The sequence below is a fragment of the Streptomyces sp. NPDC026092 genome (assembly GCF_040638605.1).
In the GTDB taxonomy this organism is placed as follows: Bacteria; Actinomycetota; Actinomycetes; order Streptomycetales; family Streptomycetaceae; genus Streptomyces.
This window is the reverse complement of sequence record NZ_JBEZYN010000026.1, coordinates 57,078-101,001: the sequence shown is the minus strand read 5'-3', so window position 1 is coordinate 101,001 and position 43,924 is coordinate 57,078. Positions and strand designations below refer to the sequence as shown.

Genomic DNA, 43,924 nt, shown 5'->3' with positions numbered 1-43,924 from the left:
ACGGGGTGGAGGTCCACCGCAACGAATCCATGAGCGTCGACGACAAGACGCCGACACCCCGAACCCCCTCACCACGCGCCCCTCAGCCCGCCGCCCCGTACACCCGCCCCGGGACCTCCGCCGCCGCCAGCAGTTTCAGCGTCGCCTCCCCCGCCTCCGCCGGGGTCCAGCGGGCGCCCTTGTCGGCCGAAGGGCCGGCCCGCCAGCCCTCCATGACCGTGATGCGGCCGCCCTCCGCCTCGAAGACGCGGCCGGTCACGCCCGCCGAGGACGCCGAGCCGAGCCAGACCACCAGCGGCGAGACGTCCTCCGGCGCGGCCTCGAGGCCCGCGAAGGCCTGCTCGGTCATCCGCGTTCTGGCCGCCGGGGCGATCGCGTTCACCTGGACGCCGTACCGGCCCATCTCCGCCGCCGCGACCAGCGTGAGGCCGACGATCCCGGCCTTCGCCGCCGCGTAGTTGCCCTGCCCGACGCTGCCGAGCAGCCCCGCGCCGGACGTCGTGTTGACGACGCGGGCCACCGGCGCGCGCCCCGACTTCGCCTCCGCCCGCCAGTAGGCGGCGGCGTGCCGCAGCGGCAGGAAGTGGCCCTTCACATGGACGCGCATCACGGCGTCCCAGTCGTCCTCGCCGAGGTTCACGAGCATTCGGTCCCGCAGGAAGCCCGCGTTGTTGACCAGCGTGTCGAGCCGCCCGAAGGCGTCGAGCGCGGCGGCCACCAGCGAGGCCGCGCCCTCCTCCGTGGCGATGTCGCCGCCGTGCGCGACGGCCTCGCCGCCCGCCGTACGGATCTCCTCCACCACCTGTTCGGCGGGTGAGCCGGAGCCGGCCGAACCGTCGAGCCCGACCCCCAGGTCGTTGACGACCACTTTCGCCCCCTCGGCGGCGAAGGCCCGGGCGTGCGCCCGGCCGAGCCCCCGCCCCGCGCCCGTCACGATCACGACCCGGCCTTCGCACAGTCCCTCGCGCAGTCCCATCTCAGCTCTCCTTGTTGACAGTCGCGGCATCCAGAAACGCGGGGCGTTCTCCGCCCCCGTGCACCAGCAGTGCGGCCCCCGAGACGTATCCGGCCCGGTCGGAGGCGAGGAAGACGGCCGCCTCCCCCACGTCCGAGGGCTCGGCGAGCCGGCCGAGCGGCACGGTCCTGGCGACGGCCTCGATCCCGTCCTCGTTCCCGTAGTGCAGATGGGAGAGTTCGGTCCGGACCATCCCGAGGACCAGGGTGTTCACCCGGACGTACGGGGCCCACTCGACGGCCATCGACCGCGCGAGGTTCTCCAGGCCGGCCTTCGCGGCGCCGTACGCGGCCGTGCCCGGCGAAGGCCGGGTCGCGCTGACGCTGCCGATCATCACGACCGAGCCGCGCGACTCCCGCAGCAGCCCGTGGGCGGCGAGCGAGGCCGTGAGCGGGGCGGTCAGGTTCAACTCCATTACCCGCGCGTGCCGTTCGGCCTCGCCCTCCCCGAGCAGCCGGTACGGCGTGCCGCCCGCGTTGTTGACCAGGGTGTCGAGCCTTCCGTACCGCTCACCGACCCCCGCGAAGAGGTCGCCGACCGTCGCGGGATCCCGCAGGTCGACGGGGACGAACTCGGCCTCCCGGCCCGCTTCCCGCACCGGTTCGTCCGGCGGTCGGCGGGCGCAGACCACGACCCGCGCGCCCGACCCGAGGAAGGCCCGCGCGATGCCCGCGCCGACCCCCCGTGTGCCACCGGTGACGACCGCCACCCTCCCGTCCAGCTCCATCGGCTGCTACCTTTCCTGACCAAGCAGTCACCTAACAAATGTTTGGTGGAAAGGTAGCTGATCCGCTCATGGGTGTCTCCACCGCAAGCCCCGGCAAGGGCATCGCCCTTGTCACCGTCGACTTCCCACCCGTCAACGCCCTTCCCGTACAGGGCTGGTACGACCTCGCCGACGCGATCCGCGCGGCCGGCCGGGATCCCGAGACCCGCTGTGTCGTGCTCGCCGCCGAGGGCCGCGGTTTCAACGCCGGCGTCGACATCAAGGAGATGCAGCGGGACCCCGGCCACGCGAGCCTGATCGGCGCCAACCACGGCTGCGCGGAGGCGTTCGCGGCGGTCTACGACTGCGAGGTGCCGGTCGTCGCGGCCGTCGGCGGCTTCTGTCTGGGCGGCGGGATCGGGCTCGTCGGCAACGCGGACGCGATCGTCGCCTCCGAGGACGCCACCTTCGGACTGCCCGAGCTGGACCGGGGCGCGCTCGGCGCCGCCACCCACCTCGCCCGGCTCGTCCCGCAGCACCTGATGCGCGCGCTCTACTACACCTCACGCACCGCCACCGCCGCCGAGCTGCACGCCCACGGCTCGGTCTGGAAGGTCGTACCGCGCGCGGAACTCCTCGACGCGGCGCTGGAGTTGGCGGGCGAGATCGCCCGCAAGGACGGCTATCTGATCCGGCTCGCCAAGGCCGCCATCAACGGCATCGACCCCGTGGACGTGCGCCGCAGCTACCGCTTCGAGCAGGGCTTCACCTTCGAGGCCAACCTCAGCGGCGTCGCCGACCGCGTCCGCGACACCTTCGGCAGGGGCGAGGCCAAGGACGGGGCCGGGGCCGATGCCGGGGCCGATGCCGGGGCCGATGCCAAGGACGAAGCCAGGTCCGACAACAAGGCCAAGGAGGGCACCCCGTGACCGACAAGACCATGACCCCCGACGAGGTCGTCTCCCGCCTCCGCTCCGGCATGACCCTCGGCATCGGCGGCTGGGGCTCGCGCCGCAAGCCGATGGCCCTGGTCAGAGCGCTGCTCCGGTCCGAGATCACCGATCTCACCGTGATCTCCTACGGCGGCCCCGACGTCGGCCTGCTCGCCGCCGCCGGCCGGATCCGCCGGCTCGTCGCCGCCTTCACCACCCTGGACTCCATCCCCCTCGAACCGCACTACCGCGCGGCCCGCGAACGCGGCGACCTCGCCCTCACCGAGCTCGACGAGGCCATGTTCATGTGGGGCCTGCACGCAGCCGCCAACCGGCTGCCCTTCATGCCCGTCCGCGCCGGGATCGGCTCGGACGTCATGACGGTCAACCCCGAGCTGCGCACGGTCACCTCGCCGTACGAGGACGGGGAGACCTTCGTCGCCGTGCCCGCCCTGCGCATGGACGCCGCCTTCGTCCACCTCAACCGCGCCGACCGGCTCGGCAACGGCCAGTACCTCGGACCCGACCCGTACTTCGACGACCTCTTCTGCGAGGCCGCCGACACCGCGTACGTCTCCTGCGAGCGGATCGTCGACCGATTCGACGCCGACACCGCACCGCAGTCCCTGCTCGTCAGCCGGCACAGCGTCACCGGCGTCGTCGAGACCCCGAACGGCGCCCACTTCACCTCCTGCGTCCCCGACCACGGCCGCGACGAGCCCTTCCAGAAGCTGTATGCGACCACCCCCTGGCCCGAGTTCGCCGAACGGTTCCTCGCCGGCAAGTGCGAGGACGACTACCAGCAGGCCGTACGAACCTGGCACGAGGAGCAGCAGTGACCACCGCGACCACGCCCACGACCCGCGCCCCCCTCCTCCCGCCCACCCGCCCTGAGTACTGCATCGTCGCCTGCGCCGAAGCCTGGCGCGACAACGGCGAGGTCCTCGCGGCCGCGATGGCCCCCGTCTCCTCCTTCGGCGCCCGGCTCGCCAAACGCTCCTTCGCCCCCGACCTGCTCCTGACCGACGGCGAGGCGATGCTCGTCGGCCTCGACGGGGAGCCCGAGGGCTGGCTGCCGTACCGCCGGCACCTGACGATGGTCACCGGCGGCAAGCGGCACGTCATGATGGGCGCGAGCCAGATCGACCGGCACGGCAACCAGAACATCTCCTGCATCGGCGACTGGTCCCGCCCCGCCCGCCAGCTCCTCGGCGTCCGCGGCGCGCCCGTCAACACCCTCAACAACCCGGTGAGTTACTGGGTCCCCAAGCACTCGCCCCGGGTCTTCGTCGAGCGCGTCGACATGGTGAGCGGCGTCGGCTACGACCGGGCGGCGGCCGCCGGGGCGGAGCGGTTCCACCGGATCCCCCGGGTCGTCTCCGACCTCGGCGTCTTCGACTTCGAGACGCCCGACCGCTCCATGCGGCTCGCCTCCCTGCACCCGGGCGTCACCGTGGACCAGGTCCGGCAGGCCACCGGCTTCGAGCTCGTGATCGGTGACGACGTCCCGTACACCCGCGAGCCGACCGACGAGGAGCTGCGGCTCATCCGCGAGGTCATCGACCCCAAGGGGCTGCGGGACCGGGAGGTACGGGTCTGATGGAGACGGCGCTCACCCGGCTCACCGGGGTGCGGTACCCGATCGTCCAGACCGGCATGGGCTGGGTCGCCGGGCCACGCCTCGTCTCGGCCACCGCCGAGGCGGGCGCGCTCGGCATCCTCGCCTCGGCGACGATGACCGTCGACGAACTGCGCGCGGCGGTCCGCGAGGTGAAGTCCCGTACGGACCGGCCCTTCGGGGTCAATCTGCGCGCGGACGCGGGCGACGCCCGCGAGCGGGTGCGGATCATCGTCGACGAGGGCGTACGGGTCGCCTCCTTCGCGCTCGCACCGTCCCGCGGGCTGATCGCGGAGCTGAAGGACGCCGGCGTGGTCGTCGTCCCCTCGATCGGGGCCCGGCGGCACGCCGAGAAGGTCGCGGCCTGGGGCGCGGACGCGGTGATCGTGCAGGGCGGCGAGGGCGGCGGGCACACCGGCGACGTCGCCACGACGGTCCTGCTGCCGCAGGTCGTGGACGCGGTCTCCATCCCGGTGATCGCGGCCGGCGGCTTCCACGACGGGCGCGGTCTGGTGGCCGCGCTCTCCTACGGGGCCGCGGGCATCGCCATGGGCACCCGCTTCCTCCTCACCTCCGACTCCACCGTCCCCGACGCCGTGAAGGCGAAGTACCTCGCCGCCACGGTGAAGGACGTGACGGTGACGACGGCCCTCGACGGGCTCCCGCACCGGATGCTCCGTACGGAGATGGTCGCCGCCCTCGAACGGGCGGGCCGGGTACGGGCGTTGACGCAGGCGGTCCGCCGGGCGGCGGGCTTCCGCAGGCTCTCGGGGCTCTCCTGGCCGGCCATGGTCCGCGACGGCCTCGCCATGAAGCACGGCAAGGACCTGTCGTGGAGCCAGGTCCTGCTCGCCGCGAACACCCCCATGCTCCTCAAAGCGTCCATGGTCGAGGGACGCACCGACCTCGGCGTCATGGCGTCCGGACAGGTCGCCGGGATCATCGAGGACCTCCCCAGCTGTGAGGAACTCGTCCTGCGCGTCATGTCCGAGGCAGAGAAAGTGCTCCGCACCCTGCCGACAGCAGGGTGAACCCGCTCTCCCCCTACGGGAGTTCCAGCACAGGGAGTTCAGTCATGCCCCTATCGAGACGCGCACTGCTGAGCACCGCCGGTGCCACCGCCATCGTCTCGCTCGCCTCTCCGGCCGTCGCGGCGCCCCGCCGTCGGCTCCGCGCCTCGGCCGTCCGGCACATCCCCCTCCAGGGCGCGGTCAACGTCCGTGACCTGGGCGGCTATCTCACGTACACCGGCGATCGGGTGCGCCAGGGCCTGGTCTACCGGGCCGATGCCCTGGGCAAGCTCACCGACGCAGACGTGACCACGCTCGCGGGGCTTCGCCTGTCCACGGTGGTCGACTTCCGGATTCCGCTCGAGGTCCAGTCCGACGGCGCCGACCGGCTGCCCGGCGGGCTCGTCCCGGTCTCGCGGGCGGTGACCGACAACGGTCTCAACGCCCTGATCCGGGCGGCGATCGGCTCCCGGGACCCGGTGAAGCAGGAGGAGATGCTGGGCGGCGGCCGGGCGCCCGCGTTCATGGCGGAGGTCTACCGCTCGTTCGTCACCAGCGCCGACAACCGGGCGCGGTTCGCCGCGACGATCCGCGACATCGCCCGCCCGGGCGCGGGACCGCTGCTGTACCACTGCACGTCGGGCAAGGACCGTACGGGCTGGCTGAGTTACCTGCTGCTGACGGTGGTCGGGGTGCCCGAGCGGTACGCCGTGGAGGACTTCCTGGCCTCCAACACGTTCCGGGCCGCCTACGACGCCCAGCTCCGCGCGGGCCTGAAGCAGGCCGGGCTGATGCAGAACCCGGACCTGCTCATCCCGATGCAGGAGGTACGGACCGAGTACCTGAACGCCGCGCTGGCCGAGGCGAAGACCCGCTACGGCAGCGTGCTCCGCTACCTCACCGACGGCCTGGCTCTGGAGCCGCGCACCCTCGCGCAACTCCAGGACCGGCTCGTCGACTAGAGGACAGCGCCTAGGCGGCGCCGCCGGACCGGCGGCCACGACCGCCGCCTCCGCTGCGGGTACGGGTGGGCGAACCACCCGTACCCGTACGGGCGTTGGCACCGGAACCACCCGTACGGGCGTTGACACCGGAGCGGGAACGGCCGCCACCGTTGCCGCCGCCGGAGCCGCCACCGCCGCGGCGGGAGCGCGATCCGCCGTTGCGGGCGCTCGCGGGCTGGGTCGGCTGGGGGACCTCGATGACGACCGGGACGCCCGAGGGCTCGCGGGCGCCGGTGAGGCGGGTCAGCTCCTCGTCGCTGGACTTGATCTGCGCCGTGCGCGGGCTGATCCCGGCGTTGGACATCAGCCGGCCCATGTCGCGCTTCTGCTCGGGCAGGACGAGGGTGACGACGCTGCCGGACTCGCCGGCCCGGGCGGTGCGGCCGCCGCGGTGCAGGTAGTCCTTGTGGTCGATCGGCGGGTCGACGTTGACGACCAGGTCGAGGTCGTCGACGTGGATGCCGCGGGCCGCCACGTTGGTCGCGACCAGGACGGTGACCTGGCCGTTCTTGAACTGGTCCAGGGTGCGGTTGCGCTGCGGCTGCGAGCGGCCGCCGTGCAGCCCGGAGGCCCGGACGCCGCTGGCGAGGAGCCGCTTGACCAGCCGGTCCACGGCCCGCTTGGTGTCCAGGAAGAGGATCGTGCGCCCGTCACGCGCCGCGATGCGAGTGGTGACGGCCTTCTTGTCGGTCTCGTCGGCGACGTAGAGCACGTGGTGCTCCATCGTCGTGACGGCGCCCGCCGACGGGTCGACGGAGTGCACGACCGGGTCGTTGAGGAACATCTTCACGAGCCGGTCGATGTTCTGGTCCAGGGTGGCCGAGAACAGCATCCGCTGGCCGTTCGGCTCGACCTGCTTGAGCAGCGCGGTGACCTGCGGCATGAAGCCCATGTCGGCCATCTGGTCGGCCTCGTCGAGGACCGTGATCGCGACCTGGTCGAGCCGGCAGTCGCCCCGCTCGATGAGGTCCTTGAGTCGGCCGGGCGTGGCGACGAGGACCTCGGCGCCACGGCGCAGGGAGTTCGACTGCTTGGTGATCGACAGACCGCCGACGACGGTGGCGAGCCGCAGCTGCACCGAGGTGGCGTACGGCGAGAGCGCGTCGGTGACCTGCTGGGCGAGCTCGCGGGTGGGCACCAGGACCAGGGCGAGCGGCGCCTTGGGCTCGGCGCGGCGGCCCGCGGTGCGGGCGAGGAGCGCGAGGCCGAAGGCGAGGGTCTTGCCGGAGCCGGTGCGGCCGCGGCCGAGGATGTCCCGGCCGGCGAGCGAGTTCGGCAGGGTGGCGCCCTGGATCGGGAACGGCTCGGTGACGCCCTGCGCGTTCAAGGTCTTGACCAGGGCGGCGGGCATGTCGAGGGCGTCGAAGGACTCGACGGAGGGGAGCGCGGGCGTCAGCGTCTCAGGCAGGGTGAACTCGCGCGGCGGCGGAGGCGTGGCCGGTCCACGGCCGCGTCCGGCGGCCTTGGGCCTGCCGTTGCCCCTGGGGGCGGCGGAGCCGCGGCGGGAATTTCCGGACGTGGTTCCGGAGCGGGATTCGGCGGCCCGGCGGGGCCGCTGTTCGGAGCGAGTCATGGGAAATGCCTTCCTGGCCTGAGCAGACGCCCTGAGCAGTGCGCCCGGGCAGTGCGCCCGGGCAAGTGCCTGAGCACAGCGCGAGCCGGGACCCGCACCTGCGCGGTGCGGGCCCCGGCTGCGAGAATCGCGTACGGCGATCAGGCGGGGAGGATGTTCTCCGCCTGCGGGCCCTTCTGGCCCTGCGTGACGTCGAAGGTGACCTTCTGGCCTTCCTGCAGCTCACGGAAGCCGGAGGTCGCGATGTTGGAGTAGTGGGCGAAGACGTCGGCGCCGCCGCCGTCCTGCTCGATGAAGCCGAAGCCCTTTTCGGCGTTGAACCACTTCACGGTTCCGGTAGCCATGTTTTCTCCTGAATAGGTAAGGGTCCCATCCCGGAGAGTCCGGAAAACAAAATTGCGCCTGAGGAACATTCCCGTCAGGCGCACATAAAGTTCATGGGTACCAACTAGCAACACAGGGAACCTTAGCACGCCGCCCCACCCGAAGGGCGAGGCGGCGACGCACGTCACATACCGCGCGGTAGGGCCTCAGAGCCGCTCGATGATCGTCACATTGGCCTGGCCGCCGCCTTCACACATGGTCTGGAGGCCGTAGCGGCCGCCCGTGCGCTCCAGCTCGTGCAGGAGCGTGGTCATCAGTTTCACGCCGGTCGCGCCGAGCGGGTGGCCCAGCGCGATCGCGCCGCCGTTGACGTTCACCCGTGCCGGGTCGGCGCCGGTCTCCTTCAGCCAGGCGAGGACGACCGGGGCGAAGGCCTCGTTGATCTCGACGAGGTCCATGTCGTCGATGGCCATGCCGGTCTTCTTCAGGGCGTACGCGGTCGCCGGTATCGGCGCGGAGAGCATCCGGATCGGGTCCTCGCCCCGGACCGAGAGGTGGTGGATCCGGGCGCGCGGGGTGAGGCCGTGCTCCCGTACGGCCCGCTCGCTCGCGAGCAGCATGGCCGCGGCGCCGTCGGAGACCTGGGAGGAGCAGGCCGCCGTGATCGTGCCGCCCTCCACGACGGGCTTCAGGCCGGCCATCTTCTCCAGGGTGGTGTCGCGGCGCGGGCCCTCGTCCACGGTCACGTCGCCGTAGGCCGCGGTCTCGCGGTCGAAGCGGCCCTCGTCGATCGCGCGCAGCGCCCGCTCGTGCGAGCGGAGGGCGAATTCCTCCTGGTCACGGCGGGTGATCCCCCACTTCTTGGCGATCAGCTCGGCGCCGTGGAACTGGTTGACGGGCGCGTCGCCGTAGCGGGCCCGCCAGCCCTCGGAGCCGGCGTAGGGGCCCTCGGTCAGGCCGAGGGGCTCGGCGGCCTGCCGGGAGGCGAAGGCGATCGGGATCATCGACATGTTCTGCGTACCGCCGGCGACGACCAGGTCCTGGGTGCCGGAGAGGACGCCCTGGGCGGCGAAGTGCACGGCCTGCTGGGAGGAGCCGCACTGGCGGTCGATCGTGACGCCGGGGACCTCCTCGGGGAGTCCCGCGGCGAGCCAGGCCGTACGGGCGATGTCGCCGGCCTGCGGGCCCACGGTGTCGAGGCAGCCGAAGACGACGTCCTCGACGGCGGCGGGGTCGACGCCCGAGCGCTGGACGAGGGCCTTCAGGACATGGGCTCCGAGGTCCGCCGGGTGGACGGAGGCCAGGCCTCCCTTGCGGCGGCCCACCGGGGTGCGGACCGCTTCGACGATGTAGGCCTCGGCCATGACAACTCCTCCAGACGTCGGTGGAACGTGGGGCTAGGTGCGTACGGCGATCCCGTCCAGGACCATCGACAGGTACTGGCGGGCGATCTCCTCCGGGCTGTGCTGTCCGCCCGGGCGGTACCAGGACGCGGCGACCCAGACGGTGTCGCGCACGAAGCGGTAGGTGAGCCGGATGTCGAGGTCGGCCCGGAAGGTGCCGGCCTCCACTCCGCGCTCCAGGGTTCCCAGCCACGCCTTCTCGAACTTCTGCTGCGAGTCGGAGAGGTAGTGGAAGCGGGGCTGGTCGCTGAGGTGCCTGGACTCCTTCTGGTAGATGGCGACGGCGGCACGGTGCCGGTCGATCTCCCGGAAGGACTCGGTGACGAGGGCCTCGATGGTCTCCCTGGGGCCGAGTCCGGCGGCGAGGACGGCGTCGTACCCCTCCCACAGCTCGGTCAGGAAGGTGGAGAGGATCTCGTCGAGCATCGATTCCTTGGAATCGAAGTGGTAGTAGAGGCTGCCGGCGAGCATGCCGGCGGCGTCGGCGATCTTGCGGACGGTCGTGGCGTTGTACCCCTGGGCGGCGAACACCTCGGCCGCCGTGTCCAGGAGCTCGCGGCGCCGCTCGGGCGAGGCGGTCACGGGGGTCTTCTTCTTGCTGTCGCTGCTGGCTGTCTTCGGCACACGTCCATTCTGGTCCTACGCGCGTTGGCTGCTGACGGAGACGGTCTCGCCGGTCATGTAGGAGGAGTAGCCGCTGGTGAGGAAGACGATGACGTTGGCGATCTCCCAGGGTTCGGCGTACCGCCCGAAGGCCTCGCGCTCGGTCAGCTCGGCGAGCAGCTCGGCGGAGGTGACCTTGACCAGGTGCGGGTGCATGGCGAGGGACGGGGAGACGGCGTTGACGCGGACGTCGTATTCCGCCGCCTCGATCGCGGCGCAGCGGGTGAGGGCCATGACGCCGGCCTTGGCGGCGGCGTAGTGGGCCTGCCCGGCCTGGGCGCGCCAGCCGACGACGGAGGCGTTGTTGACGATCACGCCGCCGTGGTCCGCGCCCTGGAAGTGGCGCAGGGCGGCGCGCGTGCAGCGGAAGGTGCCGCCCAGGGTGACGTCGAGGACGCGCCCCCACTGGTCGTCGGTCATGTCGACGAGCGCGGCGGTGCCGCCGAGGCCCGCGTTGTTGACGACGGCGTCGAGGCGGCCGTGGAGCCGTACGGCGGTGTCGAAGAGGGCCTGGACCTGGCTCTCTTCGGTGACGTCGCAGGCGAGGGCGTCGACCCGGTCGGCGCCGAACTCGGCGGCGAGGGCGGCCTCGCTCTCCTTGAGGCGGCGGGCGTGGGCGTCGCTGATGAGGACCCTGGCGCCCTCCTCCAGGAAGCGGCGGGCGGTGGCGCCGCCGATGCCGGCTCCGGCGGCGGCGGTGATGACGGCGGTACGGCCGGCGAGCAGGCCGTGCCCCGGGACGTAGGGGGGTGGCGTCATGGGCGCGGCTCCTTCGGGAGGCCGAGCACCCGCTCGGCGATGAGGTTGCGCTGGATCTCGCTGGATCCGGCGTAGATGGTGTCGGCGCGGGAGAAGAGGAACAGCCGCTGCCACTCGTCGAGTTCGTACGGTTCGGCGGCGACGACCGTGGCGGCGGCGCCGCAGATGTCCATGGCGAGTTCGCCGAGGTCGCGGTGCCAGTGCGACCAGTAGAGCTTGGCCATGGAGGGGTCGGTGGAGCGCAGCGCGCCCGCGCGCATGGCCTGCAGCCCGGTCCAGGCCCGGACGAGCCGGTCGCGGATCAGCGGGTCGGCGAGGGAGCCGTTGCGCCGGGCGAGCGCGACGAGGCCCTCCCATTCGCGCCGGAAGCCGACCTGCTGGCCGAGGGTGGAGACACCGCGTTCGTAGCCGAGGGTGGCCATCGCGATCCGCCAGCCGTCGCCGGGCGCGCCGACGACGTGCGCGGCGTCGGCCCTGGCGCCGTCGAAGAAGACCTCGTTGAACTCGCTGGTGCCGGTGAGCTGGACGATCGGCCGGACCTCGACGCCCGGCTGGTCCATGGGGACGAGCAGGTACGAGAGTCCCGCGTGCCGCCGCGAGCCCGGCTCGGTGCGGGCGACGACGAAGCACCACTGGGACTCGTGGGCGAGGGAGGTCCAGATCTTCTGGCCGTTCACCACCCACTGGTCGCCGTCGAGGGCGGCGCGGGTGCGGACGGCGGCGAGGTCGGAGCCGGCGTCGGGCTCGCTGTAGCCCTGGCACCAGAGCTCCTCGACGGCCCGGATCGGGGGCAGGAAGCGGGCCTTCTGCTCCTCGGTTCCGTGGTCGATGAGGGTGGGGCCGAGGAGCTGTTCGCCGATGTGGTTGACGCGGGCGGGGGCGTCGGCGAGGGCGTACTCCTCGTGGAAGGCGATCTGCTCCTCGAGGCTCGCCCCGCGCCCGCCGTACTCCTTCGGCCAGCCGACGCAGGTCCAGCCGTGGGCGGCCAAGTGCCGTTCCCACGCGAGGCGTTCGGCGAAGGCCTCGTGCTCGCGACCCGGTCCACCGAGGCCCTTGAGGGCGGCGAACTCAGCCCCGAGGTGGGCCCGTAGCCAGTCCCGTATCTCGGTGCGGAACTCCTCGACGCTGCTCATGGCGCTGCTCATGGCCGTACGTTAACCTACCAAACACTTGTTAGGGAAGGAGCGTCGAAGGATGCAGATGCCCGTGCTGTACGAGCGTCGCGGCCCGGTCGCGTACGTGACCATGAACCGCCCCCGCTACCGCAACGCCCAGAACTCCGCGATGACCTACGCCCTGGACGAGGCCTTCTACCGGGCGGCCGAGGACTCCGAGGTCAAGGTCGTCGTGCTCGCCGGCGCGGGCGAGCACTTCTCGGCGGGCCACGACATCGGCACCCCCGAACGAGACGCCCATCTCCCCTTCAACCGCCGCGCCGGACTGTGGTGGGACCACTCCGACAAGCGCGGCGCCGAGTCCCGCTTCGCCCGCGAGTCCGAGGTCTATCTCGGCATGTGCCGGCGCTGGCGCGAACTCCCCAAGCCGGTGGTGGCCTCCGTCCAAGGGGCCTGTGTGGCGGGCGGGTTGATGCTGGCGTGGGTCTGCGACCTGATCGTGGCGAGCGAGGACGCGTTCTTCGCCGACCCGGTGGTACGGATGGGCATCCCGGGCGTCGAGTACTTCGCCCACCCGTGGGTGATGCCGCCGAGGATCGCGAAGGAGTTCCTGTTCACGGGCGACCGGATGAGCGCGCGCAGGGCGTACGAGATCGGCATGGTGAACAGGCTGGTGGAGCGGCGAGAGCTGCCGTCTGCAACCGATGAGTTGGCGCTACGGATAGCCGAGATGCCCCGACTGGGACTCGCCCTGACCAAGCGGGCGGTGAACCAGGCGGAGGACCTCCAGGGCCTGCACGCCGGGATGGACTCGGTCTTCGGGCTCCACCATCTCGCCCACGCCCACAACGCGGAGACCTCGGCGGACCCGCTGGGCGGGATGGACGTGGCGGCGATGAAGGAGGCGGGGGTCTGATGGACCTGTCGTACAGCGAGGAGGAACGGGAGTTCCGCGCGGAGGCGCGGGAGTGGCTGCGGGCCCACGTCCCGGCGGAGCCGCTGCCGTCCCTGGAGACCCGGGAGGGCTTCGCCGCGCACCGCGCCTGGGAGGCCGAACTCGCCGCCGACCGCTGGTCGGTGGTGTCCTGGCCGGAGCGGTACGGGGGCCGGGGCGCCGGCATCTTCCGGTGGCTGGTCTTCGAGGAGGAGTACTACGCGGCGGGGGCGCCCGGCCGGGTCTCGCAGAACGGCATCAACCTGCTCGCTCCGACCCTCTTCGACCACGCGACGGAGGAGCAGCGGGCGCGCGTGCTGCCCTCGATGGCGACCGGGGAGGTCGTCTGGGCGCAGGCCTGGTCGGAGCCGGAATCGGGCTCGGACCTGGCGTCGCTCTCCTCGCGGGCGGTACGGACGGAGGGCGGCTGGCTGCTGTCCGGCCAGAAGACCTGGTCCTCGCGGGCCGCCTTCGCCGACCGGGCCTTCGGGATCTTCCGCACCGACCCGGAGACGGACCCGGCCCGGCCGCACCGGGGGCTGACGTACCTGATGTTCGACCTGCGGGCGCCGGGGGTGACGGTCCGGCCGATCGGCCGGCTCGACGGGAAGCCGGCGTTCGCGGAGCTCTTCCTCGACGAGGTCTTCGTACCCGACGAGGACGTGATCGGGGAGCCCGGCCAGGGCTGGCGGATCGCGATGTCCACGACCGGCAACGAACGCGGCCTGATGCTCCGCTCCCCGGGCCGCTTCCTGGCGGCGGCCGACCGTCTGGTGGGGCTGTGGCGGGCGACGGGCGCGGACCCCGGGCTACGGGACCGGGTCGCGAACGCGGTGATCGGGGCGCGGGCGTACCAGCTCTTCACGGCGGGCGGCGCGTCGCGGTTCGCGGCGGGGGATGGGGGTGCCCCCGCTCGAGCGGAGTCGAGAGTGGGGGAGATCGGGGCGGAGTCGAGCCTGAACAAGGTCTTCTGGTCGGAGTACGACATCGCGCTGCACGAGACGGCGCTCGATCTGCTGGACGACGAGACGGAGTCGGCGGACGGGGAGTGGGGCGAGGGGTACGTCTTCTCGCTCGCGGGCCCGATCTACGCGGGCACCAACGAGATCCAGCGCGACATCATCGCCGAGCGGCTGCTCGGCCTGCCGAAGGGGCGGCGCTGATGCGATTCCTGCCGACGGACGAGCAGCGCGACTTCGCGCGCTCCCTGGACGCGATGCTGACGGCGGCGGACACGCCGACGGCGATACGTTCCTGGGCGACGGGCGACCCGACTCCCGGCCGCACCCTGTGGTCCCGCCTGGCGGAAGCGGGCGTCTTCGCCCTGGCGATCCCGGAGCACCACGAGGGCGTGGGCCCCCTCCCCATCGAACTGACCACAGCGTTCGTGGAGTTGGGCCGCCACGGGGTCCCGGGCCCGGTGGTGGAAACGGTGGCGGCGTCGGCACTCCTGACGGAACTGGCCGAACGGGGCGACCCGGCCCCCGCGAAGCGCCTGCTGCCGGGGCTTGCGACGGGGCAGACCATCGCCACGCTGGCCCCCGTTGTGGGCAGTCGTTCCGCCCAGCGGAACGACTGCCCACAACCCGGGGAGCCCCGGTACGCGCTGGACGCGGACGTCGCCGACGTGATCCTCGTCGTCCAGGGGGACGAACTCCGCCTGGCCCCCGGGCACGAGCCGGTCCGCACCTCACCGGACCCCGCCCGACGCCTCGCCCGCCCCACCCCCGGCGGGGAGCTCCTGGCAGCCGGCCCCGCCGTCACCGCGGCGGCCGCGCACGCCCGGCAATGGGCCATGCTCGCCACCGCCGCACAAGCCCTCGGCGTCGGGCTCACGCTCCTCGACCGGACCGTCGCGTACGCCAAGCAGCGCCGCCAGTTCGGCACCGAGATCGGCTCCTTCCAAGCGGTCAAGCACCGCCTCGCCGACACCCTGATCGCCCTGGAGTTCGCCCGCCCCCTCCTCTTCGGAGCAGCGGTCACGTTCCGGAGCACCGATCTCGCCGCCGCCAAGGTCGCCGCGGGCGAGGCCGCGTACACCGCCGCCCGTACCGCCCTGCAGATCCACGGCGCCGTCGGCTACACCGAGGAACTCGACCTCTCCGCCTGGCTGCGCAAGGCCCGTCCGCTCCGGGACGCCTGGGGCACCCCGTCCTGGTGCCGAGCCAGGGTCATGGAGACGTACGACCGCGACGCCGACGACGGTTCATGACGTCGTCTCACGCGGCGGGCTGTCGTCCGTACCGCGCCGGATCGTCCGCACCGGCCGCCCCGGCGTCCACGAACGGATGACCATGTCGTCGCCCTCGACGAACGTGCGGACGACCTCCGTCGGCTCGACCCGGAAGACGTGGAACGGCATCGGCATCCCGACCGCCTCCGCGTACCGGTCCAGCTCCACCGGGTCGGAGATCTCCACGACCCGGCCGGAGATCCGGACGTCCCCGCCGCCCATGTCCGTGCCCGAGCCCGGGTTGGCGAGCAGCGAGAAGCGGGGGTCGCGTCGCAGGTCCAGGGCCTTGCGGGAGTTCGGCATCATGCCGAGCCACAGCTCGTCCCAGCGGAAGTCCGCCTCGATCCCGCTGAGCCGGGGCGAGCCGTCCTTCCGCAGGGTGCCGAGCACGTGGTGGGTGAACTGCCCGAAGCGCTCCCGTACGGTCGAGGCGAGTTCGGGCTCGGCGGCGGCGAAGGCCGCCCAGGAGGTTCCGGATCCGGTGCTGGTGTGTCCCATGACTCCAGTGAACACCGGAAACCGGACATCCTCTGTCTGGATTACTCCGACGCCGCCGTGGCCGTCGAAGCCGCCGCGGCCTCCGTGGCCTCACGCTCCGCCCGGCTCCGCTCGACGCAGAACTCGTTGCCCTCGGGGTCCACCATCGTCACCCACCCCAGACCGCCGGGCTTCCGGTGGTCCTCGAAGACCGTGGCGCCGAGGGCGAGCAGCCGCTCGACCTCCTCGTCACGGCTGCGGTCCTGCGGCTGGAGGTCGAGGTGAACGCGGTTCTTGACCGACTTCGCCTCCGGCACCTGAATGAAGAGCAGCGCGCCCGCGGCGGTCTCGACCAGCGCCTCCGGGTCACCGGGCTTGTCGTCGTCGGAGACCTTGGAGTCCAGGGCGGCGGCCCAGAAGGTCGCCAGGGTGTACGCGTCGGCGCAGTCGATCGTCACATGTCGCACAAGAGATGCCATGGGCCCACTATCACGGGCCCACTGCCACCCGGCCACAGGTTTTCGACCGCCGTCACGCCCGGACGATGGACCTGGCCCGCGCGGCCGCCAGCCACGCCGGGAACTCGGCGACGATCCGGTCGTACAGCTCGGTGTCCGGGACGGTACGCGGGTCCAGGCCGGCGTGGAAGAAGCCCGCGTTGTCGACGCACCGCCTCTGCGGAACCGCCAACTCGTCCAGCTTCCGCAGGAATTCGAACTGCCGGCTGCCCGGGTCGCCGAAGCCGACGAACTGCCAGAAGAGCGGCAGCTCGGCCGCCTTGCACAAGTACCGCTCGGCCGCGAGCTTGTTGATCGGCCCGCCGTCCGTCTGGAAGACGACGAGCGCGGGGGCGGTCGCGCCGCTGTCGAGGTAGTGGTCGATGACCGCGTCCATCGCCAGGTGGTAGCTGGTCTTGCCCATGTGGCCGAGCCCGGCGACGATCCGGTCGATCCGCCCCTGGTGGCCGGCGAGTTCGATGTCCGTCTCGGCATCGATGTCGGTGGAGAAGAAGACGACGGGCACCCGCCCGTCGTCGTCCAGGTTGGCCGAGAGCCCCAACACCCGGTCGGCGAGCGCCTGGACGCTGCCGTCCTTGTAGTACGGCTTCATGGAGCCCGAGTAGTCGAGCACCAGGTAGACGGCCACCCGCTGCCCGTCCATCCCGTGCTTGCGCAGCGAGACCCCGGCCGACTTGTACAGACTCACCAGCGCCGGTGCGGTCTCCTCGACCTTGCGCAGACTCAGTGCCACGGACAGCTCCCCTCCCCATTACGAGGATGCCGAGCGTACGTGATCAGGGGGCGGGAACCAGGGGGTCGAGGCCGAGCGCGGCGGCGATACGGCCCCGGTGCTCGGCGGGCGGTCCGAAGAGGCGGGCGCACTGGTGGGCGCGTTTGAGGTGGTCGTGGGCCGGGTGTTCCCAGGTCACGCCGATGCCGCCGTGGAGCTGGATCATCTCGCCCGCGACCGTCTCGTACGTCTCCGAGCACACCGCCCGCGCGGCCGCCGCGGCGAGGGGTTCCGCGTCGGCGTGGGCGGCGGCCATGGCGAGGGAGCGGGCGGACTCGACGGCGGTGTACAGGTCGGCCAGGCGGTGCTTGACGGCCTGGAAGGAGCCGATGGGCCGTCCGAACTGGACGCGCTCGCCGACGTGTCGGACCGTGTCCGCCAGGGCCCGCTCGGCGCCCCCGACCTGCTCGGCGGCGAGGACGGTCGCGGCCACGTCGCGCACGCGCGCGAGGACGGCCTCCCCGTCGGCGGAGAGGAGCCGTGCGGGTGCCCGGTCGAGCCGGATCCGGGCGAGCGGGCGGGTCCGGTCGAGGGTGGGAGCGAGGGTGAACTCCCACTGATCGCCCCCGAGTTCATAGAGGCCCAGGCGGCCGGTGCGGGCGTCGACGGCGAAGACCAGGCACAGGTCCGGGCGCTCGGGTGCGGCCAGGACGTACTCCTTGCGGCCGGTGAGGTACGTGTCGCCGTCCGCCGTCGTCGCGAGCGCCCCCGCCTCCCAGCCGCCCTCCTCCGCCCAGGCGAGCGCGCCGGACCCGGTGCCCTCGGCGAGGCCGGGCAGGAGGCGGGCGCAGGCGTCCCAGTCGCCCGCGGCGAGGAGGGCGGTCACGGGCAGGACGGCCGAGCCGAGGAACGGGACCGGGCTGAGGGCCCGCCCCAACTCCCCCGCCACCACGGCGATCTCCGGCAGCCCGCAGCCGAGTCCGCCGTACGCCTCCGGTACGGCGAGGGCCGCCACGCCGATCTGCCCGGTCAGCGGTGCCCAGGCCGCCGCGCCCTCGTGGTGGGCGAGCACGGACCGTACCGCCGCCCGCAGTTCGTCCTGCTCAGGGGTCGTCCTCATGCGTCCTCTCCTCTCGCCGCGCGCCGCAGTTCGCCCTTGAGGAGCTTGCCTCCGGCGTTCCGCGGCAGCTCGGGGACGACGACGAAGCGGCGCGGGACCTTGAAGTTGGCGAGCCGCTCGCGGGCCCAGGTGGTCAACTCGCCCTCGTCCAGGGCGCGGTCGGTCACGACGAACGCGACTCCGACCTCGCCGAGCCGCTCGTCCGGTGCGCCGACGACGGCGGCGTCGCGGACGGCCTCGTGGCGCAGGAGGACGTGCTCGATCTCGGCCGGGTAGGCGTTGAAGCCGCCCACGACGTACATGTCCTTGAGCCGGTCGGTCACCGCGAGGTAGCCGCGCTCGTCGAGGGTGCCGATGTCCCCGGTGCGCAGCCAGCCGCCGTCGACGACCGCCTCGGCCGTGGCCGCCGGGTCGTCGAGGTAGCCGCGCATGACGTGGTGGCCGCGGACCTGGATCTCGCCGGGCTCCCCGGGGCCGAGCACCGCGCCGAGCGGGGAGGCGATCCGGATCTCGGTGCCGGGCAGCGGCAGGCCGACGGTGTGGGCGACGGTCTCGGCGTCGGCGTCCGTCGGGCAGACGGAGACCACGCCGCAGGACTCGGTGAGCCCGTACGCGGTGAAGACGTCGGGCGCCCCGAGTTCGTCCCGTATCTCCTGGACGAGCGGGGCGGGCACGGTGGCCGCGCCGGTCCCGGCGAGCCGGAGCGCGGAGAGGTCGTGCGCCGCGCGGCGCGGGTGGTGGATCAGGCCGTGGAAGACGGTCGGCGGTCCCATGAGGCAGGTGACGCGCTCGGCGGCGATCCGTTCCAGGACGCGGTCGGCGTCGTAGACGGCCTCGGGGAGCATGGTCGCGCCGGTCAGCAGGCAGGCGAGCACCCCGGCCTTGTAGCCGAAGGTGTGGAAGAAGGGGTTGACCAGCAGATACCGGTCGCCGGCGCGCAGTCCGACGAGCCGGGCCCAGTCGGCGTACACGCGCAGGGTCTGGCCGTGGGTGGTCATCACGCCCTTGGAGCGGCCGGTGGTGCCCGAGGTGTAGAGGATGTCGCAGAGGTCGTCGGGGCGTACGGCGGCGGCGCGGGCGATCCGCTCGTTCTCGGGGACGGCGGCGCCGGCGGCGAGGTAGGCGTCCCAGTCGGGTCCGTGGAGGGTGAGGGTGGAGCGCAGGGCCCCGAGGTCCTCCCCGGAGCCGTGCAGGGCGGCGACGTAGTCGGTGCCGAGGAAGTCGTGTTCGGTGAACAGGAACCGGGCGCCGCTGCGGCGCACGATGTCGGCGGCCTCGGCGGGCTTGTAGCGGGTGCTGACCGGTACGAGGACGGCGCCGACCGCGACCGCGCCGAGGGCGGCGGTGATCCAGCGGCGGCTGTTGGGGGCCCAGATAGCGACCCGGTCGCCGTGCCGTACGCCGTGGGCGAGGGCGGCGCGCGCGGCGGCGGCGATCTCGTCGCGGAGCCGCGCGAAGCCCCAGCGGACCCCGTCGTCGACTCCACCGGCCCCGCCCCCGACCAGCGCCTCAAGGGCTCGATCGGCGTGCTCGGCAGCCGCCCAGTCGGACAACTCGGCGATGGTGCGGGGTAGTTGCCCCGTGGGTTGCTGTGGCACTTGCTGGGGGCTGATCACTGACCCTCCCTACTTGACGTGCGAGCGTGGCGGGTATCCAATCACAGGTGTTTCGGTTAGGCATATACCTAGTAGGAACATTCTCAGGAGGCCCCATGGATCCGGATCCCACCGACATGAAGTCCGCACTGGCGGGCTTCTGCACGGGTGTCGCCGTCATCACCGCCCGCGACCCGGCCGACGGACGGCCCGTCGGCATGGCGGTGCAGTCCTTCTCGTCCGTCTCGCTCGACCCGCCCCTGGTCTGCTTCTGCCCGGCGCACACCTCGACGACCTGGCCGCGGATCCGCGCGTCGGGCCGGTTCGCGGTGAACGTGCTCGCGGCCGACCAGGAGGAGCTCTGCCGGCGCTTCGCGGTGACGGGCGGCGACAAGTTCGCCGGTACGGCCTGGCGGCCCGGCGCCGCAGGCGCGCCACTGCTCGACGGAGCGCTCGCGACGATCGAGTGCACGCTCGACGCCGTCCTGGACGGCGGAGACCACGCCATCGCGCTCGGCCGGGTCGACGCGCTCACCGCGCACCGCGACACCGGCCCGCTGCTCTACTTCCGCCGCAGCTACGGGCGCTTGCCCTCAGTCGCTTCAGAGGCTGCGCGCGCCTTCTCCAGCTCCTCGATGTCGGCGAGCATGGCGTCCGCCAGATCGCGCTCGGAGGCGTAGTACCGCTCGGCCCACTTGAGGGTGAGCGTGGGATACGCCCACGCCTCCTCGGCCTTCGCCCCCTCCACGTCGGCCTCCGCGCGCAGCCGCATGGTCTCGGCGAACTCCCGGTGCCGGGCGAGGACTTCGCGCTGCTGTTCGGGTTCGAGGAGATGCCCGAGCCAGAGCCGCAGCATCGGCCCGTGCTTGAGCACGGGCGGATCCACGGGCGCGGTACGCGCCCACGTACGGACGGCGGCCATCCCCTCGTCCGTGATCCGGTAGACCCGCTTGTCGCGGCTGCCCGTCTCCTGGGCGACCGTCCGCGAGGTGGCGTAACCGGCCTTCTCCAGTCGCTTCAGCTCGCTGTAGATCTGGCTGAACGACGGGCTCCAGTAGAAGAAGCGCAGCGACCAGTCGGACCACTTCTTCAGGTCGTAGCCGGACAGCTCCTCGCCGAAGGAGAGCAGCCCGAGCACCGCCCAGCTGGTCGCCGGGAACCCCGGGATCTCCGGGACGTCTTCCTGACCTGCCCGCTTCTTGTCCGCCACGGACCGAAGTCTACGGCCCCCTTCCCCACCCCAGGTATGACTGCTAGAAGTATTCCTATTAGAAATAGAAGAGGAGAGGAGTTCACCGTGAAGTTCTCCATGATCTTCGAGGCCCAGCTCGTCGACCCGACCCCCGAGCGGGAGCGCCAGGTCATCCACGACTGCGTCGAACAGGCCGTCCACGCCGAGAAGATGGGCTTCGACCGCGTATGGGCGGTCGAGCACCACTCCCTCACCCAGTACGCGCACATGAGCGCGTCCGAGATCTTCCTGACCTGGGTCGCCGCCCGCACCGAACGCATCCGCATCGGCCACGGCGTCGTCACCATGCCCTTCGGCTACCAGCACCCGGTGCGGGTGGCCGAGCGCGCCGCGATGCTCGACGTGCTCAGCGGCGGCCGGGTGGACATCGGCGCCGGCCGGGGCGCGACCCGGCAGGAGATGCGGATGTACGGCGTGCGCCCCGAGGACACGTACCCGCAGATGGAGGAGGCGCTGCGGATCTTCTCGCACGCCTGGCGCGAGGAGCAGTTCGAGTGGCACGGCTCGATCGACATCGGCCCGGGCGCGATCCTGCCCCGCCCCGTGCAGGACCCGCACCCGCCGCTCTTCATGGCCTGCTCGAAACACGACACCCTCAAGCTCGCCGCCGAACTCGGCATCGGCGCGCTGGTGATGGGCTTCGCGGGCGCCGACGACGTGCGCGCGATGCGGAAGGTGTACGACGAGGCCATCGCCGTACGCGACGGCTCCCGGCTCGTCTCCTCCGAGGTCAACGACCACTTCTCGGCGCTCTGCCCGACGATCGTCCTGGACGACGCCGAGCACGCGCTCCGGCTCGGCACGCGCGGCCAGCGCTTCTTCGCCGAGTCGATCGCCCACTGGTACGGCAACGCGCCCGCCCCGACCGGCTACGCGGAGGACGAGGACCACACGGGCGCGCTGGAACGGCGCCGCGAGGAGCTGGTCGCCCGCCTCCACGAGGCGAACATCCCGGCCCGCCCGGTCGACACCGGCACGTACAACACCGACCACGCCTACGGGGACGCCGACACCGCCATCGCGTACGTCGAGCAGCTCCGCGAGATCGGCGTCGACGAGGTGATGTGCCTGATCCAGATGGGGACGGTCCCCCAGGAGGTCTGCATGGAGACCATCCGGCAGTGGGGCGAGAAGGTCATCCCGCACTTCCGCGCGCTGGAGGCGGCCAAGTGAGCTCCCTGGCAGACAAGGTCGTCCTGGTCACCGGCGCGGCGCGCGGCCAGGGCGCGGCCGAGGCCCGGCTCCTGGTGGCGGAGGGCGCGCGGGTCGTCCTCACGGACGTACGGGAGGAGGAGGGCCTGGCGGTCGCGGCGGAGCTGGGCGACGCGGGGGTGTTCGTCCGCCACGACGTGACCTCAGCGGACGACTGGCGGAAGGTGGTCGCCCACGCCGTCGACGCGTACGGCCGCGTGGACGCGCTGGTCAACAACGCGGCGCTGTGGCGGACGGCTCCGGTGGAGTCGGAGACGTACGAGAACTTCGAACTCCTCCTCCGGGTCAACCTGTTGGGCCCGTTCCTCGGCATCCAGGCCGTCGTGCCGGCGCTGCGCGAGGCGGGCGGCGGCTCGATCGTGAACGTGTCGTCGACGGCAGGCCTGGTCGGCATACCGGGCCACGCGGCGTACGGCTCCAGCAAGTTCGGGCTGCGCGGCCTGACCCGTTCGTCGGCGCTCGACCTCGCGCGGTACGGGATCCGCGTCAACTCGGTGCACCCGGGGGCCGTCGACACACCGATGACGGCGGAGGTCGCGGACCGGGACTGGTCGCACGTCCCGCTCGGCCGGATGGGCCGGGCGGAGGAGGTCGGCGGCCTGATCGCCTTCCTTGTCTCGGACGCCTCCGCGTACATGACGGGCGCGGAGTTCACGGTGGACGGGGGGCTGACGACCGGATGACGGATCCACTGACCCCGACCGCCCGTGCGCTGTGCGAGGCGATGTCGGCGGGCTTCCCCGGCCCGGGCTCCCCCGAGGCACTGCGGGCGGCGGCACGGGCGGGGGTACGGGAGATCCCGCCGCCCCGGGAGGAGACGGCGAACGGCGTACGAGTACGCCTGTACGGCCCTTCTGCGGACGTCGGCGCTCCGGTCATCGTCTTCGCGCACGGCGGCGGCTGGGTCCTCTGCGACCTGGACACGCACGACGGCCTCTGCCGCGAACTGGCGTCCCGTACCGGCGCGTCCGTGGTCTCCGTGGACTACCGGCGCGCCCCCGAGCATCGCTTCCCGGCCGCCGAGGACGACGTGTACGCGGTCGTGGAGTGGGCGGCCGAGCGGTACGGCGGCCCGCTGTTCCTGGCGGGCGACTCCAGCGGCGGCAACCTCGCGGCGGGCGCGGCCCTGCGCGCCCGGGAAGCGGGCGGCCCGCCGGTCGCGGGCCAGCTCCTCTTCTACCCGGCCCTGGACCACCGCCTGGACTCGCCCTCCGCCGAGGCGTACGCCGAGGGCTTCTTCCACACGACGGCCCACATGCGCTGGTACTGGGAGCAGTACGTGGGCCCGGCCGGCGACCCGGTGGCCGCGTCTCCCGGCCTCGCGGCCGACCTCACCGGTCTCCCCCCGACCCTCGTGGTCCTCGCGGACTGCGACCTCCTGCGGGACGAGGGCCTGGCCTACGCGCGCCGCCTCTCCTCGGCCGGGGTCCAGGCGCAGGTGCAGCTGCACACCGGGGTCTTCCACGGCTTCCTGGGGGCGCGAGGCATCCTGCCCGAAGCGGAGAACGCGCTGGACGGGGCGGCGGCCTGGGTGACCACCGTGGCCGGGTAATTCCCGAAACCCGGCCCACGACCCCGTACCGCCCGCTCGACCCGACCTCGGGCCACCACCCCACCGCCCCCCGCGGGACGGACGCACCGCGGCGCCCTCCCAGTCGTCCGGTCGGGGACATTCGGGGGGCGCCGCGCTCAGTTCCGTACGTCGTTGTACGGGACGTCTTGGGACGGGACGGTCAGACCGTCAGGGCACGGTCCGTCGGGCGGATCGGGGCCGGGAGGTCGCTCGCGCCCGTCAGGAAGCGGTCGACGCCGCGCGCCGCCGAGCGGCCCTCGGCGATCGCCCAGACGATCAGCGACTGGCCGCGACCCGCGTCACCGGCCACGAACACACCACCGACGTTGGTGGCGAAGTCCGCGTCGCGAGCGATGTTACCTCGCTCGTCGAGGTCTAGACCAAACTGCGCGACCAGACCGTTCTCCACGTCCGTACCCGTGAAGCCCATCGCGAGCGTCACCAGCTGCGCCGGGATCTTCCGCTCCGTGCCGGGCTTCTGCGTGAGCTTGCCCTCGACGAACTCGACCTCGACGAGGTGGAGGAACTGGACGTTGCCGTCCTCGTCGCCCTCGAAGTGGGTGGTGGAGACGGAGTAGACCCGCTCGCCGCCCTCCTCGTGCGCGGAGGTGACCTTGTACAGCATCGGGAACGTCGGCCAGGGCTGGCCGGCGACCCGGTCCTCGCCCGGACGCGGCATGATCTCCAGCTGCGTGACCGAGGCGGCGCCCTGGCGGTGGGCGGTGCCCACGCAGTCCGCGCCCGTGTCACCGCCGCCGATGACCACCACGTGCTTGCCCTCGGCGGTGATCGGCGGGGAGACGAAGTCGCCCTCGACGACCTTGTTGGCGAGCGGCAGGTACTCCATCGCCTGGTGGATGCCGGACAGCTCGCGGCCCGGGACCGGCAGGTCACGCGCGGTCGTGGCGCCCGCGGCGATGACCACGGCGTCGTACCGCTTGCGCAGGTCCGTCGCCGTGATGTCGCGACCGATCTCCACGCCCGTACGGAACTTGGTGCCCTCCGCGCGCATCTGCTCGATACGGCGGTTGATGTGCCGCTTCTCCATCTTGAACTCGGGGATGCCGTACCGCAGCAGGCCGCCGATGCGGTCCGCGCGCTCGAAGACGGCGACCGTGTGACCCGCCCGCGTCAGCTGCTGGGCGGCGGCGAGACCCGCCGGGCCCGAGCCGATGACGGCGACGGTCTTGCCTGACAGGCGCTCGGGCGCCTGCGGCTTGACGTCATTGGCGTCCCACGCCTTGTCGATGATGGAGACTTCGACGTTCTTGATGGTGACGGCCGGCTGGTTGATGCCGAGCACGCACGCCGCCTCGCACGGAGCCGGGCACAGGCGGCCGGTGAACTCCGGGAAGTTGTTCGTGGCGTGGAGGCGCTCGGAGGCCTGCTCCCAGTCCTCGCGGTAGGCGTAGTCGTTCCACTCGGGGATCAGGTTCCCGAGCGGGCAGCCGTTGTGGCAGAACGGGATGCCGCAGTCCATGCAGCGGCCGGCCTGCTTGCTGATGATCGGCAGCAGGGAGCCGGGAACGTAGACCTCGTTCCAGTCCTTGACTCGCTCGCCCACCGGACGGGTCTTGGCGACCTCGCGCCCGGTGGTCAGGAAGCCCTTGGGGTCAGCCATTGGTCGCCGCCTCCATCATCTTCTCGGTGGTCTCGGCCTCGGAGAGACCGGCGAGCTCAGCGGCGTCCTTGGCGGCGAGCACTGCCTTGTACGTGGACGGGATGATCTTGCTGAACCGGTCCGCGTTCGCGTCCCAGTCGGCGAGGAGCTTCTCCGCGACCGTCGATCCGGTCTCCTCCTGGTGGCGGCGCACGACGTCGTGCAGCCACTGCTTGTCGGAGTCGCTGAGCGCCTCTACGGCGGACGCGTTCCCGGAGTTGACGTTGTCCCGGTCGAGGTCGACGACGTACGCGACGCCGCCCGACATGCCGGCCGCGAAGTTGCGGCCCGTCTCGCCGAGGACGACCGCGCTGCCGCCGGTCATGTACTCGCAGCCGTGGTCGCCCACGCCCTCCGAGACGACCAGCGCGCCGGAGTTGCGGACGCAGAAGCGCTCGCCGGTGCGGCCGCGCAGGAACAGCTCGCCGCCGGTCGCGCCGTACGCGATGGTGTTGCCGGCGATGGTCGAGTACTCGGCCAGGTGGTCGGCGCCGCGGTCCGGGCGGACGACGACCCGGCCACCGGAGAGGCCCTTGCCGACGTAGTCGTTGGCGTCGCCCTCCAGGCGGAGCGTGACACCGGCCGGCAGGAACGCGCCGAACGACTGGCCGGCGGAGCCGGTGAAGGTGATGTCGATGGTGTCGGCCGGCAGACCCGCGCCGCCGAACTTCTTCGTCACCTCGTGGCCGAGCATGGTGCCGACCGTCCGGTTGATGTTGCGGATCGCGACCTGCGCCCGGACCGGCTGGGCCTCCTCGGCCGTCGCCGCGCCAAGCGCCTCGGCGGCGAGCTCGATGAGCTCGTTGTCGAGGGCCTTCTCCAGGCCGTGGTCCTGCTCGATCAGGGCGTGGCGGACCGCGCCCTCGGGCAGCTCCGGCACGTAGAAGAGCGGGGCCAGGTCGAGGCCCTGCGCCTTCCAGTGCGTGACGGCCCGGCTGGTGTCGATCAGCTCGGCGTGGCCGACGGCCTCTTCGAGCGTACGGAAGCCCAGCTCGGCGAGGAGCTCGCGGACCTCCTCGGCGATGAACTCGAAGAAGTTGACGACGAACTCGGGCTTGCCGGAGAAGCGGTCGCGCAGGACCGGGTTCTGGGTGGCGATGCCGACCGGGCAGGTGTCCAGGTGGCAGACGCGCATCATGACGCAGCCGGAGACGACGAGCGGCGCGGTCGCGAAACCGAACTCCTCGGCGCCGAGCAGCGCGGCGATGACGACGTCACGGCCGGTCTTCAGCTGGCCGTCGGTCTGCACGACGATCCGGTCGCGCAGGCCGTTGAGCAGCAGCGTCTGCTGGGTCTCGGCGAGGCCGAGCTCCCAGGGACCGCCCGCGTGCTTCAGCGAGGTCAGCGGGGAGGCGCCCGTACCGCCGTCGTGGCCGGAGATGAGGACGACGTCCGCGTGCGCCTTGGAGACACCGGCGGCGACCGTGCCGACACCGACCTCCGACACGAGCTTCACGTGGATGCGCGCGGCCGGGTTGGCGTTCTTGAGGTCGTGGATCAGCTGAGCCAGGTCCTCGATGGAGTAGATGTCGTGGTGCGGCGGCGGCGAGATCAGACCGACACCGGGAGTGGAGTGCCGGGTCTTGGCGACCCACGGGTAGACCTTGTGGCCGGGCAGCTGACCGCCCTCGCCGGGCTTGGCGCCCTGGGCCATCTTGATCTGGATGTCGTCCGCGTTGACCAGGTACTCGCTCGTCACGCCGAAGCGGCCGGAGGCGACCTGCTTGATGGAGGAGCGGCGCGCCGGGTCGTAGAGGCGGTCCGGGTCCTCGCCGCCCTCACCCGTGTTGGACTTGCCGCCCAGCTGGTTCATGGCGATGGCGAGGGTCTCGTGCGCCTCGCGGGAGATGGAGCCGTACGACATGGCGCCGGTCGAGAACCGCTTGACGATCTCGGAGACCGGCTCGACCTCGTCGATCGAGATCGAGGGGCGGTCCGAGGTGAAGCCGAAGAGGCCGCGGAGCGTCATCAGGCGCTCGGACTGCTCGTTGACCCGGTCCGTGTACTTCTTGAAGATGTCGTACCGCTTGTTGCGCGTGGCGTGCTGCAGGCGGAAGACGGTCTCCGGGTCGAACAGGTGCGGCTCGCCCTCGCGGCGCCACTGGTACTCGCCGCCGATGTCGAGCGCGCGGTGCGCGGAGGGGACGCCGGAGGCCGGGTACGCCTTGGAGTGCCGGGCGGCGACCTCCTTGGCGATGACGTCGAGGCCGGCGCCGCCGATCTTGGTGGCGGTGCCGTTGAAGTACCGCTCGACGAAGGCCGTCTCCAGGCCGACGGCCTCGAAGACCTGGGCGCCGCGGTAGGAGGCGACGGTCGAGATGCCCATCTTGGACATGACCTTGAGGACGCCCTTGCCGAGCGCGTAGATCAGGTTCCGGATCGCCTGCTCGGGCTCGAGGCCCTCGATGAAGGTGCCGGCGCGGACCAGGTCCTCGACGGACTCCATCGCCAGGTACGGGTTGACGGCGGCGGCGCCGTAGCCGATGAGGAGGGCCACGTGGTGGACCTCGCGGACGTCGCCGGCCTCGACGAGCAGGCCCACCTGGGTGCGCTGCTTCGTACGGATGAGGTGGTGGTGGACGGCCGCGGTGAGCAGCAGCGACGGGATCGGCGCGTGCTCGGCGTCGGAGTGCCGGTCGGAGAGGACGAGCAGGTGCGCGCCGCCCTCGATGGCCGCGTCGACCTCGCCGCAGATCGCCTCGATCCGGGCGGCGAGCGCGTCGCCGCCGCCGGAGACCCGGTACAGGCCGGAGAGGGTCGCGGCCTTCATGCCGGGCATGTCGCCGTCGGCGTTGATGTGGATGAGCTTGGCCAGCTCGTCGTTGTCGATCACCGGGAAGGGCAGGGTGACGCTGCGACACGAGGCGGCGGTCGGCTCCAGCAGGTTGCCCGACGGGCCGAGGGAGGAGCGCAGGCTCGTCACCAGCTCCTCGCGGATCGCGTCCAGCGGCGGGTTGGTGACCTGCGCGAAGAGCTGGGTGAAGTAGTCGAAGAGCAGCCGGGGGCGCTCGGACAGGGCCGCGATCGGCGAGTCCGTGCCCATGGAGCCGAGCGGCTCGCCGCCGGTGCGGGCCATCGGGGCGAGGATGACGCGGAGCTCTTCCTCGGTGTAGCCGAAGGTCTGCTGGCGGCGGGTGACCGAGGCGTGGGTGTGCACGATGTGCTCGCGCTCGGGGAGGTCGGAGAGCTCGATCTCCCCGGTCTCCAGCCACTCGGCGTACGGCTTCTCGGCGGCGAGGCCGGCCTTGATCTCGTCGTCCTCGATGATCCGGTGCTCGGCGGTGTCGACGAGGAACATCTTGCCGGGCTGGAGGCGGCCCTTGCGGACGACCTTGGCGGGGTCGATGTCGAGGACGCCGACCTCGGAGGAGAGGACGACGAGTCCCTCGTCGGTGACCCAGTAGCGGCCGGGGCGCAGACCGTTGCGGTCGAGGACCGCACCCACCTGCGTACCGTCGGTGAAGGTGACACAGGCCGGGCCGTCCCAGGGCTCCATCATCGTGGAGTGGTACTGGTAGAAGGCGCGCCGGGCCGGGTCCATGGAGTCGTGGTTCTCCCACGCCTCGGGGACCATCATCAGGACGCTGTGCGGGAGGGAACGCCCACCGAGGTGGAGCAGCTCCAGGACCTCGTCGAAGGAGGCGGAGTCGGAGGCGTCGGGGGTGCAGACCGGGAAGATCCGGTCGAGCTCGCCCTCGCCGAAGAGCTCGGAGACGAGCTGGGACTCGCGGGCCACCATCCAGTTGCGGTTGCCCTTGACCGTGTTGATCTCGCCGTTGTGCGCGACGAAGCGGTACGGGTGGGCCAGCGGCCAGCTCGGGAAGGTGTTGGTGGAGAACCGGGAGTGGACCAGGGCCACGGCGGTGGCGCAGCGGCGGTCCGACAGGTCCGGGAAGAAGGGCTCCAGCTGGCCGGTGGTCAGCATGCCCTTGTAGACGATCGTGCGGGCGGAGAGCGACGGGAAGTACGTCCCGGCCTCGCGCTCGGCGCGCTTGCGCAGCACGAAGGCCTTGCGGTCGAGCGCGATGCCCTCGCTGCTGCCGTCGGCGACGAAGAGCTGACGGAAGACGGGCATGGTGGCGCGGGCGGAGGCGCCGAGCAGCTCGGGGGCGACGGGGACGTCGCGCCAGCCGAGGACGTTCAGACCCTCCTCGGACGCGATCGTCTCGATCTGCGAGACGGCCTGTGCGGAGCCGTCGGCAGGGAGGAAGGCGATACCGACGGCGTAGGCGCCGGCGGTGGGGAGGTCGAAGTCGGTGACCTCGCGCAGGAAGGCGTCCGGGACCTGGAAAAGGATGCCGGCGCCGTCTCCCGAGTCGGGCTCGGAGCCGGTGGCGCCGCGGTGCTCGAGATTGCGCAGTACGGTCAGCGCCTGCTCGACCAGCGCGTGGCTGGCAACACCGGTCAGGGTGGCCACGAACCCGACACCACAGGCGTCGTGTTCGTTACGGGGGTCGTACATCCCCTGCGGAGCGGGGCGACCGTCCATGGGCGACCAGGCGTCGGAACGCATCGGCTCTCCCGTCGTCGTCGTGGCATATGCAGCTGCCGAGGGACGACGTTGGCCCTCCGCGAAATTTCGTGCAGGTTACATGATGGCTGGCTTCTCGCGAAGTGGATAGCTCATTCCAACATGCGGACACCGCTGACACGGAGCGGTGATGGTGGTTCACACGTGAACTCGTAAATCTCAGGGTGGTTCTGGGGGTGAATCTCTACGGATCTCAAGGGGTCGGAGGACCCGTCGCAGAGCGAGCCTCATTGCCCGCGGCGCTTACGCCTCATGCCCGGTGGTTAAGCCTTCGAAACCGCCGGGTTACGGCTACATATGTCGCGCTGTGCATAGTGTCTCACTGGCCGGCCGATCCGCCCAGGGGATATACATCACAGCCAGCATGCACGCGAAAGGCCCTCGCCGCAGGGCGAGGGCCTTCAGCAGGCGGTGGCCGCGGGCCGCGCGGGTCAGAGCGCGGCGCCGAAGGCCATTCCGAGCCCGTACGTGACGGCCGCGGCGGCGCCGCCCAGGACGAGCTGGCGCAGCCCGCTGAACCACCAGCTGCGGGCGGTCACCCGGGCCACCAGCGCGCCGCAGGCGAAGAGCCCGAGGAGGGCGAGCAGCACGGCCGGCCACAGGGCGCTCGCACCGAGCAGGTACGGCAGCAGGGGAAGCAGCGCGCCGAGCGCGAACGACGCGAACGACGACACGGCGGCGACCGTCGGCGACGGCAGGTCGTCGGGGTCGATGCCCAGCTCCTCGCGCGCGTGGATCTCCAGGGCCTGCTCCGGGTCCCGGGAGAGCTGCATCGCGACCTCGCGGGCGAGCGCGGGCTCGACGCCGCGCGACACGTACAGCGCGGCGAGCTCCTCCATCTCGTCGACCGGGTGCTTGCGCAACTGACGACGCTCGACGTCCAGTTCCGCCTGGACGAGCTCGCGCTGCGAGGCGACGGAGGTGTATTCACCGGCCGCCATCGAGAAGGCGCCGGCGGCGAGTCCGGCAAGGCCGGTGATGACGATGGTCTGCTGCGAGACCGCGCCGCCCGCGACACCGGTCATCAGGGCGAGGTTGGAGACGAGTCCGTCCATCGCGCCGAAGACCGCGGGGCGCAGCCAGCCACCGTTCACATCGCGGTGCGTGTGGTTGTCGCGGTGGGCTTCGTGCAGTGGCGCCTGGGCTTCGATGATGGACATGCTTCTCCCCTGTTCAGTCCGGCGGGCCGGGTCGCACCCGCCGCCCCCAACACCCTCGAAAATACGCGCGATGTAAGGGGCGCGCCAGCAAGGCAGGCCGTACTTACTAAGGCTGACCTTGCTGTCCGCACCCCCTTCTGGCGGGGTGTCAGCCGGGTGACAGAGACGTTTCTTCGACGTCATCGCCGCCCCCACGTGGCACAGATCCAGGAACCGCGAAAGGGGTGCGAGATGGTGAGCGAGACGGGAACGATTGCATGCGATACGCGCGAGCGCGCGAGGGGCGCGCTCCTCGGCCTCGCGGTCGGTGACGCGCTCGGGGCGCCCGCCGAGAACATGCGCCCGTCGGAGATCCGGCGCCGATGGGGCCGGATCGAGGGCTTCGTGACGGACAGTCCGGCGGGCACGGACGACACGGAGTACGCGATCTTCTCGGGGCTGCTGCTCGCCCGGCACGGCTCGGCGCTGACGGTCCAGCATGTGGAACGGGCCTGGCACCACTGGATCGCGGACCTCGACGAAGGCCCGTTCCGGGGCGCGGGCTTCAGTGAGCGGGGCACGCTGGAGAACCTCCGCAGGGGGCTCGCGGCGCCGATCTCGGCCCAGCACCGGCACGCGTGGTCGGACGGTCTGGCGATGCGGGCGGCCCCGTTCGGGGTCTTCGCGGCGGGCCGCCCGGCGGAGGCGGCCCGCCTGGTGGCGATCGACGGCACGGTCAGCCACGACGGCGAGGGCATCTACGGCGGCCAGGCGGTCGCGGCGGGCGTGGCGGCGGCGATGGGCGGCGCGTCGGTGACGTCGGTCATCGCGGCGGCGCTCTCGGTGGTCCCGATGGACTCGTGGACGGCGCGCTCGATGCGCCGCGCGGTGGTGGCCGCGCAACGGCTGGAGCCGGACCCGCTGCTCCGCGAACGCACGGTCCGCTCGGCGGTCGTCATCGGCGGCTACCCCTGGACGGACCTGGCCCCGGAGGCGGTGGGCCTCGCCTTCGGCGCCTTCGCGGCGGCCCGCGGCGACTTCCGTACGGCGGTCCTGACCGCGGTCAACATGGGCCGCGACGCCGACACGACGGCCGCGGTGGCGGGCGCTCTGGCGGGCGCGGGCTCGGGCGTCTCGGCGATCCCGGACGAGTGGGCCACGGCCATCGGACCGGTCACAGGCAGCTGCCTCCCGTCGATGCGCGGCTACCACGTCCTGGACATCGCGGACCTGCTGACGACAGACGAGGAGGACCAGTCATGAGCTCCGCTGTGGGCAATCGTCCCGCAGGGCGGGACGGGTGGGCACAGCCCACAAGACCGGGCGCCCCGGACAGGACCGGTGCCCACGTGGGCCTCATGGCCGCGCACGGGGCCGGCGCCGCACCCGCGGTCGAGGGGCCCGCCCCGAGGCCCGCACGGCGGGAGGCCGTCGAGGGCCTGCTCCTCGGCCTCGCCGCAGGCGACGCCGCCGGCTGGCCCGCCGCCAGACACCGCGCCGCCCGCATGCCCGAGTGGACCCGCCGCCTCACCCGCGAACTCGACACCTTCGCCGAACAGAACGCCACCACCACCCTCCCCGTCCCCATCGCCCTCAACCAGCCCCCCGAGCCCCTGCGCCTCGGCCCCTCCGACGACGCCGAATGGGCGGTCTTCACCGCCGAGGCGGTCCTCGCCGCCGCCGGCCCCCTCTTCGGCACCCTCCCCCCGGAGCGCCGCCTCCGCGCCGCCGTCGACCTCGCCTGGAACTCCCTCGCGAGCCAGGTCGCCGCCGCGGCCGACCGCGCCCCCGAGGTCGAGTCCGCCGTACTGCCCCTCCGCGCACGGATCTCCGTACGCGCGGGCCTCGGCAATCTCGCCACCGGCCTCCGCCCGCCCGCCACCGGCCACGACAACCCGCACTACTTCGACGACGCCGCCTGCGTCCGCGCCGCCGTCCTCGCCCTCGTCCACCCCGGCGACCCGGCCGCCGCCGCCGAACTCGCCGAGTTCGACGCCCGGTACACCCAGGACGGCGACGGCGTCCACGGCGCCCGCGCGATGGCCGCCGCCGTCGCCGTCGCCCTGGGCGGCGCGGACGTGGACGAGGCCGTGGAGGCGGCCCTCGCCCAACTCCCGCCCGCCACCGAGATCGGCCGCAACGCCCAACAGGCCGTCAAGATGGCCCAGGACGCGACGAGCGCCTTCGAACTCGTCCCCCTCCTGGAGCACCAGATCGTCGACCACGTCTACAGCTACGGCATCGCCGCCGCCGAGACCGTACCGGTGGCCCTCGCGCTCGCCCTCGCCGCGCGCGGCGAGCCGTCCGGGGCGGTGCCGGCCGCGGCCTGCCTGTCGCGTGTCGCCGACTCCGCCCCCGCGCTCGTGGGCGCGCTCACCGGCGCGCTCGGCGGCGCCGGTTCCCTCCCCGCGACCTGGCGCGACGCCTGCCGCACGCTCGCCGGCTGCGCGCTCCCCCGCCTCGCGGGCACGGATCTGGTCGAACTCGCCGGGCTCCTCGCAGCCACGGAACTGACCACCAGGGGTAGACAATTCCGACATGACCCCCACACCACCACTCGATGACCGCATCACCGGAAGCCTCGTCGGAGCCGCCGTGGGCGACGCCCTGGGCGGCCCGGTCGAGGGCTACACCCCCGACCAGATCGTCGAACGCCACGGCGGTCGCGTCACGGGCATCGTCGGCCCCTGGAACGGCGACGACTGGCGTACGGCACGCCCCATCGCGCCGTACCACAAGGGCGACGGGCACGTCACCGACGACACCTTGATGACCCACGCGCTGATCAGGGTGTACGAGAAGGTCCGCGACCACCTCGACGCGTACGCGGTGGCGGACCACCTGGTCCCCGACCTGATCTCGGCCCCGGTCTGGATCCCCGAACTGGAGGCGGAGGCCCTCCCCCTCCAGCGGATCTTCCTCGCGGAGAAGTGGCTGGTGGCCCGCATCCACTACGGCCACGTGGACCCGCGCGAGGCGGGCAGCGGAAACATCGTCAACTGCGGTGCGGCGATGTACATGGCGCCGGTGGGCCTGGTCAACGCGGCGAACCCGGCGGGCGCGTACGCGGAGGCCCTGGACGTCGCGGCCCCCCACCAGTCCTCGTACGGCCGGGAGGCGGCGGGGGTGTTCGCGGCGGCGGTGTCGGCGGCGTGCGAACCGGGCGCGACGCCGGTCTCGGTCGTGGAGACGGCGCTCTCCCTGGCGAAGGACGGCACACGCGCGGCGATCGAGGCGGTGGCGGAAGTGGCCTCCGGACACACGGACTTCGAGTCGGCGCTGATCCCCCTGCGCAAGGCGGTGGCCCCGTTCGACACGGTGGGCGCGGAGTACCGCGCGCCGGGCCTGGGCGCGCGGCGCCCGTCGCGCCTGCACGCGATCGAGGAACTCCCCATCGCCCTCGGGATGCTGCTGGTCGGCGCGGGCGACTACCGTCACACGGTCCTGGGCGCGGTCAACTACGGCCGTGACTGCGACTCGATCGCGACGATGGCGGGCGCGATCGTGGGCGCGCTGGTGGGCGAGTCGGCCGTCCCGCCCACCTGGGCGAAGCAGGTGGCGGAGGCGAGCCGCCTGGATCTGCACGCTCCGGCGGGGGCGCTGACGGCGGTCGCGCACGAGGTCTTCGCCCGCGACACGGCCCGCCGCCGGGCCCACGAGTCGGCGTTCACGACCCTGACGAACGTCCGATGAACGTACGCCTCACCTGGGTCCAGCCGGAGGACCTCGTCGGCCACGAACTCCGCCAGGCGGCGGAGGACGGCCGCGACGCGACCACGATCGCCGCCCGCTGGCAAGCGGCGGGCGGCCCCCCACCCCCTCCCACAGCGGGCGCCTCCCCCACTCCCCGCCCAGACCTCCGCCCCCTGGCGGAAACCCTCCTGACCGAACTGGCAGCCCTCCCCCCGGCCGAGCCCAAGGCATCACAACCCCCCACCCCCGCCTCCGTGCACGCGCCCCCCGCGCGCGAAGCGCCGCGTCCCCAGGGGTACGGGGGCGGAGCCCCCACGCGGGAACCCCAGCCCCTCCGCGACCGGCTGCACGCCGCCTGGCTCGGTCGCGCCGCCGGCTGCCTGCTCGGCAAGCCCGTCGAGAAGCTCCCGCTCCCCGCCATCCGCGCACTCGCCCGCGCCGCCGGCAACTGGCCCCTCACCACCTGGTTCACCGAGCGCGGCGTCCCCCCGCACCTTCTCGCCGCCCACCCCTGGAACCGTCGCTCCGCCGCCACCTCCCTCGCGGAGAACATCGACGGGATGCCCGAGGACGACGACCTCAACTACCCCCTTCTCAACCTGCTCCTCCTCCAGCGGTACGGCCGCGGCTTCAGCACCTCCGACGTCGCCCGCCTCTGGCTCGACGAACTCCCCGCCGGCCGCACCTTCACCGCCGAGCGCATCGCCTACCGCAACCTCCTCGACGGCATCGAACCCCCGCTGACCGCCTCCCACCGCAACCCCTTCCGCGAGTGGATCGGCGCCCAGATCCGCGCCGACGTGCACGGCTGGACGCACCCCGGCGACCCCGCGGCCGCCGCCGAGCAGGCGTACCGGGACGCGGCGCTCACTCACACGGCCAACGGCCTCTACGGCGCCCAGTTCGTCGCCGCGACCATCGCCGGCGCCGCCACCGGCACCGCCGACGTCCACCAGGCCCTCGCCGCCGGGCTCTCCGTCGTCCCGCCCCGCTCCCGGCTCGCCGTCGCCGTCCGTCTCGGCATCGAAACCGCCCGCACCACCCCCGACTTCGACGCCGTCGTGGACCGGCTCCACGCCACCCTCGGCGGGTATCACTGGGTCCATGCCGTCCCCAACGCCGCCCTCCTCGCCGCCGCCCTCACCCACGGCGACGGCGACTTCTCCCGCACGATCTGCGCGGCGGTCTCCGGCGGCTGGGACACCGACTCCAACGGCGCCACCGCCGGTTCCGTCGCCGGTCTCCTCGCCGGCCACCCCGACCGGCTCCCCGAGCGCTGGACCTCCCCCCTCAAGAACCGGCTCGCCACCTCGATCCCGTCCTTCGACGGCATCGGCTTCGACACCCTCGCCGAACTGACGTATCTGGAGGCAGTACGCCCATGACCAGCATCGTGGTGCTCGGCAGCACCAACATGGACCTCGTCGCCTTCGTCTCCCGGGCCCCCGCGCGCGGAGAGACCGTCACCGGCCGGGAGTTCCGTACGATCCCCGGCGGCAAGGGCGCCAACCAGGCCGTCGCGGCCGCCCGGGCCGGCGCCGAGGTCGCGATGATCGGCGCGGTCGGCGCCGACGACTTCGGCGAACGGCTCCGCGCCGCCCTCGAAGCGTCCTCGGTCGACACCGACCTCCTGCGCACCGTCGAAGGCCCCTCCGGCACGGCCCACATCGTCGTCGACGACGAAGGCGGCAACGCGATCGTCGTCGTCCCCGGCGCCAACGGCACCGTCACCGCCCTCGACCACGGCGACGAGGCCCTGATCGCCACCGCCGACGCCCTGCTCCTCCAGCTCGAACTCCCCCTCTCCGCCGTCACCGAGGCCGCCGTCACCGCCCGCCGCCTCGGCGTCCGTACGGTCCTCACCCCCGCCCCGGCCCAGCAGCTTCCCCCCGAACTCCTCGCCGCCACCGACCTCCTGGTCCCCAACGAGCACGAGGCCGCCGCGCTCACCGGCCTCACCGACCCGCGCGCCGCCGCGACCGCCCTCCTCGCCCACGTCCCCGAGGTGGTCGTCACCCTGGGCGCCTCCGGCAGCCTGTACGCGGCCCGGGGCGGCGAACCCCTCACGGTCCCCGCCCCCCGGGTCGCCGCCGTGGACACCACCGCCGCGGGCGACACGTTCGTCGGCACGCTCGCCGTCGCCCTCGGCGAGGGCCGCCCGGTCCGCGAGGCGCTGGCCTGGGCCTCCACCGCCGCCGCGCTCTCCGTCCAGCACGCGGGCGCCTCGTCCTCGATGCCGTACCGCGCCGAGATCGACGAGGCCCACACCGTCTTCACCGGCCGGGAGGTCGACGCCGTATGACACCCAGCGAGGAACGCACGGACCGCACCGAACCCGCAGCCCGGCCTCCCCTCCACGGGCTGCGCGTCCTCGATCTCGCCACCCTCTTCGCCGGACCGCTCGCCGCGATGATGCTCGGCGACTTCGGCGCCGACGTGATCAAGATCGAGCACCCCCGCAAGCCCGACCCCTCCCGCGGCCACGGCCCGGCGAAGGACGGCGTCGGTCTGTGGTGGAAGGTCCTCGGCCGCAACAAGCGGACCGTCACCCTCGATCTCTCCACCCCCGGCGGCCGGGACACCCTCCTGCGGATGGCCGCCGACGCCGACGTGATCGTGGAGAACTTCCGCCCCGGCACCCTGGAGCGCTGGGGTCTGGGCTGGGAGGAGCTCTCCACCGTCAACCCCCGCCTGGTCCTGACCCGGGTCACCGGCTTCGGCCAGTTCGGCCCGTACTCCCACCGGCCCGGCTTCGGCACCCTGGCCGAGGCGATGAGCGGCTTCGCCGCCATCACCGGCGAACCCGACGGTCCGCCCACCCTTCCCCCCTTCGGCCTGGCCGACTCGATCGCCGCGCTGGCCACCGCGTACGCGGTGATGACCGCGCTCACGGCCAGGACGACCACCGGCCACGGCCAGGTCGTCGACATGGCCATCATCGAACCGATGCTCTCCGTCATCGGCCCCCACCCCCTCTGGTACGACCAGCTCGGCTACGTCCAGCCCCGCACCGGAAACCGCTCCCGCAACAACGCCCCCCGCAACACGTACCGCACGTCCGACGACGCCTGGGTCGCCGTCTCCACCTCGGCCCAGTCGATCGCCGAACGCGTCCTGCGCCTCGTCGGCCGCCCCGAGCTGATCGACGAGCCCTGGTTCGCCGACGGCGCCGGCCGGGCCGCCCACGCGGACGTCCTCGACGAGGCGGTCGGCTCCTGGATCGCCCGCCACACCCGGGACGAGGCGATGGCCGCCTTCGAGAAGGCCGAGGCGGCGATCGCGCCCGTCTACGACGTCCGGGACGTCCTCGCCGACCCGCAGTTCCGCGCCCTGAACACGGTCACCGAGGTCCCGGACCCCGAGCTGGGGCCCATCCGGATGCAGAACGTCCTCTTCCGGCTCTCCGACACCCCCGGAGCGATCCGCTGGGCCGGCCGCCCGCACGGCGCGGACACCGCCGAGGTCCTCGCCGAACTCGGCCTCACCCCCGCCGAGATCGGCGCCCTGCGCGGCGAAGGAGCCGTATGAGGACCACGCCCCTGCCCCTCACCTGGCTGTACGCCCCCGGGGACCGCCCCGCCGTCGTCCAGAAGGCGCTGGCCTCCGGCGCCGACGTCGTGATCGTCGACCTGGAGGACGCGGTCGCCCCCGACCGCAAGGCGTACGCGCTCGACGCCACGGCCGATCTGCTCTCCGACCCCCACTCCGTACCGATCCATGTCCGCATCCACACCCCGCGCGACATCCCCACCCTGGCCCCCCTCCCCGGCCTCCGCGGTCTCCGTGTTCCCAAGGTGACACACGCCACTGACATCCACCGGATCGCCGACGCCGTCACCGAAGCCACCGCCGGAATCCCCATCCATCTCTACCCCCTCCTGGAGGACGCCCTCGCCGTCGAGCGCGCGTACGCCATCGCCACGGCCCATCCCGCCGTCCACGGCATCGCCCTCGGCGAGGCGGACCTCCGCGCCGACCTGGGGGTACGCGACGACAGCGGCCTCGACTGGTCGCGCGGCCGCCTCGTGGTCGCCGCACGGGCGGCGGCCCTGCCTCCACCGGCCCAGTCGGTGCACCCCGACATCCGCGACCTGGACGCCCTGGCGGCGAGCTGCACCCGGGGCCGCGCCCTGGGCTTCTTCGGCCGGGCCGCGATCCACCCCCGCCAGCTCCCGGTGATCGAGCAGGCCTACCTCCCCACCCCCGACGAGGTGGCGGCCGCCGAGGAGGTCGTGAAGGCGGCCGAGGTGGAGGAGGGCGCCCTGGCCCTCCCGGACGGCCGCTTCGTCGACGCGGCGGTCGTCGACGGCGCCCGCCGCACCCTCACCCTGGCGGCCCGATTCTGCTGACAGCGGGGAAACGACAGGGCCGCCGGGACCAGAAGGTCCCGGCGGCCCTGTGAAAGGCGTTCGGCGTCCGTCAGCCCTTGGCGGGCGACTCCGCACCGCCCGCAGGTGTGTCGACCGCCTCGTCGCCGAGGTCCGCGAACAGAGCGGCACCGCTCTCGCCCTCGGCGGTCCCGTCCTCCGGGTCGGCTCCGTTCGCGGCCTTGCCACCGGCCGGCTTGTCGCGCTCCGGCTCCACGATCTCCTCGCGTCCCGGGCGGAGCCGCGACGAGATCACGATGTAGGCGACGGCCAGGGCGAAGACGACGATCGCCGTCCAGACGTTCAGCCGCAGACCGAGGACGTGGTGCGCCTCGTCTACCCGCATGTACTCGATCCACGCGCGGCCCGTGCAGTACGCGGCGACGTACAGGGCGAAGGCCCGGCCGTGTCCGAGCTTGAAGCGGCGGTCTGCCCAGATGACCAGGAGCGCGACGCCGATGCACCACAGCGACTCGTAGAGGAAGGTCGGGTGGTAGATCCCGGCCTCGCGGTTCGCGCCGGCGCTGATCTCCAGGCCCCAGGGCAGGTCGGTCGGCTTGCCGTACAGCTCCTGGTTGAACCAGTTGCCCCAGCGGCCGATGGCCTGGGCGAAGGCGATACCGGGCGCGATGGCGTCGGCGTACGCGGGGAGCGGGATGCCGCGGCGGCGGCAGCCGATCCAGGCGCCGACCGCGCCGAGGGCGATGGCGCCCCAGATACCGAGGCCGCCCTCCCAGATCTTGAAGGCGTCGACCCAGTTCTCACCCTCGCTGAAGTACAGCTGGTAATCGGTGATGACGTGGTAGAGCCGGCCGCCGACGAGGCCGAAGGGCACCGCCCAGACGGCGATGTCGGCCACGGTGCCGGCTTTGCCGCCCCGGGCGATCCAGCGCTTGTTGCCGTACCAGACGGCGACGAAGACACCGAGGATGATGCAGAAGGCGTAGGCGCGCAGCGGAACCGGTCCGAGGTGGAGGACACCGGTCGACGGGCTGGGAATGAAGGCAAGGTCCATGGCACGACCGACGCTACCTTGCCGGGTGGGCGTCACGGCAGCCCACCCGGCAACGTCTGAGTAACTAAGAGGATCGAACAAGAGGGTCGGCCGAGGGGATCGGCCCAGCGGATCGAGCCGAGCGGATCCGGCCCCGGGGAGGTCAGCCCGCCGACGGCGAGGCCGTGCCCGCCTTCTTGCCCTTGTTGGCCTCGGCGACCCACTTCTTCAGGTTCTCCGGGGAGATCTGCTCGCTCCCCTTCTGCGGGAAGATCGATTCTCCGTTCAGGAGCACCGAGGGCGTGCCCTGGAAGTTGCCCTTCTCGAAGGCCTCGTTCGACTTCCCGACCCAGCTGTCGTGCGTGCCGTCCTCGACACAGCTGCGGAAGTCCGGCGTGTCGAGGCCGGGCACCTTCGCCGCGAGCTCGATCAGCTTGGCGTTGTCCCCGAAGGTGTCGTCGGTCTCCGGCGGCTGGTTGATGTACAGCGTGTCGTGGTACGCCGTGAACTTCCCGGCGTCCTGGGCGCACGCGGCCGCGTTCGCCGCGCGCAGCGAACCGTTGCCGCCCATGTTCCGGTCGATGAGGGTGGCGAGGTGGTACTCCGTCTTGAGCGCGCCGGAGGCCTCCAGCTCGTGGATGGTGTCCCGGAACGCGTTCTCGAAGGAGGCGCACGCCGGGCAGCGGAAGTCCTCCCAGATCGCGAGCGTCGACGGGGCGTCCGACTTCCCCGTGGGGATCGCGGGCCCGTCCCCTTCGACCGCGCCGGTCGGGGCGACGACCGGGCCCGCCTTGTCCGAGCCGCCGTCCTTGCCGCCGGTGTTGGCGGCGATCACGCCGACGACCGCGGCCAGGCCGAGGACGCCGACGACCGCGGCCGACACGATCAGGACGCGCCGCTGCTTGTCGCGGGCCTTGTCGCGCTCGCGCTGCTGCTGGAGCCGCTCCCGCGCACTCCGATTACCGTTACCGTCACTGTTCTTCTTGCTCACGTCCGGAGCAACGAACCGGGGAGGCGCGGACGCGCCTCCCCGGTCACAGATCCACCCGATCGGGCTACGAAACTCGACGGACGCCCTCGGCGAGTTCGCCCGCCAGTTCCCTTACGGCGGCGAGTCCGGCGGCCTCGTCGTCGGCGTCGAGCATCCGCTTGACGAACGCGGAGCCGACGATGACGCCGTCGGCGAAGGCGGCGACCTCCTTGGCCTGTCCGGCATTGGAGACGCCGAGGCCGACGCAGACCGGCAGATCGGACGTGGCGCGGGTACGGCGGACGAGGTCGGCCGCCTCGGCGCCGACGGACTCGCGGGTGCCGGTGACGCCCATGAGCGAGGCGGCGTAGACGAAGCCGGAGCCGGCGGCCGTGATGGTGGCGAGCCGCTCGTCCTTGCTGCTGGGGGCGACGACGAAGACGGTCGCGAGACCGTGCTTCTCGGCGTGCTCACGCCACAGGCCGGACTCCTGGACGGGCAGGTCCGGCAGGATGCAGCCGGCACCGCCGGCCGCGGCCAGCTCCTCGGTGAACCGCTCGACGCCGTAGCGGTCGATGGGGTTCCAGTACGTCATGACCAGGACGGGCTTCCCGGTGGCAGCGAAGGCCTCCCGCACCGTCCGCATGACGTCGGCGATCCGGACGCCGCCGCGCAGGGCGATGTCGTCGGCGGTCTGGATGACGGGGCCGTCGAGGACCGGGTCGCTGTGCGGGAGCCCGACCTCGACGATGTCGGCGCCGCCGTCGAAGACGGCCTTGACCGCCTCGATGCCGCCGTCGACGGTCGGGAAGCCGGCCGGGAGGTAGGCGATGAGCGCGGCGCGGTTCTCGGACTTGGCCTTCGCCAGGGTGTCGCTGAGCAGCTGGATGTTCCCGGTCGTCACTTCGTGTCCCCCTCGGTCCCGTCGTACAGCCCGAAGTAGCGGGCCGCCGTGTCCATGTCCTTGTCGCCGCGCCCGGAGAGGTTGACCAGGAGCAGACCCTCGGGGCCGAGCTCCTTGCCGATCTCCAGGGCCCCGGCGAGCGCGTGCGCGGACTCGATGGCCGGGATGATGCCCTCGGTACGGGAGAGCAGCCTCAGGGCCTGCATGGCCGCGTCGTCGGTGACGGCGCGGTACTCGCCGCGTCCGGTGTCCTTGAGGTACGCGTGCTCCGGGCCGATGCCCGGGTAGTCAAGACCGGCCGAGATCGAGTACGGCTCGGTGATCTGGCCCTCGTCGTCCTGGAGGACGTACGACCGCGAGCCGTGCAGGATGCCGGGCTCGCCGGCGGTGAGGGTCGCCGCGTGCTCGCCGGTCTCGACGCCGTGGCCGGCCGGCTCGCAGCCGACGAGGCGGACGTCGCTGTCCGGGATGAAGGCGTGGAAGAGCCCGATGGCGTTGGATCCGCCGCCGACGCAGGCGACGGCCGCGTCGGGGAGGCGGCCCGCGCGCTCCAGGATCTGGCGGCGGGCCTCGACGCCGATGACGCGGTGGAAGTCGCGGACCATGGCGGGGAACGGGTGCGGTCCGGCGACGGTCCCGAAGAGGTAGTGCGTGCGGTCGACGTTGGCGACCCAGTCGCGGAACGCCTCGTTGATGGCGTCCTTGAGGGTGCGGCTGCCGGACTTCACCGGGATGACCTCGGCGCCGAGGATGCGCATCCGGGCGACGTTCAGCGCCTGGCGCTGGGTGTCGATCTCGCCCATGTAGATGGTGCATTCGAGCCCGAAGAGGGCGCACGCGGTGGCGGTGGCGACCCCGTGCTGGCCGGCGCCGGTCTCGGCGATGACCCGGGTCTTGCCCATGCGCTTGGTGAGCAGGGCCTGCCCGAGCACGTTGTTGATCTTGTGCGAGCCGGTGTGGTTGAGGTCCTCGCGCTTGAGGAAGACCCGGGCACCGCCCGCGTGTTCGGCGAACCGGGGGACCTCGGTGAGGGCGCTCGGGCGGCCGGTGTAGTTGACCATCAGGTCGTTGAGCTCGCGCGCGAACTCGGGGTCGGCCTTGGCCTTGTCGTACTCGACGGCGACCTCGTCCACGGCGGCGACGAGGGCCTCCGGGATGAACTTGCCGCCGTAGGCGCCGAAGTAGCCCTCGGCGCTCGGAACCTGACCGTCGAGGTCGGGAAGGAAGAACTCGCTGGACATGCGACTGCTCCTCGCGGGGCGAACGCCCCGATGACGTGCTGGGTGATGGTCACGTTATGCGCGCGACGAGCTCACGTACGGCAACGCCGTGTGCCGTGACGGCAACGCCATGGCCGTCCCGGCCGCCACCGCCCCCCGTTGTGGCCAGTCGCTCCGCTTGGGGGTCCCCCTGAACGAAGTCCTTGGGGGAGGAACGGGTTGGCACAACGGAACGGCGCCCTTGCCGGGCCCAGGCTCCCGGTCCCTACAGTGCCCACAGGTGCGGGCGCCGCGTGGTGCGGGGGGGGCAGGGAGCGGACGCGCCCGCAAGGGCGCCGTCCCGTGTGCCCACCCGTCCCGCCCTGCGGGACGATTGCCCACACGGGGGGGTGGGTTGCTCTAGGTGAAGTCGCGCACGAGGCGCTCGCGCCATCGCATGCCGTTGACCTGGCCCGGCTCGCTGCCGATCACGTACCGCACACGACGCCCGTGGACCCGCCGCGCCGGCGCGCGGCAGCCGCGCGGGCGGCAGCCTCGGGCGAGCGGGGCGTGGGCGGGCGCGGCGGCGGTACGGAGCCGGGTGCGCATCGCGCGCGTCGTCACCGCGGCCGCGCCGAACCCGCCCGGGGCGGCGAGGCCCCGGGTGAGCGGCGACGTGACGCGGTACGAGGTCATGGCGGGGTCAGCCCCGCCCGTGG

The 43,924-nt window shown here is 72.5% G+C and carries 42 protein-coding genes (1 of these 42 running past the window's edge); 19 read left to right on the top strand and 23 right to left on the bottom strand.

Going from position 1 to position 43,924, the window contains the following annotated elements:
• Nucleotides 1–82: 82 nt before the first annotated feature.
• Nucleotides 83–976 carry an SDR family oxidoreductase gene (locus tag AB0F56_RS31930; RefSeq protein WP_362016038.1) on the bottom strand — a complete coding sequence of 298 codons (894 nt, stop codon included), beginning with the start codon at nt 974–976 and terminating at the stop codon, nt 83–85.
• Between the two features lies 1 nt (nt 977).
• Complete coding sequence (locus AB0F56_RS31925; protein WP_362016036.1) at nt 978–1,742, bottom strand: SDR family oxidoreductase; 765 nt, start codon at nt 1,740–1,742, stop codon at nt 978–980.
• Between the two features lie 68 nt (nt 1,743–1,810).
• Here AB0F56_RS31925 and AB0F56_RS31920 point away from each other — a divergent pair, with 68 nt between their 5' ends.
• Genes AB0F56_RS31920 through AB0F56_RS31900 form a run of 5 tightly spaced genes read left to right on the top strand, consistent with a single transcriptional unit; the run spans nt 1,811 to nt 6,243 of the window.
• A complete protein-coding gene (locus AB0F56_RS31920) occupies nt 1,811–2,650 on the top strand; it encodes an enoyl-CoA hydratase family protein (RefSeq protein WP_362016034.1) in 840 nt (279 codons plus the stop codon).
• On the top strand, nt 2,647–3,492 hold the full coding sequence (locus AB0F56_RS31915; protein ID WP_362016032.1) for a CoA-transferase: 846 nt from the start codon (nt 2,647–2,649) through the stop codon (nt 3,490–3,492). Before AB0F56_RS31920 ends, AB0F56_RS31915 begins: the two co-directional genes overlap by 4 nt.
• A complete protein-coding gene (locus AB0F56_RS31910) occupies nt 3,489–4,253 on the top strand; it encodes a CoA-transferase (RefSeq protein WP_362016030.1) in 765 nt (254 codons plus the stop codon). The genes AB0F56_RS31915 and AB0F56_RS31910 overlap by 4 nt, the downstream gene beginning before the upstream one ends.
• The gene (locus AB0F56_RS31905; protein WP_362016028.1) at nt 4,253–5,302 is read left to right on the top strand and encodes a nitronate monooxygenase; all 1,050 of its coding nucleotides are present in this window, start codon (nt 4,253–4,255) and stop codon (nt 5,300–5,302) included. Before AB0F56_RS31910 ends, AB0F56_RS31905 begins: the two co-directional genes overlap by 1 nt.
• 44 nt (nt 5,303–5,346) lie before the next feature.
• On the top strand, nt 5,347–6,243 hold the full coding sequence (locus tag AB0F56_RS31900; protein WP_362016026.1) for a tyrosine-protein phosphatase: 897 nt from the start codon (nt 5,347–5,349) through the stop codon (nt 6,241–6,243).
• 10 nt (nt 6,244–6,253) lie between these two features.
• Here AB0F56_RS31900 and AB0F56_RS31895 read toward each other — a convergent pair whose 3' ends face one another.
• The 6 genes from AB0F56_RS31895 to AB0F56_RS31870 all read right to left on the bottom strand — a co-directional run bounded on the left by AB0F56_RS31895 (nt 6,254) and on the right by AB0F56_RS31870 (nt 12,152).
• Nucleotides 6,254–7,858, bottom strand: a complete 1,605-nt coding sequence (locus AB0F56_RS31895; protein WP_362016024.1) for a DEAD/DEAH box helicase — start codon at nt 7,856–7,858, stop codon at nt 6,254–6,256.
• A 140-nt stretch (nt 7,859–7,998) separates the two neighbouring features.
• Nucleotides 7,999–8,202 carry a cold-shock protein gene (locus AB0F56_RS31890; protein ID WP_290114082.1) on the bottom strand — a complete coding sequence of 68 codons (204 nt, stop codon included), beginning with the start codon at nt 8,200–8,202 and terminating at the stop codon, nt 7,999–8,001.
• Nucleotides 8,203–8,388: 186 nt separating this feature from the next.
• Nucleotides 8,389–9,546 carry an acetyl-CoA C-acetyltransferase gene (locus tag AB0F56_RS31885; RefSeq protein ID WP_362016022.1) on the bottom strand — a complete coding sequence of 386 codons (1,158 nt, stop codon included), beginning with the start codon at nt 9,544–9,546 and terminating at the stop codon, nt 8,389–8,391.
• A gap of 33 nt (nt 9,547–9,579) precedes the next feature.
• Entirely contained in the window at nt 9,580–10,209 is a 630-nt protein-coding gene (locus tag AB0F56_RS31880; protein WP_362016020.1) for a TetR/AcrR family transcriptional regulator, read from the bottom strand.
• 15 nt (nt 10,210–10,224) lie between these two features.
• A complete protein-coding gene (locus tag AB0F56_RS31875) occupies nt 10,225–11,007 on the bottom strand; it encodes an SDR family oxidoreductase (RefSeq protein ID WP_362016018.1) in 783 nt (260 codons plus the stop codon).
• Nucleotides 11,004–12,152 carry an acyl-CoA dehydrogenase family protein gene (locus tag AB0F56_RS31870; RefSeq protein ID WP_362016016.1) on the bottom strand — a complete coding sequence of 383 codons (1,149 nt, stop codon included), beginning with the start codon at nt 12,150–12,152 and terminating at the stop codon, nt 11,004–11,006. Before AB0F56_RS31870 ends, AB0F56_RS31875 begins: the two co-directional genes overlap by 4 nt.
• A gap of 49 nt (nt 12,153–12,201) precedes the next feature.
• On the opposite strand from AB0F56_RS31870, the gene AB0F56_RS31865 reads away from it, so the two are divergent.
• From AB0F56_RS31865 to AB0F56_RS31855, 3 genes are read left to right on the top strand one after another with little or no spacing between them, the layout of a single operon-like run.
• A complete protein-coding gene (locus AB0F56_RS31865; protein ID WP_362016014.1) occupies nt 12,202–13,038 on the top strand; it encodes an enoyl-CoA hydratase in 837 nt (278 codons plus the stop codon).
• Nucleotides 13,038–14,219 carry an acyl-CoA dehydrogenase family protein gene (locus AB0F56_RS31860; RefSeq protein WP_362016013.1) on the top strand — a complete coding sequence of 394 codons (1,182 nt, stop codon included), beginning with the start codon at nt 13,038–13,040 and terminating at the stop codon, nt 14,217–14,219. Before AB0F56_RS31865 ends, AB0F56_RS31860 begins: the two co-directional genes overlap by 1 nt.
• Nucleotides 14,219–15,268 (top strand): acyl-CoA dehydrogenase family protein, encoded by a 1,050-nt coding sequence (locus AB0F56_RS31855; RefSeq protein WP_362016011.1) that lies wholly within the window; start codon nt 14,219–14,221, stop codon nt 15,266–15,268. Before AB0F56_RS31860 ends, AB0F56_RS31855 begins: the two co-directional genes overlap by 1 nt.
• On the opposite strand, the gene AB0F56_RS31850 is transcribed toward AB0F56_RS31855, so the two are convergent.
• Genes AB0F56_RS31850 through AB0F56_RS31830 form a run of 5 tightly spaced genes read right to left on the bottom strand, consistent with a single transcriptional unit; the run spans nt 15,263 to nt 19,669 of the window.
• A complete protein-coding gene (locus AB0F56_RS31850; protein WP_362016009.1) occupies nt 15,263–15,787 on the bottom strand; it encodes a pyridoxamine 5'-phosphate oxidase family protein in 525 nt (174 codons plus the stop codon). The two genes, AB0F56_RS31855 and AB0F56_RS31850, sit on opposite strands and share 6 nt — an antisense overlap.
• 41 nt (nt 15,788–15,828) lie before the next feature.
• Nucleotides 15,829–16,245 carry a VOC family protein gene (locus AB0F56_RS31845; protein ID WP_362016007.1) on the bottom strand — a complete coding sequence of 139 codons (417 nt, stop codon included), beginning with the start codon at nt 16,243–16,245 and terminating at the stop codon, nt 15,829–15,831.
• 52 nt (nt 16,246–16,297) lie between these two features.
• Nucleotides 16,298–17,017, bottom strand: coding sequence for a VWA domain-containing protein (locus tag AB0F56_RS31840; RefSeq protein ID WP_362016005.1), 720 nt, complete (start codon nt 17,015–17,017; stop codon nt 16,298–16,300).
• Between the two features lie 43 nt (nt 17,018–17,060).
• Complete coding sequence (locus AB0F56_RS31835) at nt 17,061–18,116, bottom strand: acyl-CoA dehydrogenase family protein (protein WP_362016003.1); 1,056 nt, start codon at nt 18,114–18,116, stop codon at nt 17,061–17,063.
• Nucleotides 18,113–19,669: a FadD3 family acyl-CoA ligase gene (locus AB0F56_RS31830; protein WP_362016001.1), complete on the bottom strand. Its 1,557-nt coding sequence runs from the start codon at nt 19,667–19,669 to the stop codon at nt 18,113–18,115. Before AB0F56_RS31830 ends, AB0F56_RS31835 begins: the two co-directional genes overlap by 4 nt.
• 158 nt (nt 19,670–19,827) lie before the next feature.
• On the opposite strand from AB0F56_RS31830, the gene AB0F56_RS31825 reads away from it, so the two are divergent.
• The gene (locus AB0F56_RS31825) at nt 19,828–20,391 is read left to right on the top strand and encodes a flavin reductase family protein (RefSeq protein WP_362015999.1); all 564 of its coding nucleotides are present in this window, start codon (nt 19,828–19,830) and stop codon (nt 20,389–20,391) included.
• Here AB0F56_RS31825 and AB0F56_RS31820 read toward each other — a convergent pair.
• Nucleotides 20,289–20,921, bottom strand: a complete 633-nt coding sequence (locus AB0F56_RS31820) for a PadR family transcriptional regulator (RefSeq protein WP_362015997.1) — start codon at nt 20,919–20,921, stop codon at nt 20,289–20,291. The genes AB0F56_RS31825 and AB0F56_RS31820 overlap by 103 nt on opposite strands.
• 87 nt (nt 20,922–21,008) lie before the next feature.
• Between AB0F56_RS31820 and AB0F56_RS31815 the strand changes: the two genes are divergently transcribed.
• From AB0F56_RS31815 to AB0F56_RS31805, 3 genes are read left to right on the top strand one after another with little or no spacing between them, the layout of a single operon-like run.
• Nucleotides 21,009–22,136 (top strand): LLM class flavin-dependent oxidoreductase, encoded by a 1,128-nt coding sequence (locus AB0F56_RS31815; protein WP_362015995.1) that lies wholly within the window; start codon nt 21,009–21,011, stop codon nt 22,134–22,136.
• A complete protein-coding gene (locus AB0F56_RS31810) occupies nt 22,133–22,858 on the top strand; it encodes a glucose 1-dehydrogenase (protein WP_362015993.1) in 726 nt (241 codons plus the stop codon). Before AB0F56_RS31815 ends, AB0F56_RS31810 begins: the two co-directional genes overlap by 4 nt.
• Complete coding sequence (locus AB0F56_RS31805; RefSeq protein ID WP_362015992.1) at nt 22,855–23,727, top strand: alpha/beta hydrolase; 873 nt, start codon at nt 22,855–22,857, stop codon at nt 23,725–23,727. The genes AB0F56_RS31810 and AB0F56_RS31805 overlap by 4 nt, the downstream gene beginning before the upstream one ends.
• Nucleotides 23,728–23,908: 181 nt before the next feature.
• Here the strand turns inward: AB0F56_RS31805 and AB0F56_RS31800 are convergent, their stop codons facing one another.
• From AB0F56_RS31800 to AB0F56_RS31790, 3 genes are all read right to left on the bottom strand, one after another.
• Nucleotides 23,909–25,369: a glutamate synthase subunit beta gene (locus AB0F56_RS31800; RefSeq protein WP_362015991.1), complete on the bottom strand. Its 1,461-nt coding sequence runs from the start codon at nt 25,367–25,369 to the stop codon at nt 23,909–23,911.
• Nucleotides 25,362–29,921 (bottom strand): glutamate synthase large subunit, encoded by a 4,560-nt coding sequence (gene gltB, locus AB0F56_RS31795; RefSeq protein ID WP_362015990.1) that lies wholly within the window; start codon nt 29,919–29,921, stop codon nt 25,362–25,364. The genes AB0F56_RS31800 and gltB overlap by 8 nt, the downstream gene beginning before the upstream one ends.
• A 449-nt stretch (nt 29,922–30,370) precedes the next feature.
• Nucleotides 30,371–31,099 carry a VIT1/CCC1 transporter family protein gene (locus AB0F56_RS31790; protein WP_362015989.1) on the bottom strand — a complete coding sequence of 243 codons (729 nt, stop codon included), beginning with the start codon at nt 31,097–31,099 and terminating at the stop codon, nt 30,371–30,373.
• A gap of 231 nt (nt 31,100–31,330) precedes the next feature.
• Here AB0F56_RS31790 and AB0F56_RS31785 point away from each other — a divergent pair, with 231 nt between their 5' ends.
• The 7 genes from AB0F56_RS31785 (at nt 31,331) to AB0F56_RS31755 (ending at nt 39,120) form a co-directional block, all read left to right on the top strand.
• Nucleotides 31,331–32,341, top strand: a complete 1,011-nt coding sequence (locus tag AB0F56_RS31785; protein WP_362015988.1) for an ADP-ribosylglycohydrolase family protein — start codon at nt 31,331–31,333, stop codon at nt 32,339–32,341.
• 95 nt (nt 32,342–32,436) lie between these two features.
• Nucleotides 32,437–33,642, top strand: coding sequence for an ADP-ribosylglycohydrolase family protein (locus AB0F56_RS31780; protein WP_362015987.1), 1,206 nt, complete (start codon nt 32,437–32,439; stop codon nt 33,640–33,642).
• A complete protein-coding gene (locus AB0F56_RS31775) occupies nt 33,617–34,771 on the top strand; it encodes an ADP-ribosylglycohydrolase family protein (RefSeq protein WP_362015986.1) in 1,155 nt (384 codons plus the stop codon). The genes AB0F56_RS31780 and AB0F56_RS31775 overlap by 26 nt, the downstream gene beginning before the upstream one ends.
• Nucleotides 34,768–36,156 carry an ADP-ribosylglycohydrolase family protein gene (locus AB0F56_RS31770; RefSeq protein ID WP_362015984.1) on the top strand — a complete coding sequence of 463 codons (1,389 nt, stop codon included), beginning with the start codon at nt 34,768–34,770 and terminating at the stop codon, nt 36,154–36,156. The genes AB0F56_RS31775 and AB0F56_RS31770 overlap by 4 nt, the downstream gene beginning before the upstream one ends.
• A complete protein-coding gene (gene rbsK, locus AB0F56_RS31765; RefSeq protein ID WP_362015982.1) occupies nt 36,153–37,073 on the top strand; it encodes a ribokinase in 921 nt (306 codons plus the stop codon). The genes AB0F56_RS31770 and rbsK overlap by 4 nt, the downstream gene beginning before the upstream one ends.
• Nucleotides 37,070–38,299 carry a CoA transferase gene (locus AB0F56_RS31760; RefSeq protein ID WP_362015980.1) on the top strand — a complete coding sequence of 410 codons (1,230 nt, stop codon included), beginning with the start codon at nt 37,070–37,072 and terminating at the stop codon, nt 38,297–38,299. Before rbsK ends, AB0F56_RS31760 begins: the two co-directional genes overlap by 4 nt.
• A complete protein-coding gene (locus tag AB0F56_RS31755; RefSeq protein WP_362015978.1) occupies nt 38,296–39,120 on the top strand; it encodes an aldolase/citrate lyase family protein in 825 nt (274 codons plus the stop codon). Before AB0F56_RS31760 ends, AB0F56_RS31755 begins: the two co-directional genes overlap by 4 nt.
• A gap of 70 nt (nt 39,121–39,190) precedes the next feature.
• Here the strand turns inward: AB0F56_RS31755 and lgt are convergent, their stop codons facing one another.
• The 6 genes from lgt to trpC all read right to left on the bottom strand — a co-directional run.
• Nucleotides 39,191–40,153, bottom strand: a complete 963-nt coding sequence (gene lgt / locus AB0F56_RS31750; protein ID WP_362015976.1) for a prolipoprotein diacylglyceryl transferase — start codon at nt 40,151–40,153, stop codon at nt 39,191–39,193.
• A gap of 142 nt (nt 40,154–40,295) precedes the next feature.
• Entirely contained in the window at nt 40,296–41,123 is an 828-nt protein-coding gene (locus tag AB0F56_RS31745) for a thioredoxin domain-containing protein (RefSeq protein WP_362015974.1), read from the bottom strand.
• A gap of 64 nt (nt 41,124–41,187) precedes the next feature.
• The gene (gene trpA, locus AB0F56_RS31740) at nt 41,188–42,006 is read right to left on the bottom strand and encodes a tryptophan synthase subunit alpha (protein WP_362015972.1); all 819 of its coding nucleotides are present in this window, start codon (nt 42,004–42,006) and stop codon (nt 41,188–41,190) included.
• Nucleotides 42,003–43,247 carry a tryptophan synthase subunit beta gene (trpB, locus tag AB0F56_RS31735; protein ID WP_362015970.1) on the bottom strand — a complete coding sequence of 415 codons (1,245 nt, stop codon included), beginning with the start codon at nt 43,245–43,247 and terminating at the stop codon, nt 42,003–42,005. Before trpB ends, trpA begins: the two co-directional genes overlap by 4 nt.
• 378 nt (nt 43,248–43,625) lie before the next feature.
• A complete protein-coding gene (locus AB0F56_RS31730; protein ID WP_362016048.1) occupies nt 43,626–43,814 on the bottom strand; it encodes a tryptophan synthase subunit(beta) in 189 nt (62 codons plus the stop codon).
• A gap of 94 nt (nt 43,815–43,908) precedes the next feature.
• Nucleotides 43,909–43,924 carry the final stretch of an indole-3-glycerol phosphate synthase TrpC gene (trpC, locus tag AB0F56_RS31725; protein ID WP_362015968.1) on the bottom strand. 794 nt of this gene lie beyond the right edge of the window, so only the last 16 of its 810 coding nucleotides appear in the window; its start codon lies off the right edge, out of view; its stop codon occupies nt 43,909–43,911.

Coding starts and splice junctions, on each gene's coding strand:
- AB0F56_RS31930 (WP_362016038.1), bottom strand. CDS start 976: ATGGGACTGCGCGAGGGACTGTGCGAAGGCCGGGTCGTGATCGTGACG.
- AB0F56_RS31925 (WP_362016036.1), bottom strand. CDS start 1,742: ATGGAGCTGGACGGGAGGGTGGCGGTCGTCACCGGTGGCACACGGGGG.
- AB0F56_RS31920 (WP_362016034.1), top strand. CDS start 1,811: ATGGGTGTCTCCACCGCAAGCCCCGGCAAGGGCATCGCCCTTGTCACC.
- AB0F56_RS31905 (WP_362016028.1), top strand. CDS start 4,253: ATGGAGACGGCGCTCACCCGGCTCACCGGGGTGCGGTACCCGATCGTC.
- AB0F56_RS31900 (WP_362016026.1), top strand. CDS start 5,347: ATGCCCCTATCGAGACGCGCACTGCTGAGCACCGCCGGTGCCACCGCC.
- AB0F56_RS31895 (WP_362016024.1), bottom strand. CDS start 7,858: ATGACTCGCTCCGAACAGCGGCCCCGCCGGGCCGCCGAATCCCGCTCC.
- AB0F56_RS31890 (WP_290114082.1), bottom strand. CDS start 8,202: ATGGCTACCGGAACCGTGAAGTGGTTCAACGCCGAAAAGGGCTTCGGC.
- AB0F56_RS31885 (WP_362016022.1), bottom strand. CDS start 9,546: ATGGCCGAGGCCTACATCGTCGAAGCGGTCCGCACCCCGGTGGGCCGC.
- AB0F56_RS31875 (WP_362016018.1), bottom strand. CDS start 11,007: ATGACGCCACCCCCCTACGTCCCGGGGCACGGCCTGCTCGCCGGCCGT.
- AB0F56_RS31870 (WP_362016016.1), bottom strand. CDS start 12,152: ATGAGCAGCGCCATGAGCAGCGTCGAGGAGTTCCGCACCGAGATACGG.
- AB0F56_RS31865 (WP_362016014.1), top strand. CDS start 12,202: ATGCAGATGCCCGTGCTGTACGAGCGTCGCGGCCCGGTCGCGTACGTG.
- AB0F56_RS31860 (WP_362016013.1), top strand. CDS start 13,038: ATGGACCTGTCGTACAGCGAGGAGGAACGGGAGTTCCGCGCGGAGGCG.
- AB0F56_RS31855 (WP_362016011.1), top strand. CDS start 14,219: ATGCGATTCCTGCCGACGGACGAGCAGCGCGACTTCGCGCGCTCCCTG.
- AB0F56_RS31850 (WP_362016009.1), bottom strand. CDS start 15,787: ATGGGACACACCAGCACCGGATCCGGAACCTCCTGGGCGGCCTTCGCC.
- AB0F56_RS31845 (WP_362016007.1), bottom strand. CDS start 16,245: ATGGCATCTCTTGTGCGACATGTGACGATCGACTGCGCCGACGCGTAC.
- AB0F56_RS31835 (WP_362016003.1), bottom strand. CDS start 18,116: ATGAGGACGACCCCTGAGCAGGACGAACTGCGGGCGGCGGTACGGTCC.
- AB0F56_RS31825 (WP_362015999.1), top strand. CDS start 19,828: ATGGATCCGGATCCCACCGACATGAAGTCCGCACTGGCGGGCTTCTGC.
- AB0F56_RS31805 (WP_362015992.1), top strand. CDS start 22,855: ATGACGGATCCACTGACCCCGACCGCCCGTGCGCTGTGCGAGGCGATG.
- AB0F56_RS31800 (WP_362015991.1), bottom strand. CDS start 25,369: ATGGCTGACCCCAAGGGCTTCCTGACCACCGGGCGCGAGGTCGCCAAG.
- gltB (WP_362015990.1), bottom strand. CDS start 29,921: ATGCGTTCCGACGCCTGGTCGCCCATGGACGGTCGCCCCGCTCCGCAG.
- AB0F56_RS31790 (WP_362015989.1), bottom strand. CDS start 31,099: ATGTCCATCATCGAAGCCCAGGCGCCACTGCACGAAGCCCACCGCGAC.
- AB0F56_RS31785 (WP_362015988.1), top strand. CDS start 31,331: ATGGTGAGCGAGACGGGAACGATTGCATGCGATACGCGCGAGCGCGCG.
- AB0F56_RS31780 (WP_362015987.1), top strand. CDS start 32,437: ATGGCCGCGCACGGGGCCGGCGCCGCACCCGCGGTCGAGGGGCCCGCC.
- AB0F56_RS31775 (WP_362015986.1), top strand. CDS start 33,617: ATGACCCCCACACCACCACTCGATGACCGCATCACCGGAAGCCTCGTC.
- AB0F56_RS31770 (WP_362015984.1), top strand. CDS start 34,768: ATGAACGTACGCCTCACCTGGGTCCAGCCGGAGGACCTCGTCGGCCAC.
- rbsK (WP_362015982.1), top strand. CDS start 36,153: ATGACCAGCATCGTGGTGCTCGGCAGCACCAACATGGACCTCGTCGCC.
- AB0F56_RS31760 (WP_362015980.1), top strand. CDS start 37,070: ATGACACCCAGCGAGGAACGCACGGACCGCACCGAACCCGCAGCCCGG.
- AB0F56_RS31755 (WP_362015978.1), top strand. CDS start 38,296: ATGAGGACCACGCCCCTGCCCCTCACCTGGCTGTACGCCCCCGGGGAC.
- lgt (WP_362015976.1), bottom strand. CDS start 40,153: ATGGACCTTGCCTTCATTCCCAGCCCGTCGACCGGTGTCCTCCACCTC.
- trpB (WP_362015970.1), bottom strand. CDS start 43,247: ATGTCCAGCGAGTTCTTCCTTCCCGACCTCGACGGTCAGGTTCCGAGC.
- AB0F56_RS31730 (WP_362016048.1), bottom strand. CDS start 43,814: ATGCGCACCCGGCTCCGTACCGCCGCCGCGCCCGCCCACGCCCCGCTC.